Below are 55,371 nucleotides of genomic sequence, written 5' to 3' on the forward strand. Positions count from 1 at the left end.
GCTCAGCGTCACAACCGCTGCGCTGTCGGCGGCATGAACTCATCCGCAAGGAAAAGTGAATTGTTCAGGGCCGACTAGATATCGAGCAGATAAAGCGCGCTGCCTGCAAGCAGCAGCGCCATCGCGCGGTTGAACAGCCGCATCCGCCGGGCATTCGCGAGCCGGTGTCGCAGCGACGCACCCGCATACGCCCAGCACGCGATCGACGCAAAGCAGATCACCAGATAGAGCGCCGCGAATTGCCACACCTGCGCGCGGTCGCCGTCGGCCGCATACGCGCCCATCGCTGCCACGCACGCGAGCCACGCTTTCGGATTCAGCCATTGCATCGCCGCACCGGCCGCGGCCGATGGACCGGCCGCATTCCGTGCGTCGGGATCGGCCGACAACCGGCCGTCGTCGAGCGCGAGCCGCAGCGCGAGGTAAAGCAGGAACGCGATCCCCGCCCATTGGGTGGTCGTGGTCAGCATCGGCCAGCGCGCGAGCGCCGCGTGTAGCCCGAGGCCAATCAGCAGGAACAGCGCGACGAAGCCGAGCGTCGCGCCGGCCGCATAGCGCAGGCTTGCGCCGAGACCGTGGCGCGCGCCCGCGCTGAGCGCGACGATATTGACGGGACCGGGGGTGATCGACGACGCCAGCGCGAACGCGGCCATCGAAACCAGCATGCTCATCAGGTGCCTCCATGCGAATGTCAAAGTCGCATCGAGACTAAAGAAGCGGCGCAGGCCCGTATTGAAGAAAACTGCCCTCGGCGGGGCGACCGCCGTCAGTGCAATGCGCGCGGTGCGTGCGCGGGCTGCAGGCCTTGCGGGTCGCCGGCATCGGGCGCGCGCAGCGGGCCGCCGCCGCAGGGTTGAGTCGACACCGAGAAGCCGAACGTATTGACACCGCCCGAACACGCGACGAACACGCTGCCGCCGTGCATCTCCGCAACCGCCTTGACGATCGACAGCCCGAGCCCGTGGTTCTCCTTGCTGTTCGCGCGCGCTTCCTCGAGCCGGTAGAAGCGCTCGAACACGTGCGAGCGCTGCACGGGATCGATCGGCTCGCCGGGGTTCGCGACCGACACGTCGACGAGCGTGTCGCGGCGCGTGATCGTCACGTTCAGCGTCGCGCCCGGCGCCGAATGCTGGATCGCGTTGATCAGCAGGTTGGTCATCGCGCGGCGGAACAGCGACGGGTCGACGGCCGCGCGCGCATCGCCGTGCAGTTCGGCGCGCAGCTTCGCTTCGTCGAGCGGAATCTCGAGGAAGTCGAGCATGCGCCGCACTTCGTCGGCGAGCGACACGTGCTTCAGGTCGGTCGCGCGTTCGCCGCGATCGCTGCGCGACAGGAACAGCATGTCGTTGATGATCACGCGCAGCCGTTCGAACTCTTCGAGGTTCGACTGCAGCGTCTGGCGCATCCGGTCGACCGAACGGTCGCGGCTCGTCAGCGCGACCTGGGTCTGGCCGATCAGGATGCTGATCGGCGTGCGCAGCTCGTGCGCGACGTCCGCGTTGAACGCCTCGAGCCGCGCATAGGTCTGCTGGATGCGCTCGAGCGCGCCGTTGAACGACGCGGCGAGATCGCGCAGCTCGGTGGGCAGCGCGTCGGTCTGCAGCCGCTGGCGGCGGTTGGTGGCGCTGACGGCCGCCGCATCCTGCGACAGCCGTTCGAGCGGCGCGAGCCCGAAGCGCGCGACCGCGCGGCCCAGCAGTAGCGTGATCACGGTGGCGATCGCGATCAGCGCGGCGAGCGTCCACACGAAATGGCGCAGCATCCGCTGCGTGCGCTCGCACGACGACGCGACGATCAGCTTCAGGTCAGGGCGTTCGCCGCTGCCTGCGATCGGGACGGTCTTCGTCATCACGTCGTAGCTGCTGTGGTTGAGCGCGTACTGCTGGAACGCACCGAACGGTTCCCCGACGGGCACGCCGTCGACCGGGTGGCCGAAGCGGAAGTCGGGGTCGGGGCTCTCGATCTGGTAGCGCGTCGATCCGTCGGGCGGTTCGAGGTCGGCGAGCTTCTCCTGCATCAGGCGGCCGCGCACGGCCGTGGTCGCATGCGACACGATCATCTGCGCGACCTTCGCGCGCGTGTCGATCGTCGCGCGCAGTTCGGCGAACAGCTGGCGCTCCATCATCACGAACAGCCCGCAGCCGACCAGCGTGAACACGAGCAGCGACACGATGCCGAACATCGCCGACAGACGCAGGGTGATCGAGCGTTTCATGCGTGCCTCTCGCTGTCGGCGTCCTCGCGCGCCTCGAGTACGTAGCCCATGCCACGGATCGTGTGCAGCAACTTCTCCGCGAACGGGCCGTCGAGCTTCGCGCGCAGGCGCTTGATCGCCGTCTCGACGACGTTCGCGTTGCTGTCGAAGTTCACGTCCCACACGAGCTCGGCGATCGTCGTTTTCGACAGCACCTCGCCGCTGCGCCGCGCGAGCACGCCGAGCAGCTGGAATTCCTGTGCGGTGAGATCGAGGCGCGTGCCGTCGCGGGTCGCGCGGCGGCCGATCAGGTCCACGCGCAGGTCGCCGATCGAGATCAGCGTCGATTCCTGCACGCGCGCGCGGCGCGTGAGCGCGCGCAGCCGCTCGATCAGCTCGAGGAACGAGAAGGGCTTGGTCAGGTAGTCGTCGGCGCCGCCGCGCAGCCCGCGCACGCGGTCGTCGACGCGGTCGCGCGCGGTCAGCATGATCACCGGCGTCTGCTTCTGCGCGCGCAGCGCGCGCAGCACGCCGAAGCCGTCGAGCTTCGGCAGCATCACGTCGAGCACGACCACGTCGTAGTCGAATTCGACGGCCTTCCACGCGCCGTCCTCGCCGTCGAGCGCGGTGTCGACGACCCAGCCTTCCTCGGTCAGGCCGCTCTTCAGGTATTCGACGACTTTCGGTTCGTCTTCGACGATCAGGACTTTCATAGGCTTGGTTCGCGTAACCGGGTTAGGGGCCGACGCCCGCGGCGGGCTGCGGGCCGGCCGTCGCGACGTCGGTCGGTGCGGGGCCGTTCGTCGCGCCGCTGTCCCAGCCGCCGCCGAGCGCCTTCGCGAGAAACACGACGAGTGCCGCGCGCTGGCCCTGGATCTGCACGGCCTGACGCTCGCTCGTCAGCAACTGTTGCTGGGCCGTCAGCACGTCGATGAACGGCGTCAGGCCGCCCGCATAGCGGTCCTGCGCGAGCGACACGAGCTTGCGCGCGTCGTCGACGGCGGCAGACGCCTGCTGCGCGGCCTGCGCCAGCACCGACAGGCCCGTCACCGCATTCTGCACCTCCTGGAACGCGGTGAGCACGGTCTGCCGGTAACTGGCCTGCGCCGCCACGTAGCCGGCCTGCGCGAAATCGACGCCGGCCTTCAGCTTGCCGCCTTCGAACAGCGGCTGGCTGACCGACGCGCCGACCGACCACAGCAGCGCCGGCACGGTAAACAGGCCCGAGAAGCGCGTCGCGTCCCAGCCGATATCGGGCGACAGCGCGATGCGCGGGAAATACGCGGCGCGCGCGACGCCGATCTGCGCGTTCGCGGCGGCCATCGCCCGCTCGGCCGACGCGACGTCGGGGCGCCGCTGCAGCAGGTCGCTCGGCATCCCGGTCGGCAGCGCGGGCGCGTTGATCGGCACCACGCGCGGCGGCAGCGAGAACGCGGGGGCCGGCGTGCCGACCAGGGTCGCGATCGCCGTCTCGACCTGCGCGCGCTGCTGGATCAGCAGCTGCGCCTGCGTGCGTGTCGCATCGAGCTGCGAGCGCTGCTGCAGCAGGTCGAGACCGGATACGGCGCCGAGGTCGTGACGCGCGCTCACGTAGTCGAGCGCCTTCTGCTGCAGGTCGATCGAACGCTTGACGACGTCGATCTCGGTGTCGAGCTCGCGCAGCGCGAAGTAGCTCGACGCGAGATCGGCGGTGAGCACGAGGCGCGCGTTCGCGAAATCGTCGCGTGCCTGTTCGGAGCTGGCCTGCGCGGATTCGACGCTGCGCCGCACGCGGCCGAACAGGTCGAGTTCGTAGCTGACGCTCGCGCCGACCTGGATCTCGTTCTGCACGGTCGACATGCTCGTCGTCGCGTAGTTGGTCTGCGGCCGGTCGGCGGAAATCCTGAATCGCTGGCCGCTCGCGTTCAGGCCGACGGCCGGATACTGCGCGGACGCGACCGACGCGAGCGTCGCCTTCGCCTGGTCGTAGCGCGCGGCGACGGCCTTGAGGTTCTGGTTGTTGCGCAGCGCGTCGGCTTCCAGCGCGTCGAGCTGCGCGTCGCCGAACGCGGTCCACCAGGCCGGATCGAGCGGCGCACGGGCCGGCGCGGCCGGGTGCCAGTACGCATCGGCCGGGTCGAGCCGCCACGCGGCCGGCGTCTCGACGGCGGGGCGCCGGTAGTCGGGGCCGACCGTGCAGCCGGCGAGGGCTGCCACCGCGACGACGGTCACGACGGTCACGACGGCCGTGGGGCGCAGGCGGGCGCGCATCGCGCTCACGACTTCGCTCCCGCGACCGCGGAGGCCGGCTTCACGGCCGGCGGTGCCTGCACGACGACCGTGTCGCCGTTCGCGAGCGCGTCGCTCGGGTTCGCGACGAGGCGGTCGGTCGGCGTGAGCGGGCCGTCGACTTCGAGCGTCTGCCCGATCGTGCGCACGACCGTCACCGCCTTCAGGCGCACCTGGCCGTTCGCGTCGACGGTCGCGACCGTCGGCCCTTCGGCGCGGAACAGCAGCGTGTTGGCCGGAATCTGCAGGCGGCCGACCGGCGTCATCGGCAGCGTCGCCTGCACGTAGGCGCCGGGCAGCAGCCGACCGTCCGGGTTCGGCAGCGTGATCTCGATCTGCAGCGAGCGCGTCGCCACGTCGATCGCCTGGGACGTGCGCGTGATCGTGCCGTCGAAGGTCTGGCCGGGCAGTTCGGCCTGCGCGACGCTCACGTGCTGGCCGACCTTCACCTGCTGCGCGTACGCCTGCGGCACCTGCACGTAGAGGCGCAGCCGGTCGGCCTGCACGACCGTGAACAGCGAGCGGCCCGCGTTGCCGGAATTGACGAGGTCGCCGACGTCGACGTTGCGCTGCGTGACGATCCCGTCGATCGGCGCGACGATGCGCTGGAAGCCCTTCAGTTCGGTGAGCCGGCGCATGTTCGCATCGGCCGCTGCGAGGTTCGCGGTGCCCTGGTTGAACGCGCCTTGCCGGTCGTCGAGTTCCTGCTGCGACACCGCATCGCGCTGGCGCAGCTGCTGCGCGCGGTCGAACGACGTCTTCGCGAGCGCGAGCGCGGCCTGCGCCTGCTGGCGCTGCGCGGTGGCTTGCGCGAGTTCCTGGTTCAGCTCGGGCGTATCGAGTTCGGCGAGCACCTGACCCTGCTTCACGTGCGCGCCGATGTCGGCCTGCCAGCGCAGCACGTAGCCGCTCGCACGCGCAAAGATCGGCGCCTCGACGAAGCCGCGCAGCGTGCCGGGCAGCGTCAGCTTGCCGCCGGTGGCCGCATCGACCGGATGCACGACGTTTACGTACTGGCGCGTGTTCTGCTCCGCCACCGCGTCGAGCCGGCTGCGGTTCAGCACGTTGACGACGATCGTGCGTGCGGCGCCCGCGGCCAGCAGCACGCCGATCACGATCAGTACGATCCGCCCGCGCCGCGACACCGACGTGCGCGCCGGCAGGTGCATGCCGTGTTCGTCCACCTGGATGCCGACGGAGCTGTGATGTTTCTCTTCCATGAATTCAACCAATTCAACCGGGTATGGGGTGGGCGAAAGTCAGTGTCCGGCCTGGCGCGCGCGCCGGCGGGCCAGCCGTGAATGCACGCCGCCGAACACGAGCGGCACGAACAGCAGCGTCGAAACGGTGGCGAACAGCAGCCCGCCGATCACCGCGCGGCCGAGCGGCGCGTTCTGCTCGGCGCCTTCGCCGAGGCCGAGCGCCATCGGCACCATCCCGATGATCATCGCGAGCGCCGTCATCAGCACCGGGCGGATCCGCGTCGCGCCGGCCTCCAGCGCGGCCGTGAGCGGCGGCGCGCCGGCCGCGAGGCGCTGGCGCGCGAACGACACGACCAGGATGCTGTTGGCGGTCGCGACGCCCACCGTCATGATCGCGCCCGTCAGCGCGGGCACGCTCAGGTGCGTGCCGGTGATGAACAGCATCCACGCGATGCCGGCGAGTGCGGCCGGCATCGCGCTGATGATGATCAGCGGGTCGAGCCACGACTGGAAATTCACGACGATCAGCAGGTAGACCAGCACGATCGCCATCGCGACACCCGCGCCGAGGCCGATGTACGACGTGCGCATCGTCTCGACCTGGCCGCGCACCGTCAGGTCGGTGCCGCGCGGCAGCGTCGCGCGCGCGTCGGACACGATCCGGTCGATCTCGCCCGCGACCGAGCCGAGATCGCGGCCCTCGACGCTCACGTACAGGTCGATCGCCGGGCGGATGTTGTAGTGCGTGATCACGGCCGGGCTCGCGACGGGATGGATCTGCACGAGGTTGCCGAGCAGTTGCAGCGGCATGCCCGTGCGGCCGCTCGCGGAAATCGGCGTGCCGAGCAGGTCGTCGATCGACGAGATGTCGTATTGCGGGGTCTGGATCTGCAGCGGGTACTGGACGCCCGTGCGCGGATTGATCCAGAACGACGGCGTCGTCTGGGAACTGCCGGACAGCGAGATCAGCATGTTCTGCGCGACGTTCTGCGCGGAAAGGCTGAGCTGCTGCATGCGCGTACGGTCCATGTCGGCCACCAGGGTCGGTGCGTCGTTGCGCTGCAGCACGTGCACGTCGACGGCGCCGGGGATTTGCCTGATCTTCTTCATCAGGCTGCTCGCGATAGCCATGTTACTCGCGAGATCGTTGCCGAGCACCTGCAGGTCGATCGCGGCCGGCTGACCGAAGTTGAGGATCTGCGTGATGATGTCGGACGGCTGGAAGAAGAACTCGACGCCCGGGAAGCGCTGCGGCAGCAGCGTGCGCAGCACCTGCACGTAGTGCTCGGTCGCGCGGTGGCCCGGCTTCAGCGCGATCATCAGTTCGCCGTCGAGCGAGCCGATCGTGCCGCTGTTGCTGTACGACAGGTTGATGCCGCTGATCGGCAGCCCGAGGTTGTCGACGATCGCGCCGAGCTCGTCGGGGGGCACGGCTTCGCGGATCACGCGTTCGACCTGGTCGGCGAGGCGCGCGGTTTCCTCGATCCGGTAGCCGGTCGGCGCGCGCATGTGCAGCCGGATGTTGCCGGAATCGGCGTTCGGGAAGAAGTCGCGGCCGAGCACGAACACGAGGCCGGTCGACAGCACGCAGAAGCCGAGGAAGCACATCGCGTAGAAGCGGCGGCGCACCAGCAGCATGCTGAGCAGCACGACGTACCACGCGCGCAGCCGCTCGAATGCGGCGTTGAACGCGTGATGGATACGTGCGAAGCGCGACGTCGAATGGTCGGGGCCGGTGCTGGCCTGCTGCGGGCGGAACAGCAGCATCGCGAGCGTCGGCACGAGCGTGCGCGACAGCACGTACGACGCGAGCATCGCGAACACCACCGCTTCGGCGAGCGGCACGAACAGGAAGCGCGCGACGCCCGTCAGGAAGAACATCGGCACGAACACGATGCAGATGCACAGCGTCGACACGAACGCGGGCACCGCGATCTCGCCCGCGCCTTCCAGAATCGCGTCGTGCAGGTTGGTACTGAACGACGACCCCCACGCCCCCTCCGGTCGCTGCCCCCCGAGGGGGCTGCTCGGCACGCTTGGGGCGGCCCGGCGCGTGCCGAGATGCAGGTGCCGCTCGATGTTTTCGATCGTGACGGTCGCGTCGTCGACCAGGATCCCCACCGCGAGCGCGAGCCCGCCGAGCGTCATGATGTTGATGGTCTCGCCGAGCGCCGACAGCGCGATCAGCGACGTGAAGATCGACAGCGGAATCGAGATCGCGATGATCAGCGTGCTGCGCCAGTTGCCGAGGAACAGCAGGATCATCATCGCGGTCAGCACGGCGGCGATCAACGCCTCGTGGATCACGCCCTGCACGGCGGCGTTGACGAACACCGACTGGTCGAACAGCGGCGTGATCGTGAGCCCTTCAGGCAGCGTCGGGATCACCTTGGGCAGCAGCGCCTTCAGGTCCGACACGACCTTCAGCGTCGACGCGTCGCCGGTTTTCAGGATCGACATCAGCACGCCGCGCTGGCCGTTCTGGCGCACGACGTTGGTCTGCGGCGCGAAGCCGTCGCGCACCGACGCAACTTCGCGCAGGTAGGTCGTCGCGCCGTTGACGGTCTGGACCGGCAGGCTGTTGATGTCGGCGATCGTGTCGGCTGACGCGTTCGTGTCGATCCGGTATTCGGTCTGGCCCATCTTCGCGGTGCCGGTCGGCAGCACGAGATTCTGCGCGTTGATCGAGTTGACGATGTCCGCCGGCGTGAGGCCCTTCGCGAGCAGCGCCTGCGGATCGAGGTCGATCGCGACCACGCGCGTGCGGCCGCCGTACGGGAACGGGATCTGCGCGCCCGGGATGGTAATCAGTTGCGGGCGCAGGAAGTTGAGCGCGATGTCGGCGAGCGACTGTTCGCTGAGCGTCTCGCTCGACAGCCCGAGCTGGATCACCGGAATGCTCGACGCGGAATAGGTGATCACGAGCGGCGGCGTCGCGCCCTGCGGCATCTGCCGCACGATCGCCTGCGCGGACGATACCGTCTGTGCGATCGCCGTCTGCACGTTCGCGCCGGGCTGCAGGAACACCTTCACGACCGCGATGCCGGGCAGCGACGTCGACTCGATGTGCTGGATGTTGTTGACGGTCGTCGTGAGGATCCGTTCATGGACGGCCGTGATCCGGTTGGTCATCTCCTTCGCGGAGAAGCCGTTGTAATTCCAGATCACGCTGATGACGGGGATGTCGACCGCAGGCAGCACGTCGACGGGCGTGCGCATCAGCGCAAGCGGGGTGGCCAGCACGATCATGATGGCCATCACGATGAACGTGTAGGGGCGCCTGAGCGCGAGATTGACGATCCACATGGAGGCAGCGGGACAGGCGGTGATCAGGCGTCGGTGAAGGGAACCCGAATGATAGGCGTCGGGGCTGAACGGGTTACTGACGCGAAACTGGCGAAATTGTCAGGTTTGGGCGCGGCGATGACAGGCCGATTCGTCGGATGAAATGGGTGCGGACGCAAGCATCCGGAAGCGGCTGCCGCACCGGATGCGCATGCGGCAGCCACGACGATTCCGTTCATCGGGCCGCGCTCAGATCTGTTCCATCCCGACCCGCGCGAGCGCGGCCAGATCGACGACTTCGATCTGGTTGTACGCGAGCCGCAGCACGCCGAGTTTCTCGAGTTGCTGCAGCGCCTGGTTGATCCGCTGCCGCGATACGCCGACGAGCATCCCCAGTTCCTCCTGAGAGATCGCGAGCGACGGGCCGGTGTCCGGGTACAGGGCAGGATTGAACAGCTGCGCGAGCGCCTGCGCGACGCGCGCGTCGACATCGAGCAGCCGGCTGTTCTGGATCGATGCGATGAATTCGCCCATCCGGTTGTTCAGCTGATGGATCACGAAGCGCGTGAACGGCAGGCTCGTGTCGAGCAGCGCGTGGAACGTGTCGACCGGCACGAACAGCACGATCGAGCGCTGGACGGCGACGACTTCGTACTTGCGCAGCTCTCGCTTGATCACGCTGCCTTCGCCGAACCAGCCGCCCGACGGCACGCCGGAAAACGTGCAGCCGCGCCCCGACGCGTTGAAGATCGCGAGCTTCAGCAACCCGCGATGCACGCCGATCCAGTATTCGGACGGCGCGAGCCGCTGCGCGATCACGTCGCCGGCCTCGCGCTGTTCGGCGCGCGACTGCGCGAGCACGAGCGCCTGGTGTTCCGGCGCCAGTGCGCGGAACCACGCGCACTGGCCGAACAGCACGGACAGGGCGGGCAACGGGCCCGGTTCGAGCGGCGGGTTGGCCGGAGCGTTGGCCGAGAGAGCGGCCGCGTCGGGCGGCGCAACGGGGTGGTCGTGCATGGGTGCGGGTTTGCGAGGATAGGGATAACGCGCAGCGCTCGAAGCGCACTCTGTCGTTTCGATGACAGACGGCTCACAATAGCGCCCGTTAGTCTGTCGGCAATTGAACCACATCAAAACGCATCGGGGTGCATGCACTCCGGCTGGATACGAGATCGAAGCGTGCGCCGCGGCGTCGACGCACGCGCCGATCGACAGAAAACGGGAGACAGGATCATGACGCAGATGTTCGAGGCCGGACTCGGCCGCCGCGACGCCAACTATGTGCCGCTCACGCCGATCGACTTTCTGGTCCGCGCGGCCGAAGTCTACGGCGAGCGCCTCGCGATCGTGCACGGCGACGTGCGGCGCACGTGGGGCGAGACCTACACGCGGGCGAAGCAGCTCGCAAGCGCGCTCGCGCAGGCCGGCGTCGCGCGCGGCGAGACGGTTGCCGCGCTGCTGCCGAACATCCCGGCGATGGTCGAGGCGCATTTCGGCGTGCCGATGGCGGGCGCCGTGCTCAACACGATCAACACGCGGCTCGACATCTCGTCGGTGCTGTTCATGCTGCGGCACGGCGAAGCGAAGGTGCTGATCGTCGACACCGAATACGCGGAGCTCGCGCACCGTGCGGCGCTCGAAGTGCCGGGCCTGAAGATCGTCAGCGTCGCCGACGCGATGCCGGCCGACCCCGCGCGCTTCGCGGGCGCGACCGACTACGAAGCATTCGTCGCGGCGGGCGACCCCGACTACGCGTGGACGCTGCCGGCCGACGAATGGGAGGCGATCGCGCTGAACTACACGTCCGGCACCACCGGCGACCCGAAGGGCGTCGTCTATCACCATCGTGGCGCGTATCTCGCGGCGATCAGTAACATCCTCGAATGGGACATGCCGAAGCACGCGGTGTATCTGTGGACGCTGCCGATGTTCCACTGCAACGGCTGGTGCTTCCCGTGGGCCGTCGCGGCGCGCGCGGGCGTGAACGTCTGCCTGCGCAAGTTCGACGCGAAGACGGTGTTCGACCTGATCCGCCGCGAACGCATCACGCATTACTGCGGCGCGCCGATCGTGCAGAGCGCGATCGCGAACGCGCCGGCCGAGTTCCGCGCAGGCATCGATCACACGGTGCACGCGATGGTCGCCGGCGCGGCGCCGGCACCGGCCGTGATCGCGAAGATGAAGGAGATCGGTTTCGACCTGCTGCACGTGTACGGGTTGACCGAGGTCTATGGCCCGGCGACCGTGTGCGCGAAGCAGGCGCACTGGGACGCACTGCCCGACGACGAACGCGCGCGCCTGAACGCGCGGCAGGGCGTGCGCTATCACTTGGAAGCGGGCGCGACGGTGCTCGACCCGGACACGATGGCGCCGGTGCCGGCCGACGGCGAGACGCTCGGCGAGATCATGTTCCGCGGCAACATCTGCATGAAGGGCTACCTGAAGAACCCGAAGGCCACCGACGAGGCGTTCCACGGCGGCTGGTTCCATACGGGCGATCTCGGCGTGCTGACGCCGGACGGCTATATCCGCATCAAGGACCGTCGCAAGGACATCATCATTTCCGGCGGCGAGAACATCTCGAGCATCGAGGTCGAGGATGCGCTGTACCGGCATCCGGCCGTCGAGGTGGCGGCCGTGGTCGCGATGCCCGATCCGAAGTGGGGCGAGGTGCCGTGCGCGTTCGTCGAACTGCGCAACGGAATGAGCGCGACCGAGGAGGAGATCATTGCGCACTGCCGGCAGTTGCTCGCGGGCTTCAAGGTGCCGAAGGTCGTGCGCTTCGGCGAGTTGCCGAAGACGTCGACCGGCAAGATCCAGAAATTCCAGCTGCGCAATGCGGTCGGGTCGGACAAGGCGATCGACCTGGCGGGGGACAAGAAGTAATCGGTGCGCTCAGGTGCGCGGCAGCCAGCAACCCGATCGCCCGGAGGCGGGCGACGGGTGGTCAGTTGTCAGGGATGCGGTGCGGTTTCGCGCCTCGTCATGTCAGGCGTGGGCGAATTCCCGAGGCTCGATACGCTTCTGGATCTCACGGCCGTGGTCACGCTCGGCGATTTTCAGATCATACGTGGCTTGCAGGTTCAGCCACGTTTGCGGATCGCCGCCAAAGTAGCGGGCAAGGCGCAGCGCCGTATCGGCCGTGATGCCGCGCCGCTCACGGACGATATCGTTGATGCGGCCGGCAGTGACGCCAAGTGCGCCAGCCAGCGCATTCGCGCTCATGTCGAGCGGGATGAGGTAGTCCTCACGAAGAATTTCGCCCGGATGGACCGGGCGCATACCGTTTTTGAACCGGGTCATGTCAAGCTCCATTCAGTGATAGTCGGCGATTTCAACATCGGCCGGTCCGTCATCGCCCCACGTAAAGCACACACGCCATTGGCCGTTGATTCCGATGCTGTACTGGCCAATGCGGTCACCTATTAATGCCTCAAATCGGTTGCCGGGCGGAGACTTCATTGCATCGAGCGTTTCCGCATTGTCAAGCTGCGTAAGACGACGCATGGCCACATCGGCGATGTTGGCGAATTGTCGGCAACGTCCCGTTTCGAACAACTGCCGAGTGTCTTTGCATTTGAACGACTGGATCATGGCTGCATTTTGTGCCGTTTATCGGTAAGCGGCAAATTGATTGCCGGCTGGCAAGACCTACACAATCCAGCAGGACAATGCCTCATGCGCCTCAATGCACGACAAGCCACGCCACCGCCAGATACCGCCCGACCTTCGCGATCGTCACGATCGCGAGGAATGTCCACAGCGGCTCGCGCAGCACGCCGGCGATCATCGTCAGCGGATCGCCGATCACCGGCGCCCAGCTCAGCAGCAGCGACCAGCGGCCGTAGCGCGCGTACCAGCGCTCGGCGCGCGCGAGCGCGGCCGGCTTCACCGGAAACCAGCGGCGCTCGCGGAAGTGCTCGATGCCGCGGCCGAGCGCCCAGTTGATCGCCGAGCCCGCGACGTTGCCGACGCTCGCGACGAGCACCAGCGCCCACGCGGGCTCGCGCCCGGCGAGCAGCAGGCCGGCAAGCACGGCTTCGGACTGGAGCGGGAACAGGGTCGCGGCGACCATCGACACGGCGAACAGGCCGCCGTAGGTGAGCAATTCGGGCATCGCGCGATTGTACCGGCCGCGCGTCGACCGGCACCGGTCGCGCGGCGTCGGCGGTACAGAACGGCACCCGCGCGGTCGCTCAGTTCCAGCCGACCATGATCGCGCCCATCCCGACCAGCAGCCCGCCCGTCACGCGATTCATCGCGCGCATCCGCGCCGGCCGTTTCAGCGCCCGGCTCAGCCGGTGCGAGAACAGCGCCATCGACGCGACGCCGCCGGCAAACAGCAGCGCGAAGGTCGTCGCCAGCAGCAGGAACTGCGCGTTCAGGCTCCAGTCGGCGTTCGGGACGATGAACTGCGGAAAGAACGACGGAAAGAACAGCAGCGTCTTCGGGTTCAGGCCGGAGGTGGCGACGCCGCGCCAGAACAGCGCACGCCCGGTGTCGGTGTCGGGTGCGGTGCTGCCGGCTTGCGTCGATGCGGCCGGCGCGGTTGCCGGCGCACGGCTGAGCCATTGCTTGCAGCCGAGCCAGACGAGATACGCGGCGCCGGCCCAGCGCAGCACGGTCAGCGCGTGCTCGTTGAGGTTGACCAACGAATTCAGGCACAGCGCGGTCAGCGCGAGTTGCAGCAGCACGGCGAGCGTGCCGCCCCACACGCACGGCAGCGCACGGCGCCAGCCGGCGCGCAGGGCCTGGTTCATGGTGAGTAGGTTGACGGGGCCGGGGGCGTAGATGAGGACAGCGGACGCAGCGAGGAACGACAGATAAAGCCTGAACGACATGACGGGAGGTGCGGAAAACGGAGGATCAGGCGCCGGCCCGTGCAACCGGATAGGTGCGCGGGAGGCGGGACATTGCATGCCTGCGTGTCCGGCGCCGCAACTCGTGATTGCGGCCGGGCGTTCCGCTGCGAAGGGGTTGTCGCGGGGAGCGTGCCGGACAACAGGCATGGAGAAAATGTATCAAGCGGGCCGGTTAAAAGGTTTCCTGTTTTCCGGCAAAACCGACCCCGATCCGGAATCTTATTCGGCTAGAATGCCGATTTTCAGTAGAAGATTCTTATTGTCATGGCCACCCGCGAACGCACGCCGAAAACCCTCGACAACCAGGACCGCAAGATCCTCGGTGCACTGCAAAAAAATGCGCGTCTGTCGAACGCCGAACTGGCCGAACAGATCGGCATGTCGACCACCGCATGCTGGAACCGCACGCGGCAGCTCGAACTCGACGGCTACATCGACGGCTACGTCGCACTCGTCAACCAGCGCATGCTCGGCTATGCCGACATCGTGATTCTCGAAGTCACGCTCGATCGCCACGAAGACGATGCGCTCGCGCGCTTCGGCGCCGAACTCGCGGCACTCCCCGAAGTGCTCGAGGCCTACCTGGTGTCGGGGGAATACGACTACTGGATCAAGGTCGCGGTGGATGGCACGGCCGGCTATGAGCGCTTCCTGCGCGAGAAGCTGTACCGGATTTCGAGCATTCGCCACAGCCGCTCGATGTTCGCGCTGCGGTGCATGAAAGACGTGCCGTCGATTCAGGTGTGACCGCGGCAGCGACGGACCGCGCGTCGTCGTGACGACACCGTTCGCGGCTGTGCGAAAGAAAGGGGGAGTCGGGCTGTCGCGGCCAGTGCGCGCGGCTCGACGGCAGATGTACGAGGAAAGTTCGAGTAGAACGGGAAAACGGATGAATCTTCCGTGACGACCCGGTGCGGTGCGATGCACCCGCACATTGCATGAGCAATGGTCAGCCACGCCGGTCAGCGGCGGCCAACACCGTGCCGACAGACTCGGCGGTGCCGGCGCTGGCATCTGCATCACAGCGCTCACATCGCGTGAGCGCGTTCAAATCGGGTCTTTTTACGTTATCCGCCGATACACCGATGCCGGACGCGGCGGCCTTGCGGCGCGCGTCCCGGCAAGCGGATCAGCCGGATATCGTGCCGCCGGCCGGCGGCCAGTCGCAGCGCTTAGCGCGGCAGGCGTGCGTGCGCTTCAGCGATGACTTCGCAGTTCTCGAGGTGCAGTGCCCATGCTTCTGCAAGCAGCTCGCCAACACGTGCGAGCCAGCCAGCGGATTGGGTGGAACGATCGGAGACATTAGACGTTTGCATGACGAAGCCCCATGTAGGTGGTGAGTTAGGGATAACCCTAATCATAAAGGAGCGTCACCGCTTTGTGAAATTCGATTTCGTTATATGAGAATTTCTGACAATCTTTGTTGCTGCTGCGCAACATGAACCGCATCCGCAATCGGCATTGCCAAGTGGACAGGCGTGACGAGGCTGCGGCGAGCACGGCCTCGCAATGAGGAGCAGAAAAGGCGTGCCAGGCGGGGAGGAAGGGGGCGGCAGCGAGGGGCGGCGATTACTCGCCGATCCACCCGAACCGCCACGACAGCCGGCGCGTCGCGGCGAGCAGCGTATGGGCGAGTTCGCTGTCCGGCCCGCGCGGGAAGCCGCGCGACGAGCCGATGATGGCGATCACGAGCCGGATGTTGCCGGTGTGATCGAACACGGGCGCGGCGATCGTCCCGATGCCCGGCACCGGCGCGTCGAACGCGAAATCGAGTTCGTCCGTACGGATCGCCGCGAGCCGCGCACGGAACGCGGCGTTGGCCTGCGTCGTGCCGCCGGCGAGGCGCACAGGCTCGTCGGCCAGCAAGCCGGCCAGCACGTCGTCGGACATGCCGGCCGCGAAGATCCGCCCGATCGCCGTATTCACGAGCGACATCACCGTGCCGACCTGCAGGCTCACGTGCTGCGGCCGCGCGGATTCCTCGAGGCGGATCACGGTCGGCCCGAGCGGCCCGAGCGTGGCCGCGGCGACGCTCATGTCGGTCGCCGCCGCCAGCGCGACGATCTCGGCTTCCGCGTCGCGCGTCGGCGACACGCGTTGCATCGCGATCAGGCCGAGCGCCTGGCCGAGCGGTCCGCCGCCGAAGCAGCCCGCATCGTCGCGGCTCAGCAGGCCGATCTTCTGCAGGCTCACCAGATGCGGAAACGCCTTCGCGGCCGGCATCCCGGCCGCCGCCGCGAGATCGCGCAGCGGCAGCGCCCGGCCTGCCGACACGAGCGCGAGCAGCAGTTCGCCCGTGCTGTCGAGCGCGTTGATGCCGCGCTGCGCTTTCGCGTCGTCAGCGAGCGCGGGCGGCATGCGCTGGGCAGCCGCGGTAGCGACTGGCGGCGACGACTGCACGTCGCGTCCCGCATCGAGCGACGCGGTGGCTTGCCGCGCCGCATCGCGCAACGCCGTCGCGATCGGGCCGTCCCAGCCGACATCAATCGACCCGGTCGAACCGATCACCGTCAACGCGAGTTGCAGGCGTCCGTCCGCGTCCAGCACCGGCACGCACATCGCGCTGACGCCGGGGCTCGGCCGATCCACGCCGCGTTCGATCCCGCGTGCGCGGATCGCGTCGAGTTCGGCCTGCCACGCGCGGGCATCGGACGTGGGCTGGTCGCCTTCCGCGCCCGCGAGCGTGTCGCCGGCGCCTGCCTGGCTGGCCGCCATCGCGTCCAGCAGTGCGGTGTCGCCGAATGCGCGGAACACGCGGCCGGTCGCCGTCGTATCGAGCGACATCACGGATCCGACGTGCAGGTTCACGTGCAGCGGATAGCCGCCGTGCTCGATACGCACGATCGTCGGCCCGAGCGCGCCCGGCACCGACAGCGCGACGCTCAGCCCGACCGTTTCCGCGAGCCGCGCCGCGTGCGGCAGCGCCGCGCGATAGGCCGGCTGCCGTTCGATCGACATCAGCCCGAGCCGCAGCGACAGCGGCCCCGGCTCGTAGTTGCCGGTGAGCGCGTCGCGTTTCACGAGCGCGAGCCGCGTCAGGCTGACGAGATAGGTATGCGCCTGCGCGGTCGACAGGTCGGCCGCGGCCGCCAGCTCCGACAGCCCGAGCGGCTTGCGCCGGCGCGCGAGCGCGTCGAGCAGGCGGCCGCCGACCTCGACGCTCTGGATCCCGCGCTGCGCCTTGGGCGGCGCGTCGTCTGCGCTGACTTCGTGGTTCTGCACGCGATGGTTCTTCCGTTGACGAAACCCCGCATGGTATCCGACGCCATTTGATGCGCCAGCCCGCAGGTTTACCCGTATTAGACAATAGCAAGCGCATTTGTCATTGACAAATTATCGATGCAGGTCGATGATCCGTTCACTCCCCTCAACACATGGCTCGCAGCCACGGAACGCAACATGGCCAAAGCATTCGCATCCCAAGCCGATCTGGAAGAGAAGAAGGTCACCTGGACGCAGTTGTCCGAGAACGCGTACGCATACACCGCCGAAGGCGACCCGAACTCGGGCGTGATCATCGGCGACGACAGCGTGCTGATCGTCGACACGACCGCGACGCCCGCGATGGCGCAGGACCTGATCGCGAAGATCCGCAGCGTGACCGACAAGCCGATCAAGCACGTCGTGCTGTCGCACTACCACGCGGTGCGCGTGCTCGGCGCGTCCGCGTATTTCGACGAAGGCGCGCAGCACGTGATCGCGAGCCGCGGCACCTACGAAATGATCGTCGAGCGCGGCGAGGCCGACATGAAGTCGGAGATCGAGCGCTTCCCGCGCCTGTTCGCGGGCGTCGAGACGGTGCCGGGCCTGACCTGGCCGACGCTCGTGTTCGAGCGCGAGATCACGCTGTTCCTCGGCAAGCTCGAAGTGAAGATCATGCACGTCGGCTCGGGCCATACGAAGGGCGACACGATCGTCTGGCTGCCGTCGCAGAAGGTGCTGTTTTCGGGCGACCTGGTCGAATACGACGCGGCCTGCTATTGCGGCGACGCGCAGCTCGAACAGTGGCCGGCCACGCTCGAGGCGCTGCGCGCGCTCGGCGCCGAAAAGCTCGTGCCGGGCCGTGGCCCCGCGCTGCTGAATCCGGCCGAGGTCGACAAGGGCCTCGACTACACGAAGGACTTCGTGACGACGCTGCTCGCGCAAGGCCGCAAGGCCGTTGAGCGCCAGCTCGACCTGAAGGCGTCGATGGCGCTCACGCGCGAAGCGATGGATCCGAAGTTCGGCCACGTGTTCATCTACGAACACTGTTTGCCGTTCGACGTGTCGCGCGCGTTCGACGAGGCGAGTGGCATCACGCATCCGCGCATCTGGACCGCGCAGCGCGACAAGGAAATGTGGGACGCGCTGCAGGACTGAGCGGGTCGCGGCGGCGGGGCGTCCGGGCGGACGTCCCGTCGTTTTCCGGAAGTTTTCCTGAAGGCCCCTGAACGGCGGCGGCATCGCGCCGCGCTGCACGGCGCCGAATTCCGATCTCACAAGAAAGCAGGGCGCATGCACGCCCGCGGAGACTGCTGCGCTCGAAATCGCGCGGCCCGTTTGGAGAGAGACATGCCCCAATCGCTTCCCGCCGAAGCGACGATCGCGCACGCGAGTGCCGCGGCGTCGACTTCCTCATACGAATCCGCGTCCGCATCGGCATCGGCATCGGCATCGGCATCGGCATCGGCATCGGATGCCGGCGATGCGCTGCTGTTCCGCAAGATCGCGTGGCGGATCGTGCCGTTCCTGTTCCTCTGCTACGTCGTGTCGTTTCTCGACCGCATCAATATCGGCTTCGCGCAGCTGCAGATGAAGCACGACCTCGGCTTCAGCGATGCGATGTACGGCCTAGGCGCCGCGGTGTTCTACGTCGGCTACGTGTTCTGCGAGGTGCCGAGCAACCTGCTGCTCGCGCGCTTCGGCGCGCGCCGCACGTTCACGCGGATCATGCTGCTGTGGGGCATCGCGTCGACCGGGATGATGTTCGTGTCGCAACCGTCGCATTTCTACGTGCTGCGCTTCCTGCTCGGCGTGTTCGAGGCCGGCTTCTTTCCCGGCATCGTGCTGTACCTGACCTACTGGTTCCCGGCGAACCGGCGCGCGGCGGCGATCTCGGTGTTCTTCGCGGGCGTCGCGGTCGCGGGCGTGCTCGGCGGCCTGATGTCGGGCTGGATCATGCGCGACATGAGCGGCGTGCTCGGGTTGCACGGCTGGCAGTGGATGTTCGCGATCGAAGGCGCGCCGGCGATCGTGCTCGCGTGCTTTGCGTTCACGTACCTGGTCGACCGTCCGCAGGACGCCGCGTGGCTCACGTCCGACGAAAAGGCGCGCGTTGCCGCGCTGTGCGGCGACAGCCGTACGCACGGCGCCGCGCATGGCGCGCACGACAAACGCAGCCTGTTCGCCGCGCTCGCGAACCCGCGCGTCTATCTGTTCGCATTCGTCTACTTCTCGCTGACCTGCGCATCGCTGACGCTCAATTTCTGGATGCCGCTGATGATCCGCGATTTCGGCGTGACCGACGTCGTGGCCGTGAGCCTCTACACGGTCGTGCCGAATGCGGTCGGCGCGGTCGGGCTGATCCTGATCGCGCGCCGCTCGGACCGCACCGGCGAGCGCCGCAAGCACTTCGCGTGCTGCACGATCGGCGGCGGGCTCGCGCTCGCGGCATTGACGCTGCATCTGCACAGCTTCGCGGCGATGCTCGCGTGCCTGTCGATCGCGGCGACGCTGATCTTCGCCGCGCTGCCGATCTTCTGGGCCGTGCCGACCCGCTACCTGTCGGGCAACGCGGCCGCAGCCGGGATCGCGCTGATCAGCAGCATCGGGATCACGAGCGGCATCGTCAGCCCGTGGGTGATCGGGCTGATCCGCACGCATACCGGCAGCATGGATCTCGCCGTGTACCTGCTGGCCGCGCTGCTCGCGCTGAGCGGCGCCGCGCTGATGCTCGGCGTGAAGGGTGAACCCGCGCAGCGCGCCTGAATGCCGGCCGTTGCCGGCGTCGCGTGTGCTGCCCGTGCCGCATCGGCATTCGTCGAGGAGACGATCGATGTCGGCCCGGCTTCAAGCTGTTCGTGCAGCCCGCGCTCGCCGTCGCATCCGGTTCCCGCGCGCCGGACAACGACGCGCTGTACCGCCGCGTCGGCATCGCGCAGGATCGTGCCGTTCCTGTGCGTCTGCTACATCGTGTCGATCCTCGATCGCTGCACCATCGGCTGCGCGCAGTTGCGGATGCGGCAGGATCTCGGGTTGACCGACGCGATGTACGGCCTCGTCGCGGTGCCGTTCTTCATCGGCTGCGTGCTGCTCGAGGTGCCGAGGTTCGAGGTGCCGAGCCGTGTGCGCCACGTCGGGTTACGCGATGCATTGATCGAATGATGCATCGGCGCGGCGGCGTACCGCGTGGGGTACGGGCTAGGCCCGATACACCTCGATCCGGTTGCGGCCGCGTTCCTTCGCCACGTACAGCGCCTTGTCGGCGCGCGACAGCGACTGGTACGCACCAAAGTCCGACGTCCGCATTGCGTCGATACCGATGCTGACGGTCAGCGCGAGCAGTTGATCCTCGTGCACGAGCCGCGTGTCGGCCGCGCGCTGCTGCACGCGCTGTGCAAGCGCGCACGCCGCGTCGATCCCGGCGTGCGGCAGCACGATCGCGAACTCCTCGCCGCCGACGCGGCCGACGATGCCGTCGGGCCCAATCTCCGCGAGCAGCAGCCGCGCGAAATGACGCAGCGCGCGGTCGCCGAGCGGATGGCCCCAGCGGTCGTTCAGCGCCTTGAAGTGATCGAGGTCGAGCATCAGCACCGCGGCGTCATGACCGGTCGTCCGCACGCTGCGCAACGTGATCTCGCTCTGCCGCATGAACGCGTGGCGGTTCGACAACTGCGTCAGATGGTCGGTCGTCGCCATCCGGTGCAGTTCGGTCTCGATGTGCTTGCGCTCGGTCGCATCCGTGATGAAACCGTGCCAGACCGTGCCACCGTCAGGCATGCGTTGCGGGCGCGCGTCGCCTTCGCGCCAGCGCATCCCCTGGTCCGGCAGCAGCACGCGGTATTCGAGCCGCCACGGTGCCAGTCGCGCGGCCGACGCCAGCAGCGATTGACGGTACGCAGCCAGGTCGGCCGGGTGAATCCGGGTTTCGACCGCATCCGCGTCGCCGGCGATCTGGTCGGGCGTCAGTTCGTAGATGTCGCGCACGCCCGCGCTCGCATACGTAAAGGACCGGCGACCGTCGGCGGTCTGCCGCAGCTGGAACACGAGGCCGGGAACGTGGTCGGTCAGGTTCGTGACGAGCGTAACGGACTCGCTCAGCCGGCCGGCGAGCTCGCGCAGCGCGGTGATGTCCGTGGTTGTGCCGACCATGCGCAGCGCGCGTCCATGACTGTCGCGGGTGATGACCTTGCCGCGGCTGCAGATCCATTTGTAGGTACCGTCCTTGCAGCGGATGCGGTGCTCGACCGCGTAGCTGTCGGTGCGGCTTTCGAAATGCGCGAGCATCGCGGCCTTCACGTCGGCAACATCGTCCGGGTGCAGCCGTTCGTACGCCTCCTCGATGCGGCTCGTCAGCTCGTGCGGCGCATAGCCGAGCAGCGCCTTCCACGCCGCCGAGTAGTGGATCTCGCCGGTTTCCACGTTGCGATCCCACACGCCGGTGCCGCTTTCGGTCAGCGCCAGCGCGGTCAGCGCGCTGTGCTCCTCGACGACGTGGAGCCGCTCGCGCAGCGCGGCCTGCGCGCTCGCGCGGCAGATCGCCTGTTCGGCCAGCGTCGCCAGGTCGTACAGGAAAGTACGTTGTGCGGCATCGAGTGTCAGGTCCGTCGTGTCGGCGACACACAGTGCGCCAAGCGTCGTGCCGTCGGGGGCGACGAGCTCGCACGCCGCGACGACGCGCGGTGCGGCGCTCAACGAACGGCTGGCGCCGGGCGTGACGCATCGTCTGTCGGCAGTCGTTACGCGCTCGACAGGCGACGGGAAGAATACGGGGTCGAGTGTCGCAGGCAGCGTGCCGTCGGACGCCGCCACGCGCTGCGCGCCGGCTTCAGCGTGCGTGACGAACGCGCCGGCCGCGCCGAAATGCGCGCGGGCGAGACGGCACACGGTCTCCAGTTCGGGCAACGGCGCAAGCGCCGGTCGATGGGCGGCGGTGACGGGGGAAGAGCCGGGCGTGTCGCCAGCCCCGGTGGTGAACATACGGAACCGCATGGTCGAATTCCGCGACGGTCGATTGCGCCGATGATCGGACGAATGCCGGGTGGCGCTGCTTGGGGGACTGCAATTGTAAAAATCTTATCGTCGAGAGAAATGCGTGGCAAGCGGGTCGAACCGGCCTTGACGACGGGCGATTCAGGTGGCATCGGCGCGATTCGTCCGCCCGTGTCCACCTCGGGCAGACCGTGCATCAAGCGCAGAGCGGCGCGACGAGGCCCGAAACCGTTGGCTCAGCGCGTGACGAACGCCGTGGCGTCATGCGGCGCCGTGCGCGCATGCTTGCGCTGGCGCAGCAGCGCGACGCGGCAATTCTCGCGCGCGGTCTCGCGGCCGTCGTCGTCGAGCAGCACCAGGTCGCCGCGCATCACGTTGAGCGTGATCACGTCGTCGCCGGGCGCGCCGAGCGTTTCCGGCGTATGCACCGAGCCGGCCGGCTCCAGCACCGTCGAGCCGGCTTGCGCGATCCAGTCGTACTCGCGGTAGCGCCACGCACCCTGCAACGTATGGACGAATACCTCGCCGTCGTGACGGTGACGCGGCAGCGTGCCGCCGGCCGGCATCTTCAGCAGCGCGGTCAGCGTGTCTTTCGCCGCATTGATATGCAGATACTTGATCGCGAGCCCCGGCAGGTCGGCGCTCATCGGCAGCCACGGCAGCGCGTCGCCGGGCAGGCACGAAATCGGCGGAAGGTCGGTGGCGAGCGGGGCAGACGGCTGCGTCATGGCGGAGGCGGAGCGGAAACGGGAAGTGCGCATTATCGCAGAGCCTGATCAGGCAGCAGAGCGGGCATAAACGGATCGCCCCGGCCGCCGGAGGCTCGGACACGCATTTTCCCCACACCGATATATACAGCTTAACTGTACAGTTTTGCTGTATATATGCTATCGTGAATTCATGAACACGCCATCCTCGCCCCCGGAAGCACCGCACGTGGCCGGTCTGGCCGGCGAACTCCGCATCTCGGTCAGCAAGCTCATGCGCCGGATGCGGGAACAAACCCACCCGAACGATCTCACGTCCTCGCAGAAGTCCGTGCTGCTGCGGCTCGACCGCGACGGCCCCGCGACCGTTTCCGCGCTCGCGCGGGCGGAAAGCGTGCGGCCGCAGTCGATGCGGATGACGGTGGCGACGCTCGAAGCGATGGGCGCCGTCAGCGGCGCAGCCGATCCGAGCGACGGCCGGCAAACGCTGATCGCGCTCACGCCGGAATTCCGCCGGCGGCTGCAGGCCAACCGCGCGGCCAAGGACGACTGGCTGTTTCGCGCGCTGCATGCGCAGCTGTCGGCGCAGGAGCAGGCCGAGCTCGCGTCGGCCGTGCAGCTGCTGCAGCGGCTTGCCGAATTCCAGGACGCGGCGCGCCCGTGAACCCGATCGACCCACCCGGCGGGAGGAGCGCCCGAACATGAACATCCTGCATCTCGTGTCGTATTTTTTGGGCGGCGCCTTTCTGGCGAATGCCGTTCCGCATCTCGTCAGCGGGTTGCGCGGCGAGCCGTTCCAGACGCCGTTCGCGAATCCGCCCGGCCGCGGGCTGTCGTCGTCGACGGTGAACGTCGTGTGGGGTGTCGTCAATCTCGCGATCGGCTATGTGCTGCTGCGCCGGGTCGGCGATTTCGACCTCGCGCGCACGGCCGACGCGGCCGCGCTCGGCCTTGGCGTGCTGGCGCTCGGCCTGTTTCTCGCGCGGCACTTCGGCGCGCTGCACGGCGGCAACGCGCCGCGGCGGCCATGAGCGTGCCGGCCGCGGGCGTGTTCCGCTCGCTGCGCAGCTTCAACTACCGCGTGTGGGCGGCCGGCGCGCTGGTGTCCAACGTCGGCACGTGGATCCAGCGCACCGCGCAGGACTGGCTGGTGCTCACGCAGCTCACGCACCACGACGCGTCGGCGGTCGGTATCGTGATGTCCCTGCAGTTCGGCCCGCAGCTCCTGCTGCTGCCGTGGACCGGCTATGCGGCCGACCGCTTCAACCAGCGCCGGCTGCTGATGACGACGCAGGCCCTGATGGGCGGGCTCGCGCTCGCGCTGGGGCTGTTGACGGTCACGGGCATCGTGCAGCTGTGGCACGTCTACCTGTTCGCGTTCCTGTTCGGCTGCGCATCGGCGTTCGACGCACCGGTGCGGCAAACCTTCGTCGCGGAGCTGGTCGGCGACCGCGAGCTCGCGAACGCCGTCGCGCTCAATTCGACGTCGTTCAACGCGGCGCGGATGATCGGGCCGGCCGCGGCCGGCTTCATCATCGCGTCGGTCGGCACGGGCTGGGCGTTCGTGCTCAACGGCATCAGCTTCGTCGCGGTGCTCGCGTCGCTGTCGCTGCTGCGCGCCGACGAACTGCGCGAGAACACGCGCGCCGGCCATGCGCGCGGAAGCCTGCTCGACGGGTTCCGCTACGTCTGGCATCGCCCGGACCTGAAGGCGACGCTCGTGATGCTGTTCCTGATCGGCACGTTCGGGCTGAATTTCCCGCTGTTCATCTCGACGATGGCGGCCGGCGTGTTCCACGTCGATGCGCGCGGCTTCGGCATCCTGTCGTCGATGATGGCGGTCGGCACGATCTCGGGCGCGTTGCTCGCGGCGCGCCGCGAACGGCCGCTGTTCCGGCACTTGTGGATCGGCGCGGCGACGTTCGGGATCGGCTGCACGCTCGGCGCGCTCGCGCCAAGCTACTGGCTGTTCGCGGCGGCGCTCGTGCTGACCGGAATCGCCGCGATGACCTTCACCACGTCGACCAATGCGCTGATGCAGCTGTCGACCGAGCCGGCGATGCGCGGGCGCGTGATGGCGCTGCGGCTCGCGGTTGCGTTCGGCGGCACGCCGATCGGCGCGCCGGTGGCGGGCTGGGTCGCGAACCATCTCGGCCCGCGCTGGGCGCTCGGCGTCGGCGCGGCGTCCGGGTTCGCAGCCGCGCTGGTCGCCGTGTATTTCCTGATGCGGGTGCGGCGGCAGTCGCATCCCGACGGCGGCGCAGGCGAAGCCTGAGCCCGGTTACGCGTCGCCGCCGGTGCCGCCCGGTCGCGCCGCCGCATGCGCGGCTTCGAGGCACGACTGGAACAGCAGCGCCGCCCGCGACGGCCGCGGCGAGCGCCGCAGCAGGCTCACGAACCGGCACCGGTAGTTGAAGCGGTGCGGCGCGATCGCCTGCATCAATCCCTTGTTTTCGAAGCTTTCCGCGTAATGGTCGGGCAGGAAGCCGAGATAGCGGCCTGACAGGATCAGCGTCGCGATCGATTCCTGGTCCGATGCGGTCGCGCTGCGCGTGAGCTTCGCGCGATGGCTCAGCTCCATGTTCGGCGAATGAAAGCCGAGGCCGGCGAACGCGTGGTTGCGGATCGTCGTCCACGTGAGCTTGCCGTGCGGCGCGTCGAAGAGCGGATGCTGGCGGCCGCAGTACAGCAGCATCCGTTCGTCGAACAGTTCCGAATACACGAGGCTGCCCGAGTTGCGGTGCGCGGGGATGATCCCGACCTGATAGCTGCCGTCGATGATCCCGCGCTCGACCTCGTTGATCGACGCGACGTGCAGGTTCAGCGCGACGTCCGGGGCTTCGTCGGCGAACTGGCGGATCGCGTCGCCGAGCCGCGCGTTCGGGTTGGTGGCCGTCTTGTCGAACACCGCGACATGCAGTTCTCCGCCCATCTTGTCGTGAATGCCGTCGACCCTGCTGCGAAACGCTTCCATCGACGCGAGCAGCCGCAGGGTTTCCTCGTACACCGTCTGCCCCTCGGCGGTCAGCGTGAAGCCCGCGCGGCCGCGCCGGCACAGCACGAGGCCGAGGCGCGTTTCCAGATCCTTCACGTGGCGGCTGATCGTCGAGATGCCGATATTCAGTTCCAGCTCGGCCGCCGCCATCCCGCCGCATTGCACGACCCCCTTGAAGACCCGCAGCAGGCGGAGATCCATGTCGCTGAGCTGCCCGAGCAGCGCGCGGCTCTTCGGTTTCTTTGCTTGCATAGTTGCGCAAGTGAACATTGATATTGCGATATTCAAAAGACTAATTGGCGTCCCGACAATGCGCAATATCAACATAAGGAGGAGGGGCGCGCCGCGCCGACCGACATGACCGACACCACCATTGCCGCCCAACAGGATCAGACCGCCGTCCGCACCGATGCAGCGTGGCTCGACGCCCACTGGATGCCATTCACGGCGAACCGCCAGTTCAAGTCCGACCCGCGCATGATCGTGTCGGCCAAGGACGCGTATTACACGGACGGCGAAGGCCGCAAGATCTTCGACGGCCTGTCGGGCCTGTGGTGCACGGGCCTCGGCCACGGCCGCACGGAAATCACCGAAGCCGTGAGCCGCCAGGTCGCGCAGCTCGACTACGCGCCGGCATTCCAGTTCGGCCATCCGAAGTCGTTCGAGCTCGCGAACAAGATCAAGGACCTGACGCCGGCCGGCCTCGACTACGTGTTCTTCACGGGCTCGGGCTCCGAAGCGGCCGACACGTCGCTGAAGATGGCCCGTGCGTACTGGCGCGCGAAGGGCAAGGGCACGAAGACGCGCCTGATCGGCCGCGAGAAGGGCTATCACGGCGTGAACTTCGGCGGCATTTCGGTCGGCGGGATCGGCGCGAACCGCAAGCTGTTCGGCCAGGGTCTCGACGCCGATTTCCTGCCGCACACGCAACTCGCCGAGAACAAGTTCTCGCGCGGGATGCCCGAGAACGGCGCCGATCTGGCCGATCGCCTGCTCGACCTGATCGCGCTGCACGACGCATCGAACATCGCGGCCGTGATCGTCGAGCCGTTCTCCGGTTCGGCGGGCGTGGTCATTCCGCCGAAGGGCTATCTGAAGCGCCTGCGCGATATCTGTACCGCGCACGACATCCTGCTGATCTTCGACGAAGTCATCACGGGCTTCGGCCGTGCCGGTGCAATGACGGGTGCCGACGCGTTCGGCGTGACGCCGGACATCATGAACTTCGCGAAACAGGTGACGAACGGCGTGCAGCCGCTCGGCGGCGTGATCGCGACGAAGGAAATCTACGACACGTTCATGGCCGCGGGCGGCCCCGAGTACATGCTCGAGTTCCCGCACGGCTACACGTACTCGGCGCACCCGGTCGCCTGCGCGGCCGGCGTCGCGGCGCTCGACCTGCTCGTGAAGGAAGACGCGGTGGCCCGTGTGCGCGACCTCGCGCCGCATTTCGAGGCGGCCGTGCATGGGCTCAAGGGCCAGCGCCATATCGCGGACATCCGCAACTATGGGCTGGCGGCCGGCCTGACGATCGCGGCGCTGCCGGGCGAGCCGGCACGGCGCCCGTACGAGATCGCGATGCGCTGCTGGGCGAAGGGCTTCTACGTGCGCTACGGCGGCGACACGATCCAGCTCGCGCCGCCGTTCATCTCCGAAAAGCGCGAGATCGATAACCTGGTCAACGCGCTGTCCGATGCGCTGAACGAAGTGGACTGAGCCGCGAGCCGCTCCCTGCGACAACCGAATTCACGAAAGAGTCTGAACGATGAAACACGACAGCAATGTGACCTCCACCGTCGGCCACCTGATCGACGGCAAGCGCGTCGACGGCGGCAGCCGCGTCCAGCCGGTGTTCGACCCGGCCACCGGCGAATCGCACAAGAGCGTCGCGCTCGCCGACAAGCTGACCGTCGAAGCCGCGATCGCGTCCGCGCAGGCCGCGTTCCCGGCATGGCGCAACACGCCGCCGCTGAAGCGCGCCCGTGTGATGAGCCGCTTCAAGACGCTGCTCGAGGAGCACGCGGACGAACTGTGCGCGCTGATCACCGCCGAGCACGGCAAGGTGCTCGCCGACGCGATGGGCGAACTGCAGCGCGGGATCGAGAACGTCGAATACGCGACCTACGTGCCCGAACTGCTGAAGGGCGAGCACAGCAAGAACGTCGGCCCTGCGATCGATTCGTGGAGCGAGTTCCAGGCGCTCGGCGTCGCCGCCGGCATCACGCCGTTCAACTTCCCGGTGATGGTGCCGCTGTGGATGTGGCCGATGGCCGTCGCGTGCGGCAACACGTTCGTGCTGAAGCCGTCCGAGCGCACGCCGTCGTCGACGCTGCGCATGGCCGAGCTTGCGCTCGAGGCTGGCCTGCCGCCGGGCGTGCTGAACGTCGTGAACGGCGACAAGGAAGCCGTCGACACGATCCTGACCGACCCGCGTGTGAAGGCGGTGAGCTTCGTCGGCTCGACGCCGATCGCCGAATACATCTACTCGACCGGCTGCGCGCACGGCAAGCGCGTGCAGGCACTCGGCGGCGCGAAGAACTTCGCGGTGGTGATGCCCGACGCCGACATCGGCAATGCGGTGAACGCGCTGATGGGCGCCGCGTACGGTTCGTGCGGCGAGCGCTGCATGGCGATCCCGCTGGTCGTCGCGATCGGCGATGAAACGGGCGACAAGGTGGTCGAAGGCCTGAAGGCCGAGATCGCGAAGATGAAGGTCGGCCCGGGCAACGGTGCCGGCGTCGACATGGGGCCGCTCGTCACGAAGCAGCATTTCGAGAAGGTGACGAGCTTCGTCGAAGCGGGCGTGGAGGCGGGCGCGACGCTCGTCGTCGACGGCCGCAGCGTGAAGGTCGACGGCCACGACGGCGGCTACTACCTCGGCCCGTGCCTGTTCGACAACGTGAAGCCCGGCATGCCGATCTACCAGCACGAGATCTTCGGGCCGGTGCTTGGCGTGATCCGCCTGAAGTCGCTCGACGAGGCGATGGCGCTGATCGACGCGCACGAGTACGGCAACGGCACGTGCCTGTTCACGCGCGACGGCGAGGCGGCGCGCTACTTCGGCGACAACATCCAGATCGGCATGGTCGGCATCAACGTGCCGCTGCCGGTGCCGGTCGCGTACCACTCGTTCGGCGGCTGGAAGCGCTCGCTGTTCGGCGACCTGCATGCGTACGGCCCGGATGCGGTGCGGTTCTACACGAAGCGCAAGACGATCACGCAGCGCTGGCCGTCGGCCGGCGTGCGCGAAGGGACTGTGTTCAGCTTCCCGTCGAACCGCTGACGCGCGTTCCGGCTGCGCGCGACGCCTGCTTGTCGGCGGGTGTCGTCGTACAGCCGGCGCAAGGACGCACAGGCCCGCTCCGATCGGCGATCGGGGCGGGCTTTTTTACGCGTGCCGCGGCCGTGCCGACACGCAACGCGTGGAAGGCGCGCTTACGGGGCGACGACGTGCCACATGTTCTTGAAGTTGTCGCCGTTGCGGTCGCCCTGCTTCATGTCCTTCGAGAAGAAATACAGCGGCCTGCCCTTGTAGGCCCATTGCGGGCTGCCGTCGTCGCGCTTGACGATGGTGTAGGGGCCGACCGGGACGTCGGTCGCGCTGGCCTTGTACGGCGGCCAGAAGGATTCGCATTGGCCCGTGCATGCGCTGGTGCCGGCGTTGGGCTTGTCCTTGTCGAATGCGTAGACGGTCATCCCGTTCGCGGCGACGAGCGCGCCGTTTTCGACTTTGGTGATCGAGCCCTGAGCCGAGGCCGAAACGGACGCCATGGCGAGCACGGCGGAACTGACGAGCAGCACGGCTTTCATGAGTACCTCCTTGTAGTCCGGTGGGCGGCGCAATCGTGCGCACGGCCGGGCGTGCGCACGATCGCGGGGAATGGTGCCGGAACACGGTGCCGTGGCAGCCGGTGCGAGCGACGCGAAGTCGAATGACGGCTGAACGGACCCGCTCCATTCACCATAGGCGGTTTTTGGCAGCGCTGCGAGAAGAACCGGGGGCGCATCGGCAGCGCGTGTGTCTCGCGCAACGACACGGTGTCGGCGCGCGACGGCGCGGATTCAGGACGGTTTTCCGGCGATTGCCGCTGGTGTTGGCGTTGACGGGCGGTGCCGGGCTGCCCCGTCAGCGAAACGCGGGCGCTGCGGCGAGCGCCGTCAGCACGGCCGGCATCGCGAGCGCGGCGGCGATCGTCTGGAACGCGGTGATACCGGCCATCAGCGGCGCGTCGCCGCCGAGCTGGCGGGCCATGATGTATGACGAGGACGACGTCGGCAGCGCCTGGAACAGCAGCGCGATGGTGAGGGCGGCATCGCCGAGCCCGAGCAGGCGGCCGGCCGCGAGCGTGGCGAGCGGCATCGCCATGAACTTGAATGCCGACGCGATGCACATCGGCCGCAGCCATCCGCGCGCCGCATCGAATCTCAGTGCCGCGCCCACGCACAGCAGGCCCAGCGGCATCGACGCGGCGCCAAGCGCACGCACGGCCGGTTCGACCGCGGCCGGAAACGCAACGCCGGTGACCTGCATCGCGATCCCGAGCGCGCAGCCGACGACGAGCGGGTTCGACAGGATCTGGCGCACGAGCGCCCACGCGCCGAGCCGCGTTTCGCCGTAACGCGCGAACACCAGCACGCACATCAGGTTCACGGTCGGCACGATCGCCGCGACGCACACGGCCGCGAGCGCGATCCCGTGCGCACCGAACAGTCCTGCGGCGAGTGCCGTGCCAACATAGTTGTTGAAGCGCACCGCGCCCTGGAACACCGACGTGAAGCCGGCGCCGTCGACCTGCACACATCGGCGGACCAGCAGCAGAAGCGCCGCGACGAGCACCGTCGACCCGACCAGTGCCGCCGCGAGCGGCAAGACGGGCAACGATTGCAGCCGTGCATTCGCGAGACCGTCCGCGAACAGCGCGGGCAGCAGCACGTAGTAGCAAAGCCGCTCGGCGTGCGGCCAGAATGCATCGGCGATGAAGCCCGTGCGCCGCAGGCCGTGGCCGAACGCGACCAGCAGCACGACCGGCGCGAGCGCGAGCAGGATCGGGCCGATCATCGGCGTGCCTTCAGGTGGGCCGGACGGGACGGCAGGCAGGCGGAGCAGCGGAGCGAAGCGGGAGTCCATCCAGCGGGCGACATGGCGGCGCGCGATCGAAAGAGTGACGATGCCGCCAAGTTAACACGCGAATGCAGCAGGAATAATGGTTAATTATCGGGTGTTCAATGAGAAATTCTCATCGATGACGCGGTGACTTCGGCGGCCAGCGCACGCGCGAAACGCTCGGCCGGGCGCGACTGGTGTTCGAGCAGCACGACCGCGCGGCCCATCTGCGGCTGGCCGAACGGCAAGCGCGTGACGGGCGGCAGACGCGCGAGCGTCGAGTCGGGGAGTGCGACGATCGCCGCGCCGAGCCCGCGCGCGACCATGCGCGCGATCGTCTCCGCGCTGTCGAGCACCATCTCCTCGCGCACGCGCACGCCGATGCGGCGCAGCTCGGCGGCGATCATCCGGCCGGCCCACGCCTGCGCATCGAAGCGGATGAACGGCAGCGCCTCGAGCAGCGTGCGCGCGTCGCGCTCCGCGTAGTGCGGCGGCGCGAGCAGCCAGAAGCGGTCTTCGTACAGCGTGGTCCAGGTGAGCGCCGCCGGATGCGGGCGCACCGGGCGCGTCGTGATCGCGGCGTCGAGTTCGCCGGCCGCGACACGGTTCGCCAGTTCGACCGACATGCCGGCCGATACGTGCACGCGCAACGACGGATGCGCATCGCGCAGCGCAAGCAGCGCATCGGGCAGCGGGCCCGACAGCGCGGTCTGGATCGCGCCGATCCGCAGGCGGCCGACGAGCGTCTTCTCATCGCTGAGCGCATCGGGAATCCGGTCGACCATCGCGAGCACCTGCTCGGCCTGCGCGACGAGGATGTTGCCGGCTTCGGTCAACACCGGCTGGCGGCGCGAACGGTCGAACAGCTGGACGTTGTATTCGCTTTCGAGTGTCTTGATCTGCAGGCTCACGGCGGACTGCGTGAGCCCGATCGCTTCACCGGCGCGCGCGAAGGTGCGGTATCGGGCGATTGCGACCAGCGTTCTGAATGCGCGTAGTGACATGGACTCAATGAGGTGGGCGGCCACGGCCGGCACGCGGATTGCTCGAAGATGGCGGCGATCGTGCGCGGACGGCTCGCCGATCGCGGCACGGCCGGACCGCCGAGGCGGCTGGACCCAGCCGGCACGCTGGCGGACATCATGCCCGCGCGTGCGGAAACGGGCAACCACGGCATCGGCGAGTTGCCGCGGAAAGCGCGGTGCGGCGCGTGTGCGGCGGGCGGTGCGGATTTTCGTGAATGGCATCGTGCCGGACGGGCGCGCCTATCTGCGGGCGCGGGCTCGGTCGCGCTCGTGTGTGCCGCCTGCACGTATTTGAACGATGCCTCGGGGCGACGCGGGCCGTCGCGTCCGTCCCGGCCCTTCGCGGAGGTAACGACGATGCCTGACAACCCCGGTGACGTTGCGCGCGCGAGCTATCGCGCGTATGTCGACAAGGACCGCGACGCGATCGAAGCGCTGATCGCGCCGGATTTCCATTTCACGAGCCCGCTCGACAACCGGCTCGACCGCGATGCATACCTGGCGCGCTGCTGGCCGAACAGCGCGATGCTGGCAGGCTTCGAGTTCGTCGATGTCGCCGTGCACGGCGAATACGTGTTCGTCGTGTACGAAGCCGAAACGAGCGCGGGCAGGCGATTCCGGAACGCGGAGCGGCTGCATGTGCGCGACGGACGAATCGTCGAGGCCGAGGTGTATTTCGGCTGGTATGTGCCGCATCAGGCGCCCGATGGCGGGTTCATCGAATCGGGCGGTTGAAGTGGCCTGCCTTCGGCGATGCGCTTATCCCGCAGCATCTTCCCCGAGCGCCTGAATGAACCGCGAAAACAGCTCCGGCTGCGACGAGATCCCGAGCTTGGCATAGAGATGCCGCCGATGCACCTTCACCGTTTCCGGTGAAATCGCCAGCCGCTCCGCGATCGCCTTCGACGAATTGCCGCGCAGCACCATCCGCGCGATCGACATCTCGCGATCGGTCAGCACGCCCGCGCCGAAGCGCGCGAGCGCCTGCTCGACGCGCGCGCCGAGATCGGCGTCGGGCGTCACGCGCGTCGCGTCGCCCACCAGCCGCCAGTGTTGCCGGATCGCCGCGAGCACCCACGGCATCGCGGCTGTCAGCTTGCCGAGCGGCTCGACGTCGAAGCGCGTGGATGCACCGAGCGACAGCGACAGCAGCAGGTCGGGATGCGGCCGCAGCAGGACCTGGATTTCGTCGTCGCCGACCGCATCGCGGAAATAGCTCAGGAAATACTCGCTCTGCCGGAACAGGTCGGGCGCGACTTCCTCGAGCCGGTAGCAGCCGTCGGCGAGCCCGTCGTGCGCGGCCTGCAGGAACGGATCGAGCAGATATAACCCGTTGAGGTAAAGCGGCACCGGCGACGCGCTGTCGGTGCCGCCCGTGTCGTATTCGTCGAGCACGAGCGGCACGCCGTCGCGGCCGATCGCGGTCGCGAGCGCGTTGTCGAACGGCACCATTTCGTTGAGCAGCAGCACCAGGAAACGCCAGAAGCGCGGCTGGCCGAGATGATCGATTGCGCGGCCGAGCGCCTGGTGCATCGCGATTTCGGAGAAGAGACGATCCATACCACCACCGGAAGGGCGTAACACGAAGGGGGAATAGCGGTCCTGAAATTGGCTTCCTAGACTGCCACGCAATCAATCGGACCCGAGTATGGGTGTTCAAAAATGTGGGGCATAGGAGCACAGGAGAACGAAATGGCGATGATGTCGGAATCGACGGGCACGCTGCAAGCGACGCCTGCCACGGAAGACGCGCCGCGCGCGTTGTCGCAGACGCTCAGCGTGCGCGACGCGGTGATGATCACCGTGTCGGGCGTGACGCCCGCAAGCTCGATCTTCGTGATCGCGCCGTTCGCGATCCAGCAGGCCGGCAGCGGTGCGGTGCTGTCGTTCCTGCTCGGCGGCGTGCTCGCGCTCGCGTTCGCGCTCTGCTACGCCGAGCTCAGCGCCGCGCACCGCAGCGCAGGCGGCGAGTACGTGATGGCCAAGCGCGTGTTCGGCACGCTGCCCGGCTACCTGACCTTCATCGCGGTGCTGTCCGTCAGCGTGTTCATTCCGGCCGTGCTCGCGAGCGGCGCGGCTCCGTACCTGAACAACGCGCTCGGCACGCACTTCAGCAACCAGTCGGTCGCGCTGACGATCGTGCTGCTCAGCTATCTGCTCGGCATGCTGAACATCAAGACGAATGCGTGGATCACCGGCGCGTTTCTCGTCGTCGAGATCGGCGTGCTGATGCTGATCGCGGGGCTCGGTTTCGGTGCTCCGCATCGCGGTGCCGACGTGCTGGTCTCACCTGTCGTCGCGAGCGGCAATGCGCTGGTGCCGGCCACGCTCGCGGCGATCGTGCCCGCGATCGGCACGGCGATCTTCTGCTACAACGGCTTCGGCTCCGCCGCGTATCTCGCGGAAGACCTGCGCGGCGGCAACCGCAACGTCGCGAAGGCGGTGATCTATTCGCTGCTGGTGATCCTCGTGGTCGAACTGATCCCGCTTACCGCGATCGTGCTCGGCGCACCGTCGCTGACGGAGCTGACCAAGAGCGCCGACCCGATCGGCTATGTCGTGCGCTCGCTGAGCAACCCGACGGTGTCGCGCGTGGTCAGCGGCGGGATCTTCCTGTCGGTGTTCAACGCGATCATCGCGATCGTGATCACGATGGGGCGCCTGCTGTACAGCAGCGGCAGGCACGCACTCTGGTCGCGCACCTGCAACCGCGCGTTCTCGACGATTCATCCGCGCCTGGAATCGCCGTGGCTCGCAACCATCGCGCTCGCGGTGCCGTCGGCGGGGCTCGTGTTCGTATCGAGCCTCGACGAACTGACCGCGTTCACGGTCGACCTGCTGCTGCTGATCTATCTGGTGGTCGGGCTGGCCGCGCTCGCGAGCCGGTTCGTGCGCCGCGACGTCGAACATCACTACCGGATGCCGCTGTGGCCCGTGACGCCGCTCGTCGCGGTCGCGGGCGCCGCGTACACGCTCTACACGACGCTCGCGACGGCGACGAAGCCGACCGACCTGATCATCATAGGCGTTCTGCTGGCGGCCGCGCTCGCGATGTATGCGGTCTGGGCGCGCCACAGCGATGCGTTCCGCTCGCTCTGAACGCGGCGTCGCTACCTTGCCGTACCGAAACATCGAACCATCGAAACACTGGAGGAATTGCATCATGCGCACGAGGGATCTCGGCATCCGCATCGGACTCGGCACGCCGGGCCGCTTCAACGCGATCACGGACGTGCCGGGCGTGCGGGTCGGACATTGCACGCTGAGCGTCGAGAACGGCGATGCATCGATCCGCACCGGCGTCACCGTTATCGAACCGCGCGCGGGCGCCGCGCACGATTCGCCGTGCTTCGCGGGCGTGCATGTGCTCAACGGCAACGGCGACGCGACCGGGCTCGAATGGATCCGCGAAGCCGGCCTGCTGACGACGCCGATCGCCTATACCAACACGCACAGCGTCGGCACGGTGCGCGACGCGCTGGTCGCGAACGAACGCGAAGCGGCGGCCGGCCGCGTGTACTGGTGCATGCCGGTCGTGATGGAAACCTACGACGGCCTGCTCAACGACATCTGGGGGCAGCACGTAAGTGCCGCACATGTGCAGTGTGCGCTGGCCGCCGCACGGTCGGGGCCGATCGCCGAAGGCGGCGTGGGCGGCGGCACGGGCATGATCTGCCACGAGTTCAAGGGCGGCATCGGCACCGCGTCGCGGGTGGTCGCGGCCGACGCGGGCGGCTGGACCGTCGGCGCGCTCGTGCAGGCGAACTACGGCGTGCGCGAGATGCTGCGCGTGGCCGGGTACCCGGTCGGCGAAGTGCTGCGGCACGTGCCTTCGCCGTTCCGCGCGCCCGGTGCGCCAGGCGAAGCCGGGATGGGCTCGATCGTCGTCACGATCGCAACCGATGCGCCGCTGCTGCCGCATCAGTGCACGCGCCTCGCGCAGCGCGCGAGCGTCGGGCTGGCCCGCGTCGGCGGCGGCACCGAGGATTCGAGTGGCGACATCTTCCTGGCCTTTGCAACGGGCAACGACGGGCTGCCTGCCGCGAACTACGGCAGCAAGGGTGCGCTGACGACGGACGTGAAGATGGTGAACAACGACCACATTTCGGCGCTGTTCGTCGCGGCGGCGGAAGCGGTGGAGGAAGCGATCGTGAACGCGCTGGTCGCGGGGAGCGATGTCGAATCGCGCGGCGCGCGGGTCGAAGGGCTGGGGCAGGCGCGCTTGCTGGATGCGTTGCGCGAAGTGGGGTGGCGGCCGGGACGCGGCGCCTGAAACGGCATGCGCCGCTTCACTCGAAGCGGCGTGGCGGGCAGGGTCGTTGCGGCGATCGGCCGGCGCGTCGTGCGCGCGCGCATGCGATGCGTGCGATGCGTGCGCGGCGGGCCTGGCCGTGACGACGCGGGGTCATGCTCAGCTGCCGAAGTAGACGTTGCAGAAGCTGACGGGGCCGACGCATGCGTTCGGGTCTTCCTGCTTCGATTGCGCACGATCGACGCGGCCGGCAGCCTGGACGGTTTCGGCGCGGTTCGCCGGTTGCTGCGCGAGGTCGGCCGGCGCGGGCTGGGCATGCGCGACAGCGGCGGTGAGCGACAGGGCAACGAGGGCGAGGTGCAGCGGCTTCATTTCAGTTTCTCCTGGGTCAGTGCCAGTCTCGCTGGCAGTGAGGAAACTATAGGCTCGCACTGCTTGAAGATTAATCGCCAGGGGTGCAGAGCTTATTTCCAATCGGAACAAGGATGCCGTTGCGCACGCATCGAGTGCCGTCGAGCGCCGTCGACGATCAATGACGGTGGCGGTTGAACGGCGCGTCCTTGTCCAGCAGCGCGCTGCGGATGAAGTGCAGGCAGCCGACGATGCGCTGCATGCGGTGGCGCGCATCGGGCACCGCGTACCACGCGTGCAGCGTATGCTGCGCGGCGCGGATCGCCAGGTTCACGGATTTCAGCGTGCGCGCGTGGTGGACCGGCGTCGGATCGTCGAAGAAACGCGGCAGCTCGCGCAGCACCGCATCGACCGACGCGGTCCAGCGCAGCGTCTGCGGCGGTTTCGATTCGCAGAACCCGTGCAGCTCGTCGCGCAGGTCGATCACCGCATGACCGACTTCGAGCGTCGACAGCATCCAGCGCAGCGCGTCGCGATGTTCTCGCGTGCGCTTGACGAGCAGCGTGCGCAGCTGCGCCATCAGGTCGTGCGTGCTCGACTGGAAGCGCGCGGAGAGGCCCTGGCGCGCGCCTTCGCAGGCGAGCGTGACCTGGCGGCGCAGATCGTGCGCGATACGTGACGTGAGCCACGGCATGTGGGTCGGAAACACCACGGCAAACACGATCGAACAGGCAAGCATCGCGACGACGACGGCGAAACCGTTGTTGATCAGCACCTCGGGGGTATACGCGATCGCGTTGTCGGGGCCTGCGAGCAGGCAGAAGAACACCGCGAAACCGATCCCGTAGCCGGACAGGCCCGGGCGCATCGCGAGAAACGCGCCGAGGCCGAGCACCGGCGCGAGCGCCGCGCACAGCAGCGGAAAACCGTCGATGTTCGGATACACGTAGCACAGGAACACGTAGCCGACCGCGGTCGCGAACGCCGCGCCGACCGCCATTTGCGCGACGAACTTCGGCGCGCGGGGCGACATCGAGCTCAGTGCGCACGCGATCGCGGTGGCGATCACGGCGAGCGGGCCACTTGGCCATTCGGACGCGATCCAGAACGCGCTCATCGCGCCGACGGCGACGAGCGTGCGCAGGAATGCGAAGCCGACGAAGAACGAATTGGTCTTCACCGCGTAATGCGTGACCGAGCGTTCGAACGCATGATCGTCGCGGTCGAGCGATGCATAGGTGTCGGCATAACCGACATACTCGCCGACGAAGCGATACATCAGCTCGATCGCGGTATCGAAGTCGAGCAGGCCGCCGGCCGCGTGATCCTCGATCTCGCGGCGCGACGCGCGCGCGGCCTTCGGCAACGCGCCGTGAAAGCGGCGCAGTTCGAGCAGCGCGCCGGTCGTCGACGCGATCCCGCGCTGGCGCTCGTCGCGCAACGCGGTGATCCGCTGCGCGAGCCCGTCGACGTGCGGCGCGAGCGCGTCGAGCACGGCGTCCGAGCGGTTCGCGCGCAGGCGCTTGATGAGCTGGTGCAGCGCATGCAGGCGCGTGCATGCATTCATGAACTCGCTGTTCAGCCGCGCGAGCCGGCGGCTGCGCGCGCGAATGTGCGGATCCTCGAACGAGGCGAACGCGCGATTGGCCTCGAAGCCGACGATCTCGTCGACGAAATCGGCGAAGCGCCGTTCGAAATCGCCGCGTGCGAGGTCGCCCGACAGCGCGCCGGCCGCGAATGCCGGGAACTTCACATGACGGGCGGTCAGCGAGCGCATCAGCGCCTTCGCCGAGCTGAGCGGCAGGATCAGCGCGCTGACCGCGCCGGAGCAGGCGATGCCCAGCGCGACTTCCGCGGCGCGCGTGAGCGCGGACTGGAACAGCGTCTGCGGCGTCATCACCGACGGCAGGCCGATCAGCGCGGCCGTGTAGCCGGCGAGCACGAATCCGTACCAGCGGAAGTGGCGGTTGCGCACCGCGAGCGCGATGCAGGTGCCGATCCACAGCGTGATGCCAGCCATGTACAGCTCCGGCTGCTGCGCGAACAGCCCGCCGAGCGCGAGTGCGGCGACGAGCCCGGCCGCCGTGCCGAGCACGCGATAGAAGCTCTTCGCGAACACCATCCCCGACAGCGGCTGCATCAGCACGAACACGGTCGTCATCGCCGTGCGCGGCTGCGACATCTCGAGCCGCATCGCGATGCCCATCGCGAGCAGCGCGGCGAGCACGGTCTTGGCGAGGTGGAGCCAGATCATCCCGTCGCTCGCGGCCCAGTCGCGCGCGGCGCCGCCGAGCGGATCGAGCCAGGCTCTCCATCGTGCGGGTTCGACGGAAGGTCGCTCGATCGCAGGTTGTGGCTTCATGAAAAGAGGGGGGCCGGGGCGGGGCCGGGCAAGGTGCCGCGGCGCGTCCGGACAGGCCCGTTCGACTGGTGAGGCGCCGATTGTAGGAGTGCGGCGCGCGGGCATTAACGCAGCTACGGGGAAACGATAGTTGCAGGCCGCGTAACAATCTGCCGCATCCGCTGGAGGAAAATAGCGGCTCCGCTACAGGTGGCTTACAGGAATGGATACCCTACAAAACATGCGGGTGTTTACGCGCGTCGTCGAGACGGGCAGTTTCACCGCGGCCGCGCAATCGCTGAATTCGACGACGGGCGCGATGTCGCGCGCCGTGTCCGAGCTCGAGGCGCGCCTGCGCACCCGTCTGATGAATCGTTCGACGCGCCGTCTCGCGCTGACGTCGGCCGGCGAAAGCTATTTGCGGCGCTGCCGGCAGATTCTTGCCGACGTCGATCGCGCCGAAGAAGAGGCGAGCTGCGCGCACGAGCGGCCGGCCGGCGTGCTGCGCATGCACAGTTTCGCGAGCGTCGGCCATCACTACGTGATGCCCGCGCTGACGCGCTATCACACGCAGTATCCGGACGTGTCGATCGAGCTGTCGCTGTCGCAGCGCATGCCCGACCTGTTCGACGGCACGAGCGACATGGCGGTCGTCACCGCGTCGTCGCTGCCCGATTCGGAGCTCGTGTCGCATCTGCTGGGCTCGACCTTCAGCATCTTGTGCGCGTCGCCCGAGTACGTGAAGCGCCACGGCGCGCCGGCACGCCCGGAGGATCTCGGTGCACACGCGTGCCTGACGCTCTGCACGCCGGCTTTCCCGACCCACGAATGGGTGCTCGAAGGCGCCGAGGGCGTCGAGCAGATCCACGTGGCGGGGCCGGTGCAGACCAACACGGCCGAGTCGCTCGCGCTCGCGATCCGCGACGGCATCGGGATCGGCATGCTGCCGCTGTATTCGGCGATCGACGCGCTGCACGACGGCACGCTCGTGCGCGTGCTGCCCGGGCACATCCTGCAGAAGATGAACGTGTATGCGCTGTATCCGTCGCGCCGCTTCGTCGACGCGAAGGTGCGTACCTGGGTCGAGATGCTGCGCGCGCAGGTGCCGGGGATGATCGCGCGCGACGTCGAGATGCTGAACGCGATCGACCGCGAACCGCAGGCCGCCTGAGCATCGGCCCGCCGGACGTCGCACGTTACGAGGGGAGAGGCCGCATGATGCGGCCATGAACCGCGCGCCACCCGGAGCAGACGATCGCTCCGGGTGGCGCGCGTCGTCATGTCGTCACAGCGCGGGCTTCGCCGCGACGCCGGATTCGGTTGCGGGCGCACCCGCCGGACCGTACGCGGCTTGCGCGGCCCGATGCCCGGCGATGCGCTGCGCGTTCAGGCGCGCCTGCGCGGCGAGGATGTCTTCCGGATAGTTGCCCGCTTCACCGCGCGCCGGGTTGTAGCCGACCGACTCCAGGTCGACCAGTTCCTGCAGCACCTGTGCACGCGTGACGGGCGATTGCGCCGACTGGGCGAACGACAGGGCCGGTGCGGCAAGCAGGACGGCAGCGGCGGCGGTGACGACGAGCGATTTCACGATGTTCTCCTGTGGATGGGATAGGTGGCCGGTTCGGCGAACTAGGTTCGATCCGAACCGTCGACGCCAGTCTATGCAGCGCGCATCGTCACAAAAACCCCGATTCCCGGCAGGCAGCTTTCCAGATGGCACAACATTGGGGCGCGTCGCCCGTGTCGACCGGCCTCGCCTGCAGCGGCAGGGGGCATGGCCGGCGGGCGACGCGCCGTCACGTCATGCGGATCGGCGCTCAGAACCGCGTGCGCATGCCGATCGTGCCGACGATCTGGTTCGCGGTGCTCGATGCGCCGCCCGACGTGTTGATGAACGCCTGGTAGCCGCGGCCCGACGCGTGCTGGTACATCGCTTCCGCGTACACGTCGGTGCGGCGCGACAGCTTGTACACCGCCTGCAGGTCGACCTGGTGCCACTTCGGATCGGTGCCGTGCTTGCTGTCCGGGTTCGACACGCTGCCGTCCGTATAGACGTAGGCTGCGCCGAGGCTGACGGCCGGCGTCACCGCATAGCGCACGTTCACGTCGTAGTTGTTGAACGCGACCTGGCCGGTGGAGCCGAACGAGCCCGAGTTGTCGTACTGCGAGCGCGTGTAGACGAAGCCGACGGTCGCCGGGCCGAACACATAGCTGACGCCACCGCCATACGTGCGCATGCGGTCCGCGCCCACCGACCAGCCGCCCTGGCTGACGCCCTTCGCCTCGGCCACGTCCGTCGCGCCGGGGCTCGCGCTCGTCGAGCCCTTCGTGCCGTTCATCTGCAGGTACGCGCCTGCCAGCTTCAGCGGCCCGTTCGTGTAGCTCGCCGCGACGCTGTACGCGCGGTTGCCGGCGAAGTTCGTCGAGTTCGAGAAGCCGTACAGCGCGCCGACCTTGAAGCCCGCGAGCGAGTCGCTCGTGTACTTGACCGCGTTGTTGATGCGCACCGAGTGGTTCAGGTTGTCGTTGTCGAACGGATGCGCGAAGCCCGTATCGCCGAAATCGCCGGCCGTCGCGGACAGCGGCGCGACGAAGTCGACCATCGTGTCGTACTGGCGGCCGAGCGTCAGCGTGCCGTAGCCGGCGCTGCTCAGGCCGACGTATGCGTGCCGGCCGAACAGCTTGCCGTCCTGGCCGAGCGCGCCGTTGTTCGCGTTGAAGCCGTTCTCCAGCACGAACAGCGCCTTCAGGCCGCCGCCGAGATCCTCGCTGCCGCGCAGGCCGAAGCGGCTGCCGTTGATCGTGCCGCTGGCCATGCGCCACTGGGCGCTGCCATTCACGTTGTTGGTGTACGCGATGCCGGCGTCGATCAGGCCGTACAGCGTGACCGAGCTCTGCGCGTGCGCGAACGGGGCGAACAGTGCGGCGGCGGATGCGGCGGCAATCAGGGTTTTGTTCATGTAACTGCTCCTGCGTGTGGGACGGTGATCAAAGTTCGGCGCAAGTGTAGGGGCGCGTTCGCCCGATTCCGGCGCTCGGGGCGCGAGCGCTCCATTGCGAGTCGCGCAAGAGTGCGTCACACGGCGTTCACAAACCGTTGCCGCAGCCGGATGCCATGCGTTTTCGCCGGCGGTACGGTGTGCGATGCGAGGTTGCCGCGCATGCCGTGTCGCGCATTGACAACACGCGTGGCGTTGGCACGGGAGTTGATCGCGGCACCGCGTGCGCGGAGAATGGGCAGTCCTAGTTCATCATCCGGAGACACCCATGGCCATGCCTCGCCGACCGTCCTTCAGTGCCGCGCTGTGCTATCGCGACCCGAAAGGCGCATTGGACTGGCTCGAACGCGCATTCGGTTTCGAGCGCTCGATCGTCGTCACCACGCCGGAAGGCGACATCGCGCATGCCGAAATGAAATTCGGCGACGGCCTCGTCACGCTCGGCGGCGCATGGGCCGACTTCATCGCATCGCCGCAAGACACCGGCGACCGCAACACGCAGAGCGTCCATGTGCACCTTCCTGCCGACGCGGATATCGACGCGCATTGCGAGCATGCGCGTGCTGCCGGCGCGGAGATTCTGCAGGCGCCGGCCGACCAGTTCTACGGCGATCGCACGTATCGCGCCCGCGACCCTGGCCGGCATGTGTGGATATTCGGCAAACACGTGCGCGACGTGACGAACGACGAGATGAGCGCGGCGACCGGCCTGAAGATCGAAGACTTCAACTGAGCGCCGCACACATCACCCGCAGCGCTTTTCCCCACCACGCGGCGCACCGGCGCCGCACGACGCACTGGACCTACATGAACCTCTTCAATGCACGCCTGCGCGGCCGCGACGGGCTGTTCACGATCGGCATCGATGGCGACAGGTTCGCGCGAATCGACGCGCAAACCGCGCCGATAGCGCCGGCCGGCGCTGACGATCTCGACGCGGGCGGCCGCCTCGCGATTGCGCCGCTCGTCGAGCCGCATATCCACCTCGATGCCGTGCTCACGGCCGGCGAGCCGGCCTGGAACATGAGCGGCACGCTGTTCGAGGGGATCGAGCGCTGGTCCGAGCGCAAGGCGACCATCACGCACGAGGACACGAAGACGCGTGCGCATGCGGCAATCGGCATGCTGCGCGATCACGGCATCCAGCACGTGCGCACCCATGTCGACGTCACCGATCCGACGCTCGCTGCGCTGAAGGCGATGCTCGAAGTGAAGGACGAGGCGCGCGGGCTGATCGACCTGCAGATCGTCGCGTTTCCGCAGGAGGGCATCGAGTCGTTCGACGGCGGCCGTGCGCTGATGGAGCAGGCGATCGATCTCGGTGCGGACGTCGTCGGCGGGATCCCGCATTTCGAGAACACGCGCGAGCAGGGCGTCAGCTCGATCCGCTTCCTGATGGAACTGGCCGAGCGCACCGGCTGCCTCGTCGACGTGCATTGCGACGAGACCGACGATCCGCATTCACGCTTTCTCGAAGTGCTCGCGGAAGAAGCCCGGGTGCGCGGGATGGGCGCGCGCGTGACGGCCAGCCACACGACCGCAATGGGCTCGTACGACAACGCGTACTGCTCGAAGCTGTTCCGGTTGCTGAAGCGCGCGGGTCTCAACTTCGTCTCGTGCCCGACCGAGAGCATCCATCTGCAGGGGCGTTTCGACACGTTTCCGAAGCGGCGCGGGCTCACGCGCGTCGCGGAGCTCGATCGCGCGGGCCTGAACGTGTGCTTCGGGCAGGATTCGATCAAGGATCCGTGGTATCCGCTCGGCAACGGCAATATCCTGCGCGTGCTCGACGCCGGCCTGCACATCTGCCACATGATGGGCTACCAGGACCTGCAGCGCTGCCTCGACTTCGTGACCGATCACAGCGCGACGACGATGCATCTCGGCGACGGTTACGGGATCGCCGTCGGGCGGCCGGCGAACCTCGTCGTGCTCGACGCGGACAGCGACTACGAAGCCGTGCGCCGGCAGGCGAAGGCCACGCTGTCGGTTCGCCGCGGGAGGGTGATCATGCGGCGCGAGCCGGAGCGCGTCACGTATCCGGAGTGAGAGCGGCGGGTCGGGAGGCGGCATGCATCGTCGAGGGACGGTCATGTGCGGGCTGCCGCCCGACGTGAGATTGATCACCGCGTCCGTCTGCGCCTTGATACGTGGCAAGAATTCGGCGAACACTGCCGGATCCTGCGTTGGCTTGCCGTCCGACGGGTTGCGCGCGTGCAGGTGCAGGATCGCGGCACCGGCCTGAGCAGCCGCGACGGCGGCTGTCTCGATCTGATGCGCCGTCACGGGCAGGTACGGCGACATCGACGGTGTGTGGATCGCGCCGGTCGGCGCGCAGGTGATGATGACTTTGCGAGCGTTTGCCACGGATGGATTCCTTACGGTGAGCGATGCAGGAGGCGTCAGAGCACTTCGACGTTGCCGCAGACGGAGATCTGCCATGCCCGCCCGGCGAGCACAGGAACAGCGCGGTCGCGGCGATTTCGGCCGGATCCGTCATGCGTCGCAGCGAGATCTTCTCGAGATAGCGCTTTTCCATCTCGTCGTAGCCGGTGCCGAGCTGCTGCGCGCGCGCCTCGATTACGCGGCGCATCCGCAGGCCGCGCACGATGCCGGGCTGGATCGCATTCACGCGGATGCCGAGCGGCCCGAGCTCGATCGCGAGGCTTTTCACGAGACCGACGACCGCCCACTTGGTTGCCGCGTACGGCGTGCGGAACGCGTAGCCGAGCCGCCCCGGGACCGACGACAGCGCGATGATCGCGCCGCCGTGCCGCGTGTTACGCAGTAGCGGCACCGCGCGCCGCGCGAACTGGAATCGCGCGTTCAGGTTGATCGCAACCGTCTGCTCCCACTGCGCCGGGTCGATTTCGTCGATGCCGCCCGTCGGGCCCGCGATGCCTGCGTTGTTGACCGGCACGTCGAGGCCGCCGAGCATCGCCGCGACATCCGCGAACACGCGCTCGACCGCGGCCGGATCGGCTACGTCGGCCAGCGCCGCACTGATCGCGGTGCGCGACGGCCGGTCGGCCAGCGCCGCGATCACGGCTTGCGATGCATCGCACACATGGACGCGCGCGCCGCAGTCGGCGAACGTGTCGGCGATCTCGAGACCGATGCCCGAGGCTCCACCCGTCACGAGGACGCGCAGGCCGTCATAGGGTTTCAGCAGGTCGGAAGCTGTCATGCCGGGTAGTCTCCGTCGTTGAAGTTATCGGGTGCGGCGTCGCTCGTGGGCTGGCTGCCGCGAAATTCTGCTGCTACGGCTTTGCGTTCACGCGCCGCGGGGATTGCTCGGCCCGCAGCGTCGCAGCGAGATCATGCGCGGCGCCGCCGATGTCGAGCGCGATGCCGGCACGCACGCCGGCGCCGTCGAGCCGTTCGAGCGCATCGACGATCGCGCGGTGCGCGTCCATCGAACGCCGCATGTGCGGGAAATCGAGCGCGACCATGTTGAGGAACGGTCCGACACGCATCCACAGGTTCTCGACGATCGCCAGCGTGCTTTCACTCGCGCCGTGCGCGTAGATCGCGCTGTGGAACGCGAAATTGCTCTGCAGGTACGCGCGTGAACGGGGCCGGCCTCGGCCTGTGCCTGCATCGTCGCGCAGGTCTTGCGCACGGCGGCGATCTGCGCGTCGGTCATCCGCGCGCAGGCACGTTCGGCGATGCAACCTTCGAGAGCGATCCGCACGTCGCGCAGTTCGTCGAGCATGTCGAGCGTCATCGGCGGCACGACGAGCGCGCGGTTCGGGCCGTCGACCAGCGCGCGTTCGGCGTGCAGCCGCGCAAGCGCGGCGCGCACAGGCATCGTCGACGAACCGACCGCCTCGGCGACGCTGCGCAGGCTCAGCGCCTGGCCGGGCGCGAAGCGGCCGCTCATCAGCGCTTCGCGCAGTTGCTGGTAGACCTTTTCGGCCATCGTTGCCGATTCGATTGCTTTCAGTGCGGGCGGGACGATACGGGGTGCCAAGGCGGGTTCTCCTGGGTTTGATCTGCGAGCTGTGATCACACTTGTGATGTGCGAAGTGATGTCGATCGGGCAACGGGAGTCAAGGTGGTCGGCGTTGGGGAAAACGAGGGGGAGGTGATACGCGAAGCGGCTTGCGGGTCCGTGCTGCCGCGACCGCCGTCATTACAAAAAACTTTCACTTCGTGCATCATCACGTTCGAGTTCGAGGGCCGCGAGGGGATTCGGAAGGCGCCAGCAATTGCGATTTTCCGATGGTGTTTCCTCCAATCGAATTCATTCCAACAACAAGGAGCCATAGTGAAACGACCGTCATTTGCCGTCGCATGGGCGGCATCTCAGCGAATCTACGATTCGGCCAATTCCGGCGAGCGTGTTGCGAAAGTGATAGGTGGATACGTTGAGAAAAACATCTACAATCCGAGCCCGACAGAGCGATGGAGCAATACGTGCGCGGTGAGGATGAGCTACATCCTCGGCGAGGCCGGCATGGTGATTCCCCGTATTCCTGGACAAACGGTATCGGGCGGAGACAATCGGCAATACTTTTTTCGTGTCAGGGACTTGATCCGCTTTCTCGAGCAACGGTGGGGAAGGCCGAGGGTGTCAAGTATCCGCCTTCGAACGGCGGACCACTCGCGGCCCGACAGGGCGTCATCCTGTTCGAGGTGTCGGGGTGGAGCGATGCACAGGGCCACGCCACGCTGTTTAACGGACGTACGTGTTACGACCACTGCTATTTCAACGAACCGGGCGCACGGTATCGTACGGATCGCGCGAATTTTTGGAGTTTGTCATGAAGAGAACCCGGCTCGCAATCATGCTGGCGTGCGTTGCGATTCAACCGGCGATGGTTTCAGGGAGAGAGGCTCACGCCTCGCCGGAGGCTGGCTCACGGACCTATCTCCAGAACTTCAAGGACATGGTGCTCGCGGAGTGCCTGGCTACTGCTTACAAGCAGGCGCCGGATGTCGGCAAGGATATCGGTAGCAGCGTCAATGCGTTGCGCGACTGGACCTACTACGACATGGAGCGTGCGTCAGATGTCGTTCATGCGCTGGTGGCGAAGTACCTTGCACGCGATTACCGGAATCCGGCTGTCGAATCGGAAATCAAGGACGTAAAATTCGACTTCCTGAAGTGCATGGACCTGTATCACGGCAAGGAACTGGACGCTGCCACGAAGAAGCTCGTCCTGCGCCCGAACAGCACGTATCGGGCCGAAAACCCGCGCTAGTCCGCAGGCGCCGCAGCGGCGGAATCCGAACATCGCCATCCGCGCCCCGATCGTGCAGAATCGAACCCCCGATTCCCGCCGACGGATGCCGCATGACCGATCCGAACGACCTGTCCGCCCGCCACACCTACACCACCTTCGCGCAACGCTACGCCGACGTCGCGCCGACCAAGGCGCACAACGCGCTCTACGAGCGGCCGGCCCCTCAGCGCACCGGCTCGTCGGTGAGCGTGCCGAGAAACGCTTCGATATCCTTGATGTCCTGCGCGGTCATCGCCGGCTTGTCGCCGGGTTTGCGGTCGAACGGCGCATCGGTCACGTCGACGTTCGCGCGGTACTTCACCGGAATATCGTCGTATTCATCGACCTTGCCGTCCGCACCGCGCGAATAGAACTTCTGCGGCGAGATGCTGCGCTCGTTGTAGAACGCCATCACCTGATCGAGCGTATGGAACACGCCGTTGTGGAAGAACACCTGGCGCGTCGCGGCGTTGCGCAGCGTCGGCGTGAGGAACATCCCGCAATACTGCGTCTGGTCCTTCAGATCCTCGCGGAACGGCCCGCACACGCCGAGATCGTAGAACGCCGGATTGCGGTTCTGCGCGAGCGACTGGTTGCGCGGCGCGCCGAGCGCCTCGTACTGATAGTCGGTAAACATCGGCGGCAGGCCGTCCTTGCCGGGCTTCGACAGATGGCAGCCCGCGCAATTCGCCTTGTCCGGATCGTTGAAGAGCCGCAGCCCGCGCAACTCGGCCTGCGTCAGGCGCGCGCGGCCCTCGAGCCAGCGGTCGTACTTGCTGTTGTACGGATGGAACGACGGATCCTCGACCTGATAGCGCGCGATCGCGAACATCGCCTCCGACACCAGAAGCTGCGGGCTGGAGAACACGCGCGCGCCGAACAACTGCTCGAACTGCGCGCGATGCGACGGTTGCGCGAGCTTGCGTGCGACGTCGTCGATGTTCGCATTCGCCATCTCGACCGGATTCAGCAGCGGTCCGAACGCCTGCTGCTGCAGCGTATCGGCGCGGCCGTCCCAGAACATCCCGCCCTGCGGCACGAGCTGCGGCGCGGCCGACGTGCCGGCCACCTTCTGCGCCTTGACGACACCGGCCGCGGATGCGGCCTGCTGCGCGATGCTCGGCGCGGCATCGTTTTCGCCGGCATCGGGGCCGATGCTGAAGTTCGGCTGACGGTACAGGTACATCAGCGATTGCGGCGGCCGAAACCCGTGTTGCGTCATCACGAGGCCGCCCGGCTGGACGTCCAGCGCGTTCGGCGGCCCGTACGCATGATCGGGGCTATGGCAGGACGCGCACGACTGCTTGCCGGATGCCGACAGCGACGGATCGAAGAACAGCGCGCGCCCGAGCTGCGCAACCGCGGAAAGCGGCTGCGCGGCCGGGCGCTGCAGCACGACCGGATGCGGATTCGCGCCGGTCCAGTCGGCGACGACGTCGCCGATCGCCGCGGGTACCCGCGCGGGGAATGCGACCGCGAACGCGCCATAGGCAAGCACGGCCGCGCCGGTCACGAAGGCCGCGCGGCGCAGCAGGCGGGCAGGGGAACGCGGCGCGGCGGCGCCGGATGCGTCGGGAGACGAGAACGCGGGACGAGCTGTCATGCTGTCGGTCGAAAGTCGGGCGCCGTGTACAGGCGGCGCATTAAATGGAAAGGGCCGGCGCACGATGCGCCGGCCTGCTGCTTGCTGCTACCGGTTACGCAATGCCGGTCAGATCGCCGGCGCCGCGCTCAGCACGGTGCCTTGCGTCGGATCGAGATACAGCGGTGCCGTATTCGGCTTCGACGAGAAGTCGAACAGCCCGCGCAGGTCGCCTGCCGTCGCATCGAACGAACCGCCGCCGATGCGTTGGCCGCCGAGCCAGTTGTCCTCGATGAAGCGCACGACGGATGCCTGGTCGATCATCGTGTGGTCGACGTAGTTCTGCTTCGCATACGGCGAGATCACGACCAGCGGGATGCGCACGCCCGGGCCGCAGCGGCCGTTCACGGTGCCGCCGTTCAGGCCGGTGGTGCCGCCCGAACCGCATTTGCCGTTGCCGTTCAGTTGGTCGACCGCGTCGGACGACGAACGGGTCGGTGCCGTGTACACGTGGTCGTACCAGCCGTCCGAGTCGTCATAGGTGACGATCACGGCCGTGTTCTGCCAGTCGGGCTGCTGCTGCAGGAAGTTGACGACCTTCGTCACGAACGCCTGCTCGTCGAGCGGGTCCGAGTAGCCCGCGTGCGCATCCTGCGCGGCCGGCGCCTTCAGGAAGCTGACCGACGGGAAGTTGCCGGCCTTCACGGCCGCGAAGAAGTCGTCGCTGTCGTACTGGTGGTTCGCCGGCTCGGCCGTCTTGCCGTCGGCTTCGAGGCTCGACCCGATCGCCGCAACCGAGCTCGGGCGCGTGTGCTGCGGGTTCGCGGTCGACGCGTAGTACTGGAACCAGTTGTGGTGCGGGATGTAGTCGGCCGTCGCGGCGTTCACGGCGGTGGCGATCATGCTGCGCGCGCAACCCGTCGTGCCGTTGCCGTTGGTCGTCGACAGGTTGAAGCCGCCCATGAAGCCGCCCCACGTGATCTTCGCGCCGTTCAGCAGGTCGCCGATGTTCTTGCCGCTCATCATCGCCTGGTCGGTCGTGCTCGAGCACACGTCGTAGCCCGGGTCGACGTCGTTGATCATCGTGAGACCGCCCTGGCCGTCGTTGATGTAGTACGAGCTGGCGGCGAGCGTCGACGGCTGCTTTGACGTCTTGACGATCTGCATCCCGTTGGTCTGGCCCGACACGACGTTCAGCGCGCCCGGCGTCGACGGGCCGTAGACCGTCGTATATGCGTTGTCGCTCATTGCGAAGCGCTGCGCGTAGTTCCACAGCGCGGTGACGGTGTTGCCGTCGAAGTAGCCCATCACCTGGCCCTTCGTGCCGAACGCGCCGGCGCCGCCCGACGAGGCTTTGCCCGTGTATTTCGGGAACAGGTCGGCGAGGCCGTTGTCTTCGGCCTGCTCCTCGGCCGTGTACGCATGGTTCTGGTCGGCGGTTGCCGCTTGCGTGCGATCGAGGCGGAACGGGTTCGCGGCGTCGGTGCCGTTGGCCGTGTTCGTGAAGTTCGGGTTCGCGGTGAGCAGCGTGCCCGTCAGCCCGTTGATCGTCGGCGTGCCGGATTTCGCGGTGAACGCCGGTTCGCCCGACGGGTTCGTCGCATTCGGGTAGGTGCCGAAGTAGTGGTCGAACGACACGTTTTCGCCGTAGATCACGACGACGTGCTTGATCGGCGTGGCGGTCTTCAGCGCATCCTGCGACGACACGGCGGGTGTCGACGTGGGATCGTCGCTGCCGCCGCAGGCGAACAGCGCGAGCGTTGCGGCTGCGCAGGCGGTGACGAGCAAGGCTTGACGGAACATCGGGAAACTCCAGGTAGGTGTTCGATGGTGGAGGTCGGCCCCGTCGCCGTGTCGGTTCGGCGCGGAGCTCGTTGATAGAGCACCGGCATTGAAACAGCCCGGTATGAAGATATGGGGGCGGAGCGGTTTCGCGAGGATTGCGCCGCGGTATCGATTTCATTACGACGCGCGGCGGAGCGAAAGAAAGCGGAAAGGAACGCTGCGGATGCCACCTGGGCGACACATTCGGCGGCGTGTGCGGTCGTTGCCGCGAATGCCGCGCGGGGCGGGCCGCAGCGCGCGGCGGGCCGGTTCGCCCGCGACGTCGCGCCACGCACGTTTTTGACAATCGGGTGACGCATTCATACGATGATCGGCCCGCGGCGACGATTTCGCGTTGCCGGCCGTCAGCGAGTATTCAACGTGCCGATTCCCGTTCTGTTTGCCGTCCTGTGCGCCGCGTTCCTGCATGCGTCATGGAATGCGCTCGTGCGCAGCAGCGGCGACCGGCTGCGCTCGGCCACGGTGCTGCAAATCGCGATCGGGCTGTTCGCGCTGCTGTTCCTGCCTGCCGCCGCGCCGATCACGCCCGCGAGCTGGACGTGCGTCGTCGCGTCGGCGGTGATCCACGTCGTCTATACGCTGCTGCTGGTGCGCGCGTACGAGCACGGCGACCTGACGGTCGCGTATCCGGTCGCGCGCGGCACCGCACCGCTGCTCGTCACGCTGGGCGCGGCGGCGTTCGCGGGCGAGCGCCTGAACGCGGGCGCGCAATGCGGACTCGTGCTGATCTGCGCCGGCATCATGGCGATCGGGCTCGAGCGCGGGCGCGGCGCGCAGCACCGGATGACGCAAGTGTTGCCGACCGCGTTCGCGACCGGCGTATCGATCGCCACGTACAGCGTCGTCGATGGGATCGGCGTGCGGGAAAGCGGCAGCACGGTCGGCTATACCGCGTGGATGTTCGTGCTGACCGCGCTGTTGATGGCCGCGTACTACCGGCTGCGCGCGGGGCCGCTGCGGCTCACGCGGGACGTCGGGGAAACGGCGAAAGCCGCATGCGGCGGCGTATTCGCGGCGCTTGCGTACGGGATCGTGATCTGGGCGATGGATCGCGCACCGATGGGCCCGGTGTCGGCGCTGCGCGAAACGAGCGTGGTGTTCGCCGCGCTGATCGCGCGCGCGTATCTCGGCGAGCGGCTGACGCGGCGTCGCGCGGGCGGGTGCCTCGTGATTGCTTCGGGCGCGCTGCTGATCGGCGCGTTCGAGGCGGTGCGGTGAGCACGGCTGCCGAGCGCGCTGCCCGGGGTGTCGTGCGGCAGCGCTTCAGCCTTCCACCGGCATCGCACTCGTGCACTTGATTTCGTCGAGACACACGCTCGAATGCACGCCGCTCACGCCGGGAATGCGCATCAGCGTTTCGAGCAGGAACGTGGAGAGCCCCTTCAGGTCGCGCGCGACGACCTTCAGCACGTAGTCGATATCGCCCGTTACCGAGAAACATTCCTGGATCTGCGCGAGATCCGACACGAGTTTCTGGAACTTCGACAGGTCGCGGATATGCCCGCGCTCCATCGTCACGTGCACGAACGCGGTGACGCCGAACCCGAGCGTATCGGGGCACAGACGGGTTTCGTAGCGGCGGATCGCGCCGATCTCCTCCAGCCGGCGGTGGCGCCGCAGCGTCTGCGCGGGCGACAGGCCGACGGCCTTCGCCAGGTCGAGGTTCGACGCGCGGCCGTTCTCCTGCAACACCGACAGCAGGTGGCGATCGATGCGATCGAGAACCGGTTCAGGCATTTTTGTTTCCTCATCTGTCTCCCGGACGCAATCTTATCTCATAATGTAGGGTTTGCATGAGCGGGTTACGCAACCCGATTTCACGGTCGCGACGCTAAACTGACGCCGGATTTTCGTGTGCGTCCGCAGCAATGCGGACGAGGGCGACGGTCGGCGTCCGGTATGGCGGGCCTGCCGACAGGCATCGGGCATCGCCGCGCGAAGATTGCAGTCCCCAACCCGGCGGCTCCACGAACGGCTGCCGGCACAGCAAAACAGCGCCCGGCACACCGAGGCGCGCCGCACCGCTTCCGGCGGAGGCGGGCAGAATGGAGAAGACATGGTTTCTGGAAACGAGAAGGACGGCCTGAAGCGGGGGCTGAAGAACCGGCACATCCAGCTGATCGCGCTCGGCGGCGCGCTCGGCACGGGGCTGTTCCTCGGCATCGCGCAGACGATCAAGATGGCCGGCCCGTCCGTGCTGCTCGGCTACGCGGTGGCCGGCGTCGTCGCGTTCTTCATCATGCGCCAGCTCGGCGAGATGGTCGTCGACGAGCCGGTCGCCGGCTCGTTCAGCTACTTCGCCGACAAGTACGTCGGTCATTTCACCGGTTTCCTGTCCGGCTGGAACTATTGGGTGCTGTACATCCTCGTCAGCATGGCCGAGCTGTCGGCCGTCGGCATCTACGTGCAGTACTGGTGGCCCGGCGTGCCGACCTGGGTGTCGGCGCTGGTGTTCTTCGTCGCGATCAACCTGCTGAACCTGGCGAGCGTGAAGTCGTACGGCGAGACGGAATTCTGGTTCTCGATCATCAAGGTCGTCGCGATCGTCGGGATGATCGGCTTCGGCGGCTGGCTGCTCGCGAGCGGCCATGCCGGGCCGGAAGCGAGCATCGCGAACCTGTGGCAGCACGGCGGCTTCTTCCCGAACGGCGTATCGGGGCTCGTGATGTCGATGGCGGCGATCATGTTCTCGTTCGGCGGGCTGGAACTGATCGGCATCACCGCGGCCGAGGCCGACGATCCGAAGCGCAGCATTCCGCGCGCGACCAACCAGGTGATCTACCGGATCCTGATTTTCTACATCGGCGCGCTGGCGGTGCTGCTGTCGCTGTATCCGTGGGAGAAGGTCGTCACCGGCGGCAGCCCGTTCGTGCTGATCTTCCACGCGCTGAGCAGCAACCTGGTCGCGAACGTGCTGAACGTCGTCGTGCTGACGGCCGCGCTGTCGGTCTACAACAGCGGCGTGTACAGCAACAGCCGGATGCTGTTCGGCCTCGCGAAGCAGGGCAACGCGCCGAAGGTGCTGTGCTCGGTGAACAAGCGCGGCATTCCGCTCGCCGCGCTCGGCGCGTCGGCGCTCGCGACCGGCGCGTGTGTGCTGGTCAACTACTTCATGCCGGGCAAGGCGTTCGAGGTGCTGATGGGCCTCGTCGTGTCGGCGCTGATCATCAACTGGGCAATGATCACGCTGATCCACCTGAAATTCCGCCAGGCCAAGCGCATCGCGGGAGAGCAGACTTCCTTCCGCAGTCTGGGCTATCCTTTCACGAATTACCTGTGCCTGGCATTCATGGCCGGCATTCTCGTCGTGATGTACCTGACGCCGGATCTCCGTCTGTCGGTGTACCTGATTCCCGTATGGCTCGCGGTGCTCGCGATCGGGTATCGCTTCCGTCAGAAGAATGCGGGCTATGCGATTCGCGACGGCGCGTCCGCGCGCTGACACGGGCACCACGACCCTTCTTCCAAACGAGACCGACATAGCCATGTTCGAACACATCGACGCGTACCCGGGCGATCCGATCCTGACGCTCAACGAGAATTTCCAGAAGGATCCGCGCGATCAGAAGGTCAACCTGAGCATCGGCATCTATTTCGATGCCGAAGGCCGGATTCCCGTGATGGGTGCCGTGCGCGAAGCCGAAACCGCGCTGCAGCGCGACCTCGGCCCGAAGCCCTACCTGCCGATGGTCGGCCTCGCCGCGTATCGCGACGCCGTGCAGGCGCTCGTGTTCGGCGCCGATCACCCGGCGCGTGCGGCCGGCCGCATCGCGACCGTGCAGACGCTCGGCGGCTCGGGCGCGCTGAAGGTGGGCGCCGATTTCCTGAAGCGCTACTTCCCGGACGCGCAGGTGTGGTTGAGCGACCCGAGCTGGGAAAACCACCGCTTCATCTTCGAGCGCGCGGGCTTCACGGTGAACACCTACCCGTACTACGACGAAGCGACGGGCGGCCTGAAGTTCGACGCGATGCTCGCGGCGATCGACGCGCTGCCGGCGCGCAGCATCGTGCTGCTGCACGCGTGCTGTCATAACCCGACCGGCGTCGATCTCGACGAAGGCCAGTGGGAGAAGCTGATCGACGTGATCGAGGCGCGCGAACTGCTGCCGTTCGTCGACATGGCGTACCAGGGTTTCGGCGCGGGCCTCGACGCGGATGCATTCGCGGTGCGCGAACTGGCCCGCCGCGGCGTGCCGGCGCTCGTCGCGAACTCGTTCTCGAAGAACTTCTCGCTGTACGGCGAGCGCGTCGGCGGCCTGAGCGTCGTCTGCGAGGATGCGGCCGCGGCCGAGCGCGTGCTGGGCCAGCTGGCCGGCGCGGTGCGCTCGAACTACAGCAACCCGCAAACCTACGGCGCGAAGGTCGTGGCGACCGTGCTCAATACGCCCGCGCTGCGCAAGCAGTGGGAAGAAGAGCTCGCCGCGATGTGCCGCCGCATCGCACGGATGCGCCAGTCGATCCACGACGGCCTGCGCGACCACGTCAGCGGCGAAGCGCTCACGCGCTACGTGAAGCAGCGCGGGATGTTCACGTACACGGGCCTGACCGAATCGCAGGTCGACGCGCTGCGCGAAGTACACGGCGTGTACATCCTGCGTTCGGGCCGCATGTGCGTCGCGGGCCTGAACGATTCGAACGTCGGCATCGTCGCGGATGCGATCGGCAAGGTGCTGAAGAGCGGCGTCTGACCGGCGCGCCCACGGGCGCCCGATTGCATCGCCGAAACCGGCTGTCTCCCCTGGAGGCAGCCGGTTTTTTGTTGCGCGGCGACGGCGCGGCGGTACGATGCGGAATCGAACGCATGACGAAGGAGCGGCATGGCTATTCGAATCGTACGGCTCGGCACGCCGCGTGCGGCCGGCGAGGGCCTGAGGATCGGCACGGTGCGGCGACCGCCGCGCGGCGTACCCAAGGCGGAATTCGCATCGCGCAACTACTATG

Annotated in this window: 48 protein-coding genes and 5 pseudogenes (1 of these 53 only partly in view); 24 read left to right on the forward strand and 29 right to left on the reverse strand. The window is 67.6% G+C overall.

What is annotated here, in order from left to right; translation table 11 throughout:
• Positions 1 to 74 precede the first annotated feature (74 nt).
• From DIE15_RS00005 to DIE15_RS00035, 7 genes are all read right to left on the reverse strand, one after another.
• Positions 75 to 671 carry a LysE family translocator gene (locus DIE15_RS00005; protein ID WP_057930193.1) on the reverse strand — a complete coding sequence of 199 codons (597 nt, stop codon included), beginning with the start codon at positions 669 to 671 and terminating at the stop codon, positions 75 to 77.
• Between the two features lie 95 nt (positions 672 to 766).
• Positions 767 to 2,215 (reverse strand): heavy metal sensor histidine kinase, encoded by a 1,449-nt coding sequence (locus DIE15_RS00010; RefSeq protein ID WP_124831831.1) that lies wholly within the window; start codon positions 2,213 to 2,215, stop codon positions 767 to 769.
• Positions 2,212 to 2,907 (reverse strand): heavy metal response regulator transcription factor, encoded by a 696-nt coding sequence (locus tag DIE15_RS00015; protein ID WP_057930191.1) that lies wholly within the window; start codon positions 2,905 to 2,907, stop codon positions 2,212 to 2,214. The genes DIE15_RS00010 and DIE15_RS00015 overlap by 4 nt, the downstream gene beginning before the upstream one ends.
• Before the next feature lie 22 nt (positions 2,908 to 2,929).
• Positions 2,930 to 4,444: an efflux transporter outer membrane subunit gene (locus DIE15_RS00020; protein ID WP_124832342.1), complete on the reverse strand. Its 1,515-nt coding sequence runs from the start codon at positions 4,442 to 4,444 to the stop codon at positions 2,930 to 2,932.
• Positions 4,445 to 4,449: 5 nt separating this feature from the next.
• The gene (locus tag DIE15_RS00025; RefSeq protein WP_124831833.1) at positions 4,450 to 5,682 is read right to left on the reverse strand and encodes an efflux RND transporter periplasmic adaptor subunit; all 1,233 of its coding nucleotides are present in this window, start codon (positions 5,680 to 5,682) and stop codon (positions 4,450 to 4,452) included.
• 39 nt (positions 5,683 to 5,721) lie between these two features.
• Positions 5,722 to 8,970 carry an efflux RND transporter permease subunit gene (locus DIE15_RS00030; RefSeq protein WP_124831835.1) on the reverse strand — a complete coding sequence of 1,083 codons (3,249 nt, stop codon included), beginning with the start codon at positions 8,968 to 8,970 and terminating at the stop codon, positions 5,722 to 5,724.
• 228 nt (positions 8,971 to 9,198) lie between these two features.
• Positions 9,199 to 9,966, reverse strand: coding sequence for a Crp/Fnr family transcriptional regulator (locus tag DIE15_RS00035; RefSeq protein WP_185734309.1), 768 nt, complete (start codon positions 9,964 to 9,966; stop codon positions 9,199 to 9,201).
• A gap of 216 nt (positions 9,967 to 10,182) precedes the next feature.
• Here DIE15_RS00035 and DIE15_RS00040 point away from each other — a divergent pair, with 216 nt between their 5' ends.
• A complete protein-coding gene (locus DIE15_RS00040) occupies positions 10,183 to 11,835 on the forward strand; it encodes an acyl-CoA synthetase (RefSeq protein ID WP_124831837.1) in 1,653 nt (550 codons plus the stop codon).
• Positions 11,836 to 11,937: 102 nt separating this feature from the next.
• Here DIE15_RS00040 and DIE15_RS00045 read toward each other — a convergent pair whose 3' ends face one another.
• The 4 genes from DIE15_RS00045 to DIE15_RS00060 all read right to left on the reverse strand — a co-directional run bounded on the left by DIE15_RS00045 (position 11,938) and on the right by DIE15_RS00060 (position 13,790).
• The gene (locus tag DIE15_RS00045) at positions 11,938 to 12,252 is read right to left on the reverse strand and encodes a HigA family addiction module antitoxin (protein ID WP_057930197.1); all 315 of its coding nucleotides are present in this window, start codon (positions 12,250 to 12,252) and stop codon (positions 11,938 to 11,940) included.
• Positions 12,253 to 12,264: 12 nt separating this feature from the next.
• Positions 12,265 to 12,543, reverse strand: a complete 279-nt coding sequence (locus DIE15_RS00050; protein WP_124831839.1) for a type II toxin-antitoxin system RelE/ParE family toxin — start codon at positions 12,541 to 12,543, stop codon at positions 12,265 to 12,267.
• 91 nt (positions 12,544 to 12,634) lie between these two features.
• Positions 12,635 to 13,066: a YqaA family protein gene (locus tag DIE15_RS00055; RefSeq protein ID WP_124831841.1), complete on the reverse strand. Its 432-nt coding sequence runs from the start codon at positions 13,064 to 13,066 to the stop codon at positions 12,635 to 12,637.
• A 79-nt stretch (positions 13,067 to 13,145) separates the two neighbouring features.
• Positions 13,146 to 13,790 carry a LysE family translocator gene (locus tag DIE15_RS00060; RefSeq protein ID WP_124831843.1) on the reverse strand — a complete coding sequence of 215 codons (645 nt, stop codon included), beginning with the start codon at positions 13,788 to 13,790 and terminating at the stop codon, positions 13,146 to 13,148.
• 285 nt (positions 13,791 to 14,075) lie between these two features.
• On the opposite strand from DIE15_RS00060, the gene DIE15_RS00065 reads away from it, so the two are divergent.
• Together DIE15_RS00065 and DIE15_RS36805 are read left to right on the forward strand one after the other, a co-directional pair.
• On the forward strand, positions 14,076 to 14,558 hold the full coding sequence (locus tag DIE15_RS00065; protein ID WP_006755380.1) for an Lrp/AsnC family transcriptional regulator: 483 nt from the start codon (positions 14,076 to 14,078) through the stop codon (positions 14,556 to 14,558).
• A 191-nt stretch (positions 14,559 to 14,749) separates the two neighbouring features.
• Positions 14,750 to 15,151, forward strand: a complete 402-nt coding sequence (locus DIE15_RS36805) for a hypothetical protein (protein ID WP_185734311.1) — start codon at positions 14,750 to 14,752, stop codon at positions 15,149 to 15,151.
• A gap of 229 nt (positions 15,152 to 15,380) precedes the next feature.
• On the opposite strand, the gene DIE15_RS00075 is transcribed toward DIE15_RS36805, so the two are convergent.
• Entirely contained in the window at positions 15,381 to 17,033 is a 1,653-nt protein-coding gene (locus DIE15_RS00075; protein ID WP_124831845.1) for an IclR family transcriptional regulator, read from the reverse strand.
• Positions 17,034 to 17,210: 177 nt separating this feature from the next.
• On the opposite strand from DIE15_RS00075, the gene DIE15_RS00080 reads away from it, so the two are divergent.
• From DIE15_RS00080 to DIE15_RS00090, 3 genes and pseudogenes are all read left to right on the forward strand, one after another.
• The gene (locus tag DIE15_RS00080; RefSeq protein WP_124831847.1) at positions 17,211 to 18,170 is read left to right on the forward strand and encodes an MBL fold metallo-hydrolase; all 960 of its coding nucleotides are present in this window, start codon (positions 17,211 to 17,213) and stop codon (positions 18,168 to 18,170) included.
• 192 nt (positions 18,171 to 18,362) lie between these two features.
• Positions 18,363 to 19,778, forward strand: a complete 1,416-nt coding sequence (locus DIE15_RS00085; protein ID WP_124831849.1) for an MFS transporter — start codon at positions 18,363 to 18,365, stop codon at positions 19,776 to 19,778.
• An 86-nt stretch (positions 19,779 to 19,864) separates the two neighbouring features.
• Positions 19,865 to 20,114 (forward strand): annotated as a pseudogene (locus DIE15_RS00090) (MFS transporter); the annotation flags it as partial.
• 96 nt (positions 20,115 to 20,210) lie between these two features.
• On the opposite strand, the gene DIE15_RS00095 reads toward DIE15_RS00090, so the two are convergent.
• The gene (locus DIE15_RS00095; protein WP_124831851.1) at positions 20,211 to 22,001 is read right to left on the reverse strand and encodes a sensor domain-containing diguanylate cyclase; all 1,791 of its coding nucleotides are present in this window, start codon (positions 21,999 to 22,001) and stop codon (positions 20,211 to 20,213) included.
• 236 nt (positions 22,002 to 22,237) lie between these two features.
• Positions 22,238 to 22,729, reverse strand: a complete 492-nt coding sequence (locus DIE15_RS00100; RefSeq protein WP_124831853.1) for a 2,4'-dihydroxyacetophenone dioxygenase family protein — start codon at positions 22,727 to 22,729, stop codon at positions 22,238 to 22,240.
• 172 nt (positions 22,730 to 22,901) lie between these two features.
• Between DIE15_RS00100 and DIE15_RS00105 the strand changes: the two genes are divergently transcribed.
• From DIE15_RS00105 to DIE15_RS00115, 3 genes are read left to right on the forward strand one after another with little or no spacing between them, the layout of a single operon-like run.
• The gene (locus DIE15_RS00105) at positions 22,902 to 23,372 is read left to right on the forward strand and encodes a MarR family winged helix-turn-helix transcriptional regulator (protein ID WP_124831855.1); all 471 of its coding nucleotides are present in this window, start codon (positions 22,902 to 22,904) and stop codon (positions 23,370 to 23,372) included.
• 37 nt (positions 23,373 to 23,409) lie between these two features.
• Entirely contained in the window at positions 23,410 to 23,739 is a 330-nt protein-coding gene (locus DIE15_RS00110; RefSeq protein WP_057927101.1) for a hypothetical protein, read from the forward strand.
• Positions 23,736 to 24,983 carry an MFS transporter gene (locus tag DIE15_RS00115; RefSeq protein ID WP_124831857.1) on the forward strand — a complete coding sequence of 416 codons (1,248 nt, stop codon included), beginning with the start codon at positions 23,736 to 23,738 and terminating at the stop codon, positions 24,981 to 24,983. Before DIE15_RS00110 ends, DIE15_RS00115 begins: the two co-directional genes overlap by 4 nt.
• A 6-nt stretch (positions 24,984 to 24,989) precedes the next feature.
• Here the strand turns inward: DIE15_RS00115 and DIE15_RS00120 are convergent, their stop codons facing one another.
• The gene (locus tag DIE15_RS00120; RefSeq protein WP_082664734.1) at positions 24,990 to 25,973 is read right to left on the reverse strand and encodes a LysR family transcriptional regulator; all 984 of its coding nucleotides are present in this window, start codon (positions 25,971 to 25,973) and stop codon (positions 24,990 to 24,992) included.
• An 87-nt stretch (positions 25,974 to 26,060) separates the two neighbouring features.
• Here DIE15_RS00120 and DIE15_RS00125 point away from each other — a divergent pair, with 87 nt between their 5' ends.
• Positions 26,061 to 27,419, forward strand: coding sequence for an aspartate aminotransferase family protein (locus DIE15_RS00125; protein ID WP_124831859.1), 1,359 nt, complete (start codon positions 26,061 to 26,063; stop codon positions 27,417 to 27,419).
• A 49-nt stretch (positions 27,420 to 27,468) separates the two neighbouring features.
• Positions 27,469 to 28,986 (forward strand): CoA-acylating methylmalonate-semialdehyde dehydrogenase, encoded by a 1,518-nt coding sequence (locus DIE15_RS00130; RefSeq protein ID WP_124831861.1) that lies wholly within the window; start codon positions 27,469 to 27,471, stop codon positions 28,984 to 28,986.
• Between the two features lie 152 nt (positions 28,987 to 29,138).
• Here the strand turns inward: DIE15_RS00130 and DIE15_RS00135 are convergent, their stop codons facing one another.
• The 3 genes from DIE15_RS00135 to DIE15_RS00145 form a co-directional block, all read right to left on the reverse strand.
• Positions 29,139 to 29,513 (reverse strand): hypothetical protein, encoded by a 375-nt coding sequence (locus tag DIE15_RS00135; protein ID WP_057927106.1) that lies wholly within the window; start codon positions 29,511 to 29,513, stop codon positions 29,139 to 29,141.
• 316 nt (positions 29,514 to 29,829) lie between these two features.
• The gene (locus DIE15_RS00140) at positions 29,830 to 30,762 is read right to left on the reverse strand and encodes an AEC family transporter (RefSeq protein WP_124831863.1); all 933 of its coding nucleotides are present in this window, start codon (positions 30,760 to 30,762) and stop codon (positions 29,830 to 29,832) included.
• 164 nt (positions 30,763 to 30,926) lie between these two features.
• Complete coding sequence (locus DIE15_RS00145) at positions 30,927 to 31,811, reverse strand: LysR substrate-binding domain-containing protein (RefSeq protein ID WP_124831865.1); 885 nt, start codon at positions 31,809 to 31,811, stop codon at positions 30,927 to 30,929.
• Positions 31,812 to 32,189: 378 nt separating this feature from the next.
• Here DIE15_RS00145 and DIE15_RS00150 point away from each other — a divergent pair, with 378 nt between their 5' ends.
• A complete protein-coding gene (locus tag DIE15_RS00150; protein WP_057927264.1) occupies positions 32,190 to 32,567 on the forward strand; it encodes a nuclear transport factor 2 family protein in 378 nt (125 codons plus the stop codon).
• A gap of 24 nt (positions 32,568 to 32,591) precedes the next feature.
• Here the strand turns inward: DIE15_RS00150 and DIE15_RS00155 are convergent, their stop codons facing one another.
• Positions 32,592 to 33,392: a helix-turn-helix transcriptional regulator gene (locus tag DIE15_RS00155; RefSeq protein ID WP_124831867.1), complete on the reverse strand. Its 801-nt coding sequence runs from the start codon at positions 33,390 to 33,392 to the stop codon at positions 32,592 to 32,594.
• Between the two features lie 132 nt (positions 33,393 to 33,524).
• Here DIE15_RS00155 and DIE15_RS00160 point away from each other — a divergent pair, with 132 nt between their 5' ends.
• Complete coding sequence (locus DIE15_RS00160) at positions 33,525 to 34,931, forward strand: APC family permease (protein ID WP_057927109.1); 1,407 nt, start codon at positions 33,525 to 33,527, stop codon at positions 34,929 to 34,931.
• A gap of 64 nt (positions 34,932 to 34,995) precedes the next feature.
• Entirely contained in the window at positions 34,996 to 36,105 is a 1,110-nt protein-coding gene (locus tag DIE15_RS00165; RefSeq protein WP_124831869.1) for a P1 family peptidase, read from the forward strand.
• A gap of 138 nt (positions 36,106 to 36,243) precedes the next feature.
• Here DIE15_RS00165 and DIE15_RS00170 read toward each other — a convergent pair whose 3' ends face one another.
• Together DIE15_RS00170 and DIE15_RS00175 are read right to left on the reverse strand one after the other, a co-directional pair.
• Positions 36,244 to 36,456, reverse strand: coding sequence for a hypothetical protein (locus DIE15_RS00170; RefSeq protein WP_124613565.1), 213 nt, complete (start codon positions 36,454 to 36,456; stop codon positions 36,244 to 36,246).
• 157 nt (positions 36,457 to 36,613) lie between these two features.
• A complete protein-coding gene (locus DIE15_RS00175) occupies positions 36,614 to 38,797 on the reverse strand; it encodes an FUSC family protein (protein WP_124831871.1) in 2,184 nt (727 codons plus the stop codon).
• A gap of 202 nt (positions 38,798 to 38,999) precedes the next feature.
• Between DIE15_RS00175 and DIE15_RS00180 the strand changes: the two genes are divergently transcribed.
• Positions 39,000 to 39,947, forward strand: a complete 948-nt coding sequence (locus tag DIE15_RS00180; protein WP_124831873.1) for a LysR family transcriptional regulator — start codon at positions 39,000 to 39,002, stop codon at positions 39,945 to 39,947.
• Positions 39,948 to 40,061: 114 nt separating this feature from the next.
• Here DIE15_RS00180 and DIE15_RS00185 read toward each other — a convergent pair whose 3' ends face one another.
• Together DIE15_RS00185 and DIE15_RS00190 are read right to left on the reverse strand one after the other, a co-directional pair.
• Positions 40,062 to 40,364: a DUF4148 domain-containing protein gene (locus tag DIE15_RS00185; RefSeq protein ID WP_057927114.1), complete on the reverse strand. Its 303-nt coding sequence runs from the start codon at positions 40,362 to 40,364 to the stop codon at positions 40,062 to 40,064.
• 229 nt (positions 40,365 to 40,593) lie between these two features.
• Positions 40,594 to 41,736: a porin gene (locus DIE15_RS00190; protein ID WP_124831875.1), complete on the reverse strand. Its 1,143-nt coding sequence runs from the start codon at positions 41,734 to 41,736 to the stop codon at positions 40,594 to 40,596.
• A gap of 307 nt (positions 41,737 to 42,043) precedes the next feature.
• On the opposite strand from DIE15_RS00190, the gene DIE15_RS00195 reads away from it, so the two are divergent.
• Both DIE15_RS00195 and codA read left to right on the forward strand, forming a co-directional pair.
• A complete protein-coding gene (locus tag DIE15_RS00195) occupies positions 42,044 to 42,508 on the forward strand; it encodes a VOC family protein (RefSeq protein ID WP_124831877.1) in 465 nt (154 codons plus the stop codon).
• A 74-nt stretch (positions 42,509 to 42,582) separates the two neighbouring features.
• Positions 42,583 to 43,824, forward strand: coding sequence for a cytosine deaminase (codA, locus tag DIE15_RS00200; protein WP_124831879.1), 1,242 nt, complete (start codon positions 42,583 to 42,585; stop codon positions 43,822 to 43,824).
• Between the two features lie 18 nt (positions 43,825 to 43,842).
• Here the strand turns inward: codA and DIE15_RS00205 are convergent.
• From DIE15_RS00205 to DIE15_RS00215, 3 pseudogenes are all read right to left on the reverse strand, one after another.
• Positions 43,843 to 44,142: pseudogene (locus DIE15_RS00205) on the reverse strand (3-keto-5-aminohexanoate cleavage protein); the annotation flags it as partial.
• Between the two features lie 35 nt (positions 44,143 to 44,177).
• Positions 44,178 to 44,962: pseudogene (locus tag DIE15_RS00210) on the reverse strand (SDR family oxidoreductase).
• Between the two features lie 73 nt (positions 44,963 to 45,035).
• A pseudogene (locus DIE15_RS00215) lies at positions 45,036 to 45,748 on the reverse strand (GntR family transcriptional regulator).
• A gap of 486 nt (positions 45,749 to 46,234) precedes the next feature.
• Here DIE15_RS00215 and DIE15_RS37400 point away from each other — a divergent pair.
• The 3 genes and pseudogenes from DIE15_RS37400 to DIE15_RS00225 all read left to right on the forward strand — a co-directional run.
• Positions 46,235 to 46,288: pseudogene (locus tag DIE15_RS37400) on the forward strand (cytoplasmic protein); the annotation flags it as partial.
• Between the two features lie 125 nt (positions 46,289 to 46,413).
• Positions 46,414 to 46,545 carry a type VI secretion system amidase effector protein Tae4 gene (locus tag DIE15_RS37405; protein ID WP_239068207.1) on the forward strand — a complete coding sequence of 44 codons (132 nt, stop codon included), beginning with the start codon at positions 46,414 to 46,416 and terminating at the stop codon, positions 46,543 to 46,545.
• Positions 46,542 to 46,982, forward strand: a complete 441-nt coding sequence (locus DIE15_RS00225) for a type VI secretion system amidase immunity protein Tai4 (RefSeq protein ID WP_057927265.1) — start codon at positions 46,542 to 46,544, stop codon at positions 46,980 to 46,982. The genes DIE15_RS37405 and DIE15_RS00225 overlap by 4 nt, the downstream gene beginning before the upstream one ends.
• A gap of 205 nt (positions 46,983 to 47,187) precedes the next feature.
• Here the strand turns inward: DIE15_RS00225 and DIE15_RS00235 are convergent, their stop codons facing one another.
• Both DIE15_RS00235 and DIE15_RS00240 read right to left on the reverse strand, forming a co-directional pair.
• Positions 47,188 to 48,606 (reverse strand): cytochrome-c peroxidase, encoded by a 1,419-nt coding sequence (locus DIE15_RS00235; protein WP_124831881.1) that lies wholly within the window; start codon positions 48,604 to 48,606, stop codon positions 47,188 to 47,190.
• Positions 48,607 to 48,714: 108 nt separating this feature from the next.
• Positions 48,715 to 50,388 (reverse strand): phospholipase C, encoded by a 1,674-nt coding sequence (locus DIE15_RS00240; protein WP_124831883.1) that lies wholly within the window; start codon positions 50,386 to 50,388, stop codon positions 48,715 to 48,717.
• Between the two features lie 348 nt (positions 50,389 to 50,736).
• Between DIE15_RS00240 and DIE15_RS00250 the strand changes: the two genes are divergently transcribed.
• Positions 50,737 to 51,648, forward strand: coding sequence for an EamA family transporter (locus tag DIE15_RS00250; protein WP_124831885.1), 912 nt, complete (start codon positions 50,737 to 50,739; stop codon positions 51,646 to 51,648).
• 45 nt (positions 51,649 to 51,693) lie between these two features.
• Here DIE15_RS00250 and DIE15_RS00255 read toward each other — a convergent pair whose 3' ends face one another.
• Positions 51,694 to 52,167 carry an Lrp/AsnC family transcriptional regulator gene (locus DIE15_RS00255; protein ID WP_044843065.1) on the reverse strand — a complete coding sequence of 158 codons (474 nt, stop codon included), beginning with the start codon at positions 52,165 to 52,167 and terminating at the stop codon, positions 51,694 to 51,696.
• A 319-nt stretch (positions 52,168 to 52,486) separates the two neighbouring features.
• Between DIE15_RS00255 and DIE15_RS00260 the strand changes: the two genes are divergently transcribed.
• The 3 genes from DIE15_RS00260 to DIE15_RS00270 all read left to right on the forward strand — a co-directional run.
• Entirely contained in the window at positions 52,487 to 53,872 is a 1,386-nt protein-coding gene (locus tag DIE15_RS00260) for an amino acid permease (RefSeq protein ID WP_057927123.1), read from the forward strand.
• A 43-nt stretch (positions 53,873 to 53,915) separates the two neighbouring features.
• Positions 53,916 to 55,118: an amino acid aminotransferase gene (locus tag DIE15_RS00265; RefSeq protein ID WP_124831887.1), complete on the forward strand. Its 1,203-nt coding sequence runs from the start codon at positions 53,916 to 53,918 to the stop codon at positions 55,116 to 55,118.
• A gap of 129 nt (positions 55,119 to 55,247) precedes the next feature.
• On the forward strand, positions 55,248 to 55,371 hold the start of the coding sequence (locus DIE15_RS00270; RefSeq protein WP_124831889.1) for a DUF488 domain-containing protein. The gene runs 275 nt beyond the window's last position; only the first 124 of its 399 coding nucleotides appear in the window; the start codon lies at positions 55,248 to 55,250; its stop codon lies beyond the right edge, outside the window.

It is taken from the genome of Burkholderia sp. Bp9031, from assembly GCF_003857965.1.
Taxonomy (GTDB): domain Bacteria; phylum Pseudomonadota; class Gammaproteobacteria; order Burkholderiales; family Burkholderiaceae; genus Burkholderia; species Burkholderia ambifaria_A.

What these genes read in the sequence shown, in the direction of transcription:
- DIE15_RS00155 (WP_124831867.1), bottom strand. Translation starts at nt 33,392, where the DNA reads ATGGATCGTCTCTTCTCCGAAATCGCGATGCACCAGGCGCTCGGCCGC.
- DIE15_RS00010 (WP_124831831.1), bottom strand. Translation starts at nt 2,215, where the DNA reads ATGAAACGCTCGATCACCCTGCGTCTGTCGGCGATGTTCGGCATCGTG.
- DIE15_RS00140 (WP_124831863.1), bottom strand. Translation starts at nt 30,762, where the DNA reads ATGATCGGCCCGATCCTGCTCGCGCTCGCGCCGGTCGTGCTGCTGGTC.
- DIE15_RS00105 (WP_124831855.1), top strand. Translation starts at nt 22,902, where the DNA reads ATGAACACGCCATCCTCGCCCCCGGAAGCACCGCACGTGGCCGGTCTG.
- DIE15_RS00025 (WP_124831833.1), bottom strand. Translation starts at nt 5,682, where the DNA reads ATGGAAGAGAAACATCACAGCTCCGTCGGCATCCAGGTGGACGAACAC.
- DIE15_RS00130 (WP_124831861.1), top strand. Translation starts at nt 27,469, where the DNA reads ATGAAACACGACAGCAATGTGACCTCCACCGTCGGCCACCTGATCGAC.
- DIE15_RS00020 (WP_124832342.1), bottom strand. Translation starts at nt 4,444, where the DNA reads ATGCGCGCCCGCCTGCGCCCCACGGCCGTCGTGACCGTCGTGACCGTC.
- DIE15_RS00195 (WP_124831877.1), top strand. Translation starts at nt 42,044, where the DNA reads ATGGCCATGCCTCGCCGACCGTCCTTCAGTGCCGCGCTGTGCTATCGC.
- DIE15_RS00030 (WP_124831835.1), bottom strand. Translation starts at nt 8,970, where the DNA reads ATGTGGATCGTCAATCTCGCGCTCAGGCGCCCCTACACGTTCATCGTG.
- DIE15_RS00040 (WP_124831837.1), top strand. Translation starts at nt 10,183, where the DNA reads ATGACGCAGATGTTCGAGGCCGGACTCGGCCGCCGCGACGCCAACTAT.
- DIE15_RS00100 (WP_124831853.1), bottom strand. Translation starts at nt 22,729, where the DNA reads ATGACGCAGCCGTCTGCCCCGCTCGCCACCGACCTTCCGCCGATTTCG.
- DIE15_RS00190 (WP_124831875.1), bottom strand. Translation starts at nt 41,736, where the DNA reads ATGAACAAAACCCTGATTGCCGCCGCATCCGCCGCCGCACTGTTCGCC.
- DIE15_RS00160 (WP_057927109.1), top strand. Translation starts at nt 33,525, where the DNA reads ATGGCGATGATGTCGGAATCGACGGGCACGCTGCAAGCGACGCCTGCC.
- DIE15_RS00265 (WP_124831887.1), top strand. Translation starts at nt 53,916, where the DNA reads ATGTTCGAACACATCGACGCGTACCCGGGCGATCCGATCCTGACGCTC.
- DIE15_RS00045 (WP_057930197.1), bottom strand. Translation starts at nt 12,252, where the DNA reads ATGACCCGGTTCAAAAACGGTATGCGCCCGGTCCATCCGGGCGAAATT.
- DIE15_RS00110 (WP_057927101.1), top strand. Translation starts at nt 23,410, where the DNA reads ATGAACATCCTGCATCTCGTGTCGTATTTTTTGGGCGGCGCCTTTCTG.
- DIE15_RS00255 (WP_044843065.1), bottom strand. Translation starts at nt 52,167, where the DNA reads ATGCCTGAACCGGTTCTCGATCGCATCGATCGCCACCTGCTGTCGGTG.
- DIE15_RS00180 (WP_124831873.1), top strand. Translation starts at nt 39,000, where the DNA reads ATGGATACCCTACAAAACATGCGGGTGTTTACGCGCGTCGTCGAGACG.
- DIE15_RS00260 (WP_057927123.1), top strand. Translation starts at nt 52,487, where the DNA reads ATGGTTTCTGGAAACGAGAAGGACGGCCTGAAGCGGGGGCTGAAGAAC.
- DIE15_RS36805 (WP_185734311.1), top strand. Translation starts at nt 14,750, where the DNA reads ATGAGCAATGGTCAGCCACGCCGGTCAGCGGCGGCCAACACCGTGCCG.
- DIE15_RS00225 (WP_057927265.1), top strand. Translation starts at nt 46,542, where the DNA reads ATGAAGAGAACCCGGCTCGCAATCATGCTGGCGTGCGTTGCGATTCAA.
- codA (WP_124831879.1), top strand. Translation starts at nt 42,583, where the DNA reads ATGAACCTCTTCAATGCACGCCTGCGCGGCCGCGACGGGCTGTTCACG.
- DIE15_RS00035 (WP_185734309.1), bottom strand. Translation starts at nt 9,966, where the DNA reads ATGCACGACCACCCCGTTGCGCCGCCCGACGCGGCCGCTCTCTCGGCC.
- DIE15_RS00240 (WP_124831883.1), bottom strand. Translation starts at nt 50,388, where the DNA reads ATGTTCCGTCAAGCCTTGCTCGTCACCGCCTGCGCAGCCGCAACGCTC.
- DIE15_RS00235 (WP_124831881.1), bottom strand. Translation starts at nt 48,606, where the DNA reads ATGACAGCTCGTCCCGCGTTCTCGTCTCCCGACGCATCCGGCGCCGCC.
- DIE15_RS00065 (WP_006755380.1), top strand. Translation starts at nt 14,076, where the DNA reads ATGGCCACCCGCGAACGCACGCCGAAAACCCTCGACAACCAGGACCGC.
- DIE15_RS00125 (WP_124831859.1), top strand. Translation starts at nt 26,061, where the DNA reads ATGACCGACACCACCATTGCCGCCCAACAGGATCAGACCGCCGTCCGC.
- DIE15_RS00055 (WP_124831841.1), bottom strand. Translation starts at nt 13,066, where the DNA reads ATGCCCGAATTGCTCACCTACGGCGGCCTGTTCGCCGTGTCGATGGTC.
- DIE15_RS00005 (WP_057930193.1), bottom strand. Translation starts at nt 671, where the DNA reads ATGAGCATGCTGGTTTCGATGGCCGCGTTCGCGCTGGCGTCGTCGATC.
- DIE15_RS00085 (WP_124831849.1), top strand. Translation starts at nt 18,363, where the DNA reads ATGCCCCAATCGCTTCCCGCCGAAGCGACGATCGCGCACGCGAGTGCC.
- DIE15_RS00080 (WP_124831847.1), top strand. Translation starts at nt 17,211, where the DNA reads ATGGCCAAAGCATTCGCATCCCAAGCCGATCTGGAAGAGAAGAAGGTC.
- DIE15_RS00145 (WP_124831865.1), bottom strand. Translation starts at nt 31,811, where the DNA reads ATGTCACTACGCGCATTCAGAACGCTGGTCGCAATCGCCCGATACCGC.
- DIE15_RS00015 (WP_057930191.1), bottom strand. Translation starts at nt 2,907, where the DNA reads ATGAAAGTCCTGATCGTCGAAGACGAACCGAAAGTCGTCGAATACCTG.
- DIE15_RS00095 (WP_124831851.1), bottom strand. Translation starts at nt 22,001, where the DNA reads ATGCGGTTCCGTATGTTCACCACCGGGGCTGGCGACACGCCCGGCTCT.
- DIE15_RS00150 (WP_057927264.1), top strand. Translation starts at nt 32,190, where the DNA reads ATGCCTGACAACCCCGGTGACGTTGCGCGCGCGAGCTATCGCGCGTAT.
- DIE15_RS00120 (WP_082664734.1), bottom strand. Translation starts at nt 25,973, where the DNA reads ATGTTCACTTGCGCAACTATGCAAGCAAAGAAACCGAAGAGCCGCGCG.
- DIE15_RS00250 (WP_124831885.1), top strand. Translation starts at nt 50,737, where the DNA reads ATGATCGGCCCGCGGCGACGATTTCGCGTTGCCGGCCGTCAGCGAGTA.
- DIE15_RS00135 (WP_057927106.1), bottom strand. Translation starts at nt 29,513, where the DNA reads ATGAAAGCCGTGCTGCTCGTCAGTTCCGCCGTGCTCGCCATGGCGTCC.
- DIE15_RS00115 (WP_124831857.1), top strand. Translation starts at nt 23,736, where the DNA reads ATGAGCGTGCCGGCCGCGGGCGTGTTCCGCTCGCTGCGCAGCTTCAAC.
- DIE15_RS00170 (WP_124613565.1), bottom strand. Translation starts at nt 36,456, where the DNA reads ATGAAGCCGCTGCACCTCGCCCTCGTTGCCCTGTCGCTCACCGCCGCT.
- DIE15_RS00050 (WP_124831839.1), bottom strand. Translation starts at nt 12,543, where the DNA reads ATGATCCAGTCGTTCAAATGCAAAGACACTCGGCAGTTGTTCGAAACG.
- DIE15_RS00175 (WP_124831871.1), bottom strand. Translation starts at nt 38,797, where the DNA reads ATGAAGCCACAACCTGCGATCGAGCGACCTTCCGTCGAACCCGCACGA.
- DIE15_RS00060 (WP_124831843.1), bottom strand. Translation starts at nt 13,790, where the DNA reads ATGTCGTTCAGGCTTTATCTGTCGTTCCTCGCTGCGTCCGCTGTCCTC.
- DIE15_RS00165 (WP_124831869.1), top strand. Translation starts at nt 34,996, where the DNA reads ATGCGCACGAGGGATCTCGGCATCCGCATCGGACTCGGCACGCCGGGC.